Source organism: Ruegeria sp. AM7 (genome assembly GCF_056535965.1).
The window spans coordinates 1-54,976 of record NZ_JBQFJE010000003.1 but is presented as its reverse complement, the minus strand read 5'-3'; the positions used below and the strand labels follow the sequence as shown (position 1 = coordinate 54,976).

General features: G+C 59.5%; 57 protein-coding genes and 9 pseudogenes (1 of these 66 cut by a window edge). 28 read left to right on the top strand and 38 right to left on the bottom strand.

Annotation, left to right across the window (positions count from 1 at the left end; all coding sequences use genetic code 11):
• Together ACR3EG_RS03930 and yddG are read left to right on the top strand one after the other, a co-directional pair.
• Positions 1–828: the 3' portion of a transcriptional regulator GcvA gene (locus tag ACR3EG_RS03930; RefSeq protein ID WP_480483072.1), read on the top strand. Its footprint begins 120 nt before the window's first position; 828 of the gene's 948 nt are visible here — the last part of the coding sequence; its start codon lies off the left edge, out of view; its stop codon occupies positions 826–828.
• Complete coding sequence (gene yddG, locus ACR3EG_RS03925; RefSeq protein WP_480483070.1) at positions 825–1,691, top strand: aromatic amino acid exporter YddG; 867 nt, start codon at positions 825–827, stop codon at positions 1,689–1,691. Before ACR3EG_RS03930 ends, yddG begins: the two co-directional genes overlap by 4 nt.
• Here the strand turns inward: yddG and ACR3EG_RS03920 are convergent.
• From ACR3EG_RS03920 to ACR3EG_RS03910, 3 genes are all read right to left on the bottom strand, one after another.
• Positions 1,688–1,852, bottom strand: a complete 165-nt coding sequence (locus ACR3EG_RS03920; RefSeq protein WP_170353553.1) for a YdcH family protein — start codon at positions 1,850–1,852, stop codon at positions 1,688–1,690. The genes yddG and ACR3EG_RS03920 overlap by 4 nt on opposite strands.
• A 124-nt stretch (positions 1,853–1,976) precedes the next feature.
• On the bottom strand, positions 1,977–2,747 hold the full coding sequence (locus tag ACR3EG_RS03915) for a tRNA1(Val) (adenine(37)-N6)-methyltransferase (RefSeq protein ID WP_480483068.1): 771 nt from the start codon (positions 2,745–2,747) through the stop codon (positions 1,977–1,979).
• On the bottom strand, positions 2,744–2,959 hold the full coding sequence (locus tag ACR3EG_RS03910) for a putative signal transducing protein (RefSeq protein WP_170353555.1): 216 nt from the start codon (positions 2,957–2,959) through the stop codon (positions 2,744–2,746). The genes ACR3EG_RS03915 and ACR3EG_RS03910 overlap by 4 nt, the downstream gene beginning before the upstream one ends.
• A 56-nt stretch (positions 2,960–3,015) precedes the next feature.
• Here ACR3EG_RS03910 and ACR3EG_RS03905 point away from each other — a divergent pair, with 56 nt between their 5' ends.
• Positions 3,016–4,014, top strand: coding sequence for a polyprenyl synthetase family protein (locus tag ACR3EG_RS03905; RefSeq protein ID WP_480483066.1), 999 nt, complete (start codon positions 3,016–3,018; stop codon positions 4,012–4,014).
• Here the strand turns inward: ACR3EG_RS03905 and ACR3EG_RS03900 are convergent.
• The 4 genes from ACR3EG_RS03900 to soxR form a co-directional block, all read right to left on the bottom strand.
• Positions 4,007–4,828 carry a 4-(cytidine 5'-diphospho)-2-C-methyl-D-erythritol kinase gene (locus ACR3EG_RS03900; RefSeq protein ID WP_480483064.1) on the bottom strand — a complete coding sequence of 274 codons (822 nt, stop codon included), beginning with the start codon at positions 4,826–4,828 and terminating at the stop codon, positions 4,007–4,009. The genes ACR3EG_RS03905 and ACR3EG_RS03900 overlap by 8 nt on opposite strands.
• On the bottom strand, positions 4,818–6,533 hold the full coding sequence (locus ACR3EG_RS03895) for a tetratricopeptide repeat protein (RefSeq protein WP_480483062.1): 1,716 nt from the start codon (positions 6,531–6,533) through the stop codon (positions 4,818–4,820). Before ACR3EG_RS03895 ends, ACR3EG_RS03900 begins: the two co-directional genes overlap by 11 nt.
• Positions 6,534–6,633: 100 nt before the next feature.
• Complete coding sequence (locus tag ACR3EG_RS03890; RefSeq protein ID WP_480483060.1) at positions 6,634–8,280, bottom strand: electron transfer flavoprotein-ubiquinone oxidoreductase; 1,647 nt, start codon at positions 8,278–8,280, stop codon at positions 6,634–6,636.
• 136 nt (positions 8,281–8,416) lie between these two features.
• Positions 8,417–8,872 carry a redox-sensitive transcriptional activator SoxR gene (gene soxR, locus ACR3EG_RS03885; RefSeq protein ID WP_480483058.1) on the bottom strand — a complete coding sequence of 152 codons (456 nt, stop codon included), beginning with the start codon at positions 8,870–8,872 and terminating at the stop codon, positions 8,417–8,419.
• 89 nt (positions 8,873–8,961) lie between these two features.
• On the opposite strand from soxR, the gene ACR3EG_RS03880 reads away from it, so the two are divergent.
• From ACR3EG_RS03880 to ACR3EG_RS03870, 3 genes are all read left to right on the top strand, one after another.
• Entirely contained in the window at positions 8,962–9,342 is a 381-nt protein-coding gene (locus ACR3EG_RS03880; protein WP_480496691.1) for a VOC family protein, read from the top strand.
• Between the two features lie 139 nt (positions 9,343–9,481).
• The gene (gene greA, locus ACR3EG_RS03875) at positions 9,482–9,952 is read left to right on the top strand and encodes a transcription elongation factor GreA (protein ID WP_170353560.1); all 471 of its coding nucleotides are present in this window, start codon (positions 9,482–9,484) and stop codon (positions 9,950–9,952) included.
• Between the two features lie 14 nt (positions 9,953–9,966).
• Positions 9,967–10,959: a hypothetical protein gene (locus ACR3EG_RS03870; RefSeq protein WP_480483056.1), complete on the top strand. Its 993-nt coding sequence runs from the start codon at positions 9,967–9,969 to the stop codon at positions 10,957–10,959.
• Here the strand turns inward: ACR3EG_RS03870 and ACR3EG_RS03865 are convergent.
• The 5 genes from ACR3EG_RS03865 to ACR3EG_RS03845 are packed head-to-tail and all read right to left on the bottom strand — an operon-like array spanning position 10,956 to position 14,812.
• Positions 10,956–12,221, bottom strand: coding sequence for a molybdopterin-binding protein (locus ACR3EG_RS03865; protein ID WP_480483054.1), 1,266 nt, complete (start codon positions 12,219–12,221; stop codon positions 10,956–10,958). The genes ACR3EG_RS03870 and ACR3EG_RS03865 overlap by 4 nt on opposite strands.
• Positions 12,218–12,709, bottom strand: coding sequence for a molybdopterin-guanine dinucleotide biosynthesis protein B (gene mobB / locus ACR3EG_RS03860; protein WP_480483052.1), 492 nt, complete (start codon positions 12,707–12,709; stop codon positions 12,218–12,220). Before mobB ends, ACR3EG_RS03865 begins: the two co-directional genes overlap by 4 nt.
• Positions 12,706–13,350, bottom strand: a complete 645-nt coding sequence (gene mobA, locus ACR3EG_RS03855) for a molybdenum cofactor guanylyltransferase MobA (RefSeq protein ID WP_480483050.1) — start codon at positions 13,348–13,350, stop codon at positions 12,706–12,708. The genes mobB and mobA overlap by 4 nt, the downstream gene beginning before the upstream one ends.
• Positions 13,347–13,877: a hypothetical protein gene (locus tag ACR3EG_RS03850; protein ID WP_480483048.1), complete on the bottom strand. Its 531-nt coding sequence runs from the start codon at positions 13,875–13,877 to the stop codon at positions 13,347–13,349. The genes mobA and ACR3EG_RS03850 overlap by 4 nt, the downstream gene beginning before the upstream one ends.
• Positions 13,874–14,812, bottom strand: a complete 939-nt coding sequence (locus ACR3EG_RS03845; RefSeq protein WP_480483046.1) for a formate dehydrogenase accessory sulfurtransferase FdhD — start codon at positions 14,810–14,812, stop codon at positions 13,874–13,876. The genes ACR3EG_RS03850 and ACR3EG_RS03845 overlap by 4 nt, the downstream gene beginning before the upstream one ends.
• Between ACR3EG_RS03845 and ACR3EG_RS03840 the strand changes: the two genes are divergently transcribed.
• Together ACR3EG_RS03840 and ACR3EG_RS03835 are read left to right on the top strand one after the other, a co-directional pair.
• Positions 14,811–15,527, top strand: a complete 717-nt coding sequence (locus ACR3EG_RS03840) for an AzlC family ABC transporter permease (RefSeq protein WP_480483044.1) — start codon at positions 14,811–14,813, stop codon at positions 15,525–15,527. The genes ACR3EG_RS03845 and ACR3EG_RS03840 overlap by 2 nt on opposite strands.
• On the top strand, positions 15,524–15,856 hold the full coding sequence (locus ACR3EG_RS03835) for an AzlD domain-containing protein (RefSeq protein ID WP_170353567.1): 333 nt from the start codon (positions 15,524–15,526) through the stop codon (positions 15,854–15,856). The genes ACR3EG_RS03840 and ACR3EG_RS03835 overlap by 4 nt, the downstream gene beginning before the upstream one ends.
• Here ACR3EG_RS03835 and ACR3EG_RS03830 read toward each other — a convergent pair.
• The 7 genes from ACR3EG_RS03830 to ACR3EG_RS03800 all read right to left on the bottom strand — a co-directional run bounded on the left by ACR3EG_RS03830 (position 15,845) and on the right by ACR3EG_RS03800 (position 22,352).
• The gene (locus ACR3EG_RS03830) at positions 15,845–16,477 is read right to left on the bottom strand and encodes a hypothetical protein (protein ID WP_480483042.1); all 633 of its coding nucleotides are present in this window, start codon (positions 16,475–16,477) and stop codon (positions 15,845–15,847) included. The two genes, ACR3EG_RS03835 and ACR3EG_RS03830, sit on opposite strands and share 12 nt — an antisense overlap.
• A gap of 21 nt (positions 16,478–16,498) precedes the next feature.
• On the bottom strand, positions 16,499–16,633 hold the full coding sequence (locus tag ACR3EG_RS03825) for an aa3-type cytochrome c oxidase subunit IV (protein ID WP_170353569.1): 135 nt from the start codon (positions 16,631–16,633) through the stop codon (positions 16,499–16,501).
• 65 nt (positions 16,634–16,698) lie between these two features.
• Positions 16,699–17,259 carry a hypothetical protein gene (locus ACR3EG_RS03820; protein ID WP_480483040.1) on the bottom strand — a complete coding sequence of 187 codons (561 nt, stop codon included), beginning with the start codon at positions 17,257–17,259 and terminating at the stop codon, positions 16,699–16,701.
• The gene (locus ACR3EG_RS03815; protein ID WP_480483038.1) at positions 17,246–19,084 is read right to left on the bottom strand and encodes a glycerophosphodiester phosphodiesterase family protein; all 1,839 of its coding nucleotides are present in this window, start codon (positions 19,082–19,084) and stop codon (positions 17,246–17,248) included. The genes ACR3EG_RS03820 and ACR3EG_RS03815 overlap by 14 nt, the downstream gene beginning before the upstream one ends.
• A gap of 64 nt (positions 19,085–19,148) precedes the next feature.
• Positions 19,149–19,598 (bottom strand): DUF6173 family protein, encoded by a 450-nt coding sequence (locus tag ACR3EG_RS03810; RefSeq protein WP_480483036.1) that lies wholly within the window; start codon positions 19,596–19,598, stop codon positions 19,149–19,151.
• A gap of 4 nt (positions 19,599–19,602) precedes the next feature.
• On the bottom strand, positions 19,603–20,649 hold the full coding sequence (locus tag ACR3EG_RS03805) for an MBL fold metallo-hydrolase (RefSeq protein WP_480483034.1): 1,047 nt from the start codon (positions 20,647–20,649) through the stop codon (positions 19,603–19,605).
• Positions 20,649–22,352, bottom strand: coding sequence for an acyl-CoA dehydrogenase family protein (locus tag ACR3EG_RS03800; protein ID WP_480483032.1), 1,704 nt, complete (start codon positions 22,350–22,352; stop codon positions 20,649–20,651). The genes ACR3EG_RS03805 and ACR3EG_RS03800 overlap by 1 nt, the downstream gene beginning before the upstream one ends.
• Before the next feature lie 135 nt (positions 22,353–22,487).
• Between ACR3EG_RS03800 and ACR3EG_RS03795 the strand changes: the two are divergent.
• Positions 22,488–23,437: pseudogene (locus tag ACR3EG_RS03795) on the top strand (L-threonylcarbamoyladenylate synthase).
• Here ACR3EG_RS03795 and ACR3EG_RS03790 read toward each other — a convergent pair.
• Positions 23,438–23,992 carry a YqgE/AlgH family protein gene (locus ACR3EG_RS03790; RefSeq protein WP_170353576.1) on the bottom strand — a complete coding sequence of 185 codons (555 nt, stop codon included), beginning with the start codon at positions 23,990–23,992 and terminating at the stop codon, positions 23,438–23,440.
• A 145-nt stretch (positions 23,993–24,137) separates the two neighbouring features.
• Between ACR3EG_RS03790 and ACR3EG_RS03785 the strand changes: the two genes are divergently transcribed.
• On the top strand, positions 24,138–24,920 hold the full coding sequence (locus tag ACR3EG_RS03785; protein WP_480483030.1) for a protein-disulfide reductase DsbD domain-containing protein: 783 nt from the start codon (positions 24,138–24,140) through the stop codon (positions 24,918–24,920).
• A 30-nt stretch (positions 24,921–24,950) separates the two neighbouring features.
• On the top strand, positions 24,951–25,322 hold the full coding sequence (locus ACR3EG_RS03780; protein ID WP_480483028.1) for an NUDIX hydrolase: 372 nt from the start codon (positions 24,951–24,953) through the stop codon (positions 25,320–25,322).
• Between the two features lie 43 nt (positions 25,323–25,365).
• Here the strand turns inward: ACR3EG_RS03780 and ACR3EG_RS03775 are convergent.
• From ACR3EG_RS03775 to ACR3EG_RS03745, 7 genes and pseudogenes are all read right to left on the bottom strand, one after another.
• A pseudogene (locus ACR3EG_RS03775) lies at positions 25,366–28,761 on the bottom strand (efflux RND transporter permease subunit).
• Between the two features lie 5 nt (positions 28,762–28,766).
• Positions 28,767–30,220 (bottom strand): annotated as a pseudogene (locus tag ACR3EG_RS03770) (efflux RND transporter periplasmic adaptor subunit).
• Between the two features lie 106 nt (positions 30,221–30,326).
• On the bottom strand, positions 30,327–30,869 hold the full coding sequence (gene moaB / locus ACR3EG_RS03765; RefSeq protein WP_209195381.1) for a molybdenum cofactor biosynthesis protein B: 543 nt from the start codon (positions 30,867–30,869) through the stop codon (positions 30,327–30,329).
• Positions 30,870–30,875: 6 nt separating this feature from the next.
• Positions 30,876–31,496, bottom strand: a complete 621-nt coding sequence (locus ACR3EG_RS03760) for a LysE family translocator (protein ID WP_209195382.1) — start codon at positions 31,494–31,496, stop codon at positions 30,876–30,878.
• Entirely contained in the window at positions 31,493–32,092 is a 600-nt protein-coding gene (locus ACR3EG_RS03755) for a metallophosphoesterase family protein (protein WP_480483026.1), read from the bottom strand. The genes ACR3EG_RS03760 and ACR3EG_RS03755 overlap by 4 nt, the downstream gene beginning before the upstream one ends.
• Complete coding sequence (locus ACR3EG_RS03750; RefSeq protein ID WP_480483024.1) at positions 32,092–32,850, bottom strand: uracil-DNA glycosylase; 759 nt, start codon at positions 32,848–32,850, stop codon at positions 32,092–32,094. Before ACR3EG_RS03750 ends, ACR3EG_RS03755 begins: the two co-directional genes overlap by 1 nt.
• 79 nt (positions 32,851–32,929) lie before the next feature.
• Positions 32,930–33,247, bottom strand: coding sequence for a hypothetical protein (locus tag ACR3EG_RS03745; protein ID WP_480483022.1), 318 nt, complete (start codon positions 33,245–33,247; stop codon positions 32,930–32,932).
• On the opposite strand from ACR3EG_RS03745, the gene ACR3EG_RS03740 reads away from it, so the two are divergent.
• The 10 genes and pseudogenes from ACR3EG_RS03740 to ACR3EG_RS03695 all read left to right on the top strand — a co-directional run bounded on the left by ACR3EG_RS03740 (position 33,238) and on the right by ACR3EG_RS03695 (position 39,540).
• Complete coding sequence (locus ACR3EG_RS03740; RefSeq protein WP_480483020.1) at positions 33,238–33,603, top strand: hypothetical protein; 366 nt, start codon at positions 33,238–33,240, stop codon at positions 33,601–33,603. The genes ACR3EG_RS03745 and ACR3EG_RS03740 overlap by 10 nt on opposite strands.
• A 59-nt stretch (positions 33,604–33,662) precedes the next feature.
• The gene (locus ACR3EG_RS03735) at positions 33,663–34,598 is read left to right on the top strand and encodes an aspartate carbamoyltransferase catalytic subunit (RefSeq protein WP_480483018.1); all 936 of its coding nucleotides are present in this window, start codon (positions 33,663–33,665) and stop codon (positions 34,596–34,598) included.
• A complete protein-coding gene (locus tag ACR3EG_RS03730) occupies positions 34,595–35,113 on the top strand; it encodes a hypothetical protein (RefSeq protein WP_480483016.1) in 519 nt (172 codons plus the stop codon). Before ACR3EG_RS03735 ends, ACR3EG_RS03730 begins: the two co-directional genes overlap by 4 nt.
• Positions 35,098–35,483 (top strand): annotated as a pseudogene (locus ACR3EG_RS03725) (hypothetical protein). Before ACR3EG_RS03730 ends, ACR3EG_RS03725 begins: the two are co-directional and overlap by 16 nt.
• Positions 35,480–35,932, top strand: coding sequence for a hypothetical protein (locus ACR3EG_RS03720; RefSeq protein WP_480483014.1), 453 nt, complete (start codon positions 35,480–35,482; stop codon positions 35,930–35,932). Before ACR3EG_RS03725 ends, ACR3EG_RS03720 begins: the two are co-directional and overlap by 4 nt.
• Positions 35,929–37,207 (top strand): annotated as a pseudogene (gene pyrC / locus ACR3EG_RS03715) (dihydroorotase). Before ACR3EG_RS03720 ends, pyrC begins: the two are co-directional and overlap by 4 nt.
• On the top strand, positions 37,207–37,812 hold the full coding sequence (plsY, locus tag ACR3EG_RS03710) for a glycerol-3-phosphate 1-O-acyltransferase PlsY (protein ID WP_480483012.1): 606 nt from the start codon (positions 37,207–37,209) through the stop codon (positions 37,810–37,812). The pseudogene pyrC and the gene plsY overlap by 1 nt, the downstream one beginning before the upstream one ends.
• The gene (locus tag ACR3EG_RS03705) at positions 37,809–38,078 is read left to right on the top strand and encodes a hypothetical protein (protein ID WP_480483010.1); all 270 of its coding nucleotides are present in this window, start codon (positions 37,809–37,811) and stop codon (positions 38,076–38,078) included. The genes plsY and ACR3EG_RS03705 overlap by 4 nt, the downstream gene beginning before the upstream one ends.
• A gap of 195 nt (positions 38,079–38,273) precedes the next feature.
• Positions 38,274–38,750, top strand: coding sequence for a YHS domain-containing (seleno)protein (locus ACR3EG_RS03700; protein ID WP_480483008.1), 477 nt, complete (start codon positions 38,274–38,276; stop codon positions 38,748–38,750).
• Between the two features lie 256 nt (positions 38,751–39,006).
• Positions 39,007–39,540 carry an outer membrane protein gene (locus ACR3EG_RS03695; protein ID WP_209195394.1) on the top strand — a complete coding sequence of 178 codons (534 nt, stop codon included), beginning with the start codon at positions 39,007–39,009 and terminating at the stop codon, positions 39,538–39,540.
• Positions 39,541–39,590: 50 nt separating this feature from the next.
• On the opposite strand, the gene ACR3EG_RS03690 is transcribed toward ACR3EG_RS03695, so the two are convergent.
• Positions 39,591–40,574 carry a quinone oxidoreductase family protein gene (locus tag ACR3EG_RS03690; RefSeq protein WP_480483006.1) on the bottom strand — a complete coding sequence of 328 codons (984 nt, stop codon included), beginning with the start codon at positions 40,572–40,574 and terminating at the stop codon, positions 39,591–39,593.
• Positions 40,575–40,766: 192 nt separating this feature from the next.
• On the opposite strand from ACR3EG_RS03690, the gene ACR3EG_RS03685 reads away from it, so the two are divergent.
• Positions 40,767–41,624 carry a DUF2189 domain-containing protein gene (locus ACR3EG_RS03685; RefSeq protein WP_480496653.1) on the top strand — a complete coding sequence of 286 codons (858 nt, stop codon included), beginning with the start codon at positions 40,767–40,769 and terminating at the stop codon, positions 41,622–41,624.
• 15 nt (positions 41,625–41,639) lie between these two features.
• Here ACR3EG_RS03685 and ACR3EG_RS03680 read toward each other — a convergent pair.
• Both ACR3EG_RS03680 and ACR3EG_RS03675 read right to left on the bottom strand, forming a co-directional pair.
• Positions 41,640–42,624 (bottom strand): annotated as a pseudogene (locus tag ACR3EG_RS03680) (NAD(P)H-quinone oxidoreductase).
• Between the two features lie 55 nt (positions 42,625–42,679).
• Positions 42,680–43,372: a COQ9 family protein gene (locus ACR3EG_RS03675; protein WP_480483004.1), complete on the bottom strand. Its 693-nt coding sequence runs from the start codon at positions 43,370–43,372 to the stop codon at positions 42,680–42,682.
• 111 nt (positions 43,373–43,483) lie between these two features.
• Here ACR3EG_RS03675 and rpsU point away from each other — a divergent pair, with 111 nt between their 5' ends.
• The 3 genes and pseudogenes from rpsU to ACR3EG_RS03660 all read left to right on the top strand — a co-directional run bounded on the left by rpsU (position 43,484) and on the right by ACR3EG_RS03660 (position 44,952).
• Complete coding sequence (gene rpsU / locus ACR3EG_RS03670) at positions 43,484–43,690, top strand: 30S ribosomal protein S21 (RefSeq protein ID WP_005614280.1); 207 nt, start codon at positions 43,484–43,486, stop codon at positions 43,688–43,690.
• A 291-nt stretch (positions 43,691–43,981) separates the two neighbouring features.
• Positions 43,982–44,125, top strand: a pseudogene (locus tag ACR3EG_RS03665) (CAP domain-containing protein); the annotation flags it as partial.
• Between the two features lie 44 nt (positions 44,126–44,169).
• Positions 44,170–44,952: a CAP domain-containing protein gene (locus tag ACR3EG_RS03660; protein ID WP_480483001.1), complete on the top strand. Its 783-nt coding sequence runs from the start codon at positions 44,170–44,172 to the stop codon at positions 44,950–44,952.
• Positions 44,953–45,003: 51 nt separating this feature from the next.
• Here the strand turns inward: ACR3EG_RS03660 and ppk2 are convergent, their stop codons facing one another.
• A complete protein-coding gene (ppk2, locus tag ACR3EG_RS03655; protein ID WP_480483000.1) occupies positions 45,004–45,921 on the bottom strand; it encodes a polyphosphate kinase 2 in 918 nt (305 codons plus the stop codon).
• Positions 45,922–46,043: 122 nt separating this feature from the next.
• Between ppk2 and ACR3EG_RS03650 the strand changes: the two genes are divergently transcribed.
• Positions 46,044–46,979 carry a CPBP family intramembrane glutamic endopeptidase gene (locus ACR3EG_RS03650; RefSeq protein WP_480482998.1) on the top strand — a complete coding sequence of 312 codons (936 nt, stop codon included), beginning with the start codon at positions 46,044–46,046 and terminating at the stop codon, positions 46,977–46,979.
• Here the strand turns inward: ACR3EG_RS03650 and ACR3EG_RS03645 are convergent, their stop codons facing one another.
• On the bottom strand, positions 46,980–47,438 hold the full coding sequence (locus ACR3EG_RS03645; protein WP_170353602.1) for an Lrp/AsnC family transcriptional regulator: 459 nt from the start codon (positions 47,436–47,438) through the stop codon (positions 46,980–46,982).
• Between the two features lie 135 nt (positions 47,439–47,573).
• Here ACR3EG_RS03645 and ald point away from each other — a divergent pair, with 135 nt between their 5' ends.
• Positions 47,574–48,692, top strand: a complete 1,119-nt coding sequence (gene ald, locus ACR3EG_RS03640; RefSeq protein ID WP_480482996.1) for an alanine dehydrogenase — start codon at positions 47,574–47,576, stop codon at positions 48,690–48,692.
• Between the two features lie 182 nt (positions 48,693–48,874).
• Here the strand turns inward: ald and ACR3EG_RS03635 are convergent, their stop codons facing one another.
• Positions 48,875–49,636, bottom strand: a complete 762-nt coding sequence (locus ACR3EG_RS03635) for a mechanosensitive ion channel family protein (RefSeq protein ID WP_480482994.1) — start codon at positions 49,634–49,636, stop codon at positions 48,875–48,877.
• Positions 49,637–49,898: 262 nt separating this feature from the next.
• Here ACR3EG_RS03635 and ACR3EG_RS03630 point away from each other — a divergent pair, with 262 nt between their 5' ends.
• The gene (locus tag ACR3EG_RS03630; RefSeq protein ID WP_480482992.1) at positions 49,899–50,597 is read left to right on the top strand and encodes a glutathione S-transferase family protein; all 699 of its coding nucleotides are present in this window, start codon (positions 49,899–49,901) and stop codon (positions 50,595–50,597) included.
• Between the two features lie 40 nt (positions 50,598–50,637).
• On the opposite strand, the pseudogene ACR3EG_RS03625 reads toward ACR3EG_RS03630, so the two are convergent.
• From ACR3EG_RS03625 to ACR3EG_RS03605, 5 genes and pseudogenes are all read right to left on the bottom strand, one after another.
• Positions 50,638–51,082, bottom strand: a pseudogene (locus ACR3EG_RS03625) (YtoQ family protein).
• Between the two features lie 69 nt (positions 51,083–51,151).
• Positions 51,152–51,514 carry a phenylalanine--tRNA ligase subunit beta-related protein gene (locus ACR3EG_RS03620; protein ID WP_480947617.1) on the bottom strand — a complete coding sequence of 121 codons (363 nt, stop codon included), beginning with the start codon at positions 51,512–51,514 and terminating at the stop codon, positions 51,152–51,154.
• Positions 51,515–51,559: 45 nt separating this feature from the next.
• Positions 51,560–52,052, bottom strand: a pseudogene (locus ACR3EG_RS03615) (phenylalanine--tRNA ligase subunit beta); the annotation flags it as partial.
• An 83-nt stretch (positions 52,053–52,135) separates the two neighbouring features.
• The gene (pheT, locus tag ACR3EG_RS03610; RefSeq protein ID WP_480482990.1) at positions 52,136–54,337 is read right to left on the bottom strand and encodes a phenylalanine--tRNA ligase subunit beta; all 2,202 of its coding nucleotides are present in this window, start codon (positions 54,335–54,337) and stop codon (positions 52,136–52,138) included.
• A 348-nt stretch (positions 54,338–54,685) separates the two neighbouring features.
• A partial coding sequence (locus tag ACR3EG_RS03605; RefSeq protein ID WP_480482988.1) for a hypothetical protein occupies positions 54,686–54,976 on the bottom strand: 291 nt, incomplete at its 5' end.

Here is a 54,976-nt window from a genome sequence, read left to right as displayed (position 1 = left end):
ATCAAATCGCTGGAGGAGCATCTGGGACGCCCCCTGTTTCGTCGCCTCAACCGCGCGGTCGAATTGACGGAAGCCGGGCGCGCCTTGGCCCCCGGTGCGGCAGACGGATTCGCTACGCTACAAGCCGCTTGGCAGGCGGCCCGGCGGCTGGGCAATGACACCAGCCTGACCATTACGGCGGGCCCGGCGTTGACGGCCAAGTGGTTGGCTCCGCGGCTCTATGACTTTGCCCGCGCGCATCCAGAGATCGACCTGAAGTTCTCGGCCACATTACGTAACATGGACCTCGAGAGGGACGATGTAGATGTGGCGATCCGCTTTGGCTATGGCGGGGATGAAGGGCTGTATTCTGTCCCCGTTCGCAAGGAATGGCTGACCCCGGTTATGACCCCGGATATGGCCGAACAATTCCCAACGCCTGAAAGCCTGCGGGAGGCACCATTGATCTTTGACGACTCGATTGCGTTTCTGCGGCCCCCGTCTGACTGGCCTACATGGTTTCGCGCGGTTGGCGTGGATTTCAACCCACAGCACGGCGCGCATTTTTCCAACGCGGATCATGCGATTGACGCAGCAGTTGCCGGAGTGGGCGTCGTGCTCGGTCGAAGGGCTATGATTATCAAGGATCTGGCGGAAGGCCGTTTGGTTGCACCCTTCAAGGTCGCAATCGAGACCATGGGGCGATTTCGGTTCCTGTGTCTGAAAGGGGCCGAAAACAGACCTCAGATTGCGGCGTTCCGCGATTGGTTCATGTCCGAGATTGAAAAGACCGCGCATTTGTCGGATGAGTTCGAAATCATTCCGGTGGAAGAGGTGCCCGCACCGTGACAAGAACGCGCGCAACAGGAATCGGCTTTGTCGCCGTCCTGCTTTGGGCCCTGCTGGCCCTCTTTACGGTTGGGTCCGCGCCCACGCCGCCTTTGCTGCTGAACGCCCTATGCTTTTCCATCGGGGGGACGCTGGGCTTGGGTTGGACATGGGCCACAGGCGGGTTGAGTCAGCTTCGAGAAATCCCGTGGACGACCTATCTGTTCGGTACAATCGGTCTTTTTGGCTATCATGCGCTGTATTTCTCGGCTTTGCGCATGGCCCCTGCCGCAGAGGCCGGGCTTATCGCCTATCTGTGGCCTCTGCTGATCGTCCTGCTCTCGGGGCTATTGCCCGGAGAGCATTTGCGCATAGGCCACCTGATCGGGGCCTGCCTGGGTTTCGCCGGGGCCGCCGTGATCATCGCGGGTGGCGGTAGCAGCGGATTCCAGGCCGAACACCTGCCGGGGTATGCTTTGGCCTTGATGTGCGCGCTGACATGGTCGGGCTATTCCGTGCTGTCGCGCCGTCTGGGTGACACGCCAACCAGTTCGGTCGCTGTGTTCTGTGTGGCCACGGCTGTTGCCTCGGGCCTTTTGCACATCGCCGTTGAAGAGACAGTCTGGCCAGAAACCATTCTGGGCTGGGGATCGGTCATAGCTCTTGGGTTGGGGCCCGTTGGCTTGGCGTTTTATGTCTGGGATATCGGGGTCAAGCAGGGAGACATTCAAATTCTGGGCACGTCATCTTACGCGGCCCCGCTTCTGTCTACGCTTGTTCTTGTGGTTGCCGGGATCGCCGCCCCAAGCTGGGGTCTGGCGATCGCGGCTGTTTTAATCACTGGCGGCGCTTTGATCGCCGCCCGGGCCAGTATGCGCCGTTAACTCGACAATCGCTCAATCTCTTCCTTGAGCCTTAGCTTCTGTTTTTTGAGCTGAGCAATGTGAAGGTCGTCGATACCGGGCGAGCGTTGTGCTTGTTCAACTTCAAGACCGAGGTTTTCGTGCTTTTTCTTAAGTTCGGTCAGGTGTGCGCTCACGCTCATGGCGGTACTCCTCTGTTGATGTCTGAGTTTCACGTAAGAAGTTGAGCACATCGTTTCCACCCTGTCACGCTGCGGGTGCACAGAAAATATAACAAATCCGACAAAATCGGCTGGTTAATGCCTGTCACTCCGAAAATCCGGGCAACGCCACCCCATTTCGCAACACGGCGGACACCTGAGGTGTATAGCTTTCGCCATCTGCCAGATGGCGGTCCCCTGCATGCAAGATCAACGGTGCGTGCAGGCGAAACGCGGCCTTTCCAGCTTTTCGAGCCCGCAGGATCACCAGTTCAGCCTGTCGGCCCTGCCGTGCCGCCAATGGCAAGACCTCAACAGACCCCAACCGACCTTCGCAGGCGGTCAGCATGTCGGGCAGCCGGTCGGCCTTTTGGATCATGTGCAAATAGCCTTTGGGGGCAAGGCGTTTGGCCGCACAATCGATCCAGTGTTCCAGCGCGGTGTCTTCACCCAGCGCCACGCTGCGCCCCTTATCCGCCGCCGGGCTATGCGCCCCAGTACGATAATAGGGCGGGTTCGCGATAACGTGATCGAATTGACGCTGTTTCAATTCAGACGGCAAAGCGGTCAGATCGGCCTCAAACACCTCAAGCGCGGTGCCGTTGTCAGCGGCATTCCGACGCGCCAGATCGGCATAAGCGCGCTGCAATTCGACCCCCACAGCCTGCAGGTCAGGCACCCGCGCCAGCAGGCATAAAACGGCGGCCCCAGCGCCACAGCCCAGTTCCAGAACTGTCTGACCGGGTATTGCCGGTACAGATGCGGCCAATAAAACAGGGTCTACGCCTGCGCGATAGCCCATTATGGGTTGCCACAGGCGCACACGCCCGCCCAGAAAATCGTTTCGCGTCAGGTCGGCGTCAGCAAACAGTGTCATCGACCCAAAGGGATATCATTGTCGTGCATGACACGTTCGGCGCGGGTCAGGTCATCGGCGCGCACCATCAAGCGGCGGGGGAAGATTCCGATGCCACCTTCGAGGATGCTCATATTTACGTCCATCTGAAAGCAGTCTATATCCTCGCCCTCAAGAAGGGCGGATGCAAAGGCCAGAATCGTCGGATCAGTGCTGCGCAAAAGTTCTTTCATGGGGATGGATGTAAGGGCAAGGCGACCGCGATGTCGAGCCTTGTATCAAGGGTGTGATGAATATCGACACGGTCACAAAACCGCATGAGCGTTTGGCGGAAATCCTGACGGGCGAAATGGGCGCGGTCAACGAGTTGATCCGCACGCGCATGGCGTCCGAACACGCACCGCGCATTCCCGAAGTCACCGCGCATCTGGTCGAGGCAGGCGGCAAACGCCTGCGCCCGATGCTGACCTTGGCGGCAGCGCGGATGTTTGGCTACGGCGGGGATCACCACGTGCGCCTTGCCGCGACGGTCGAGTTTATTCACACCGCGACCCTGCTGCATGATGATGTGGTCGACGAAAGCGCCCAGCGGCGCGGGCGGCCTACTGCGAACCTTCTGTGGGACAACAAGTCCAGCGTTCTGGTCGGTGATTACCTGTTCTCCCGCAGCTTTCAGTTGATGGTTGAGACCGGCTCGCTGCGGGTTCTGGATATCCTCGCCAATGCCTCGGCCACGATTGCCGAAGGCGAAGTGCTGCAAATGACTGCCGCGACCGATCTGGGCACGACCGAGGCGATTTACTTACAGGTTGTGCGCGGCAAGACCGCAGCGCTGTTCTCGGCTGCGACCGAGGTGGGCGGCGTGATCGCAGGCGCGACCGAGGAACAGGTCAAGGCGCTCTATGACTATGGCGATGCGCTGGGGATTGCGTTCCAGATCGCGGATGATCTGCTGGACTATCAAGGCGACAGCGCAGCCACCGGCAAGAATGTGGGCGACGATTTCCGCGAGCGTAAGCTAACCTTGCCGGTGATCAAAGCTGTGGCGCAGGCCACGCCCGACGAACACGCCTTCTGGGAACGCACCATCGGACGCGGTCGTCAGGAAGAGGGTGATCTGGACCACGCGCTTGGGCTGATGGCCAAGTACAGCACGCTTGAAGCAACGCGGGCGGATGCATTCGGCTGGGCAAACAAGGCCAAAGCATCGCTGGAGGCTCTGCCTGATCACGAGATCCGCACGCTGTTGTGTGACCTTGCCGACTACGTGGTTTCGCGCCTCAATTAAGCTGAGTCGCGCGGCACCACCAATCGGGATGGGCCGCACCGATCTCATAGGCGGCGAAATGCGCGTCTTTCATCGCGGGATAAAGCGCAAAACAGGTCGAACCCGACCCTGACATGCGGGCCATAAGGGCCGCTTTGGTGCCTGCCAGTTCATCCAGAACGCGGGCGACCTCAGGGGCCAGGCCCGTTGTTGGCGGCTCAAGGTCGTTGCGTTGACTCCGCAACCAATCGGCGCAGGTTTCGACAGTCTCAAACTCGGGGATATCAGCGGGCATTGGTGGATTGTCGCGGCTTTCCAGCGCCGAGAATACGCGCCCTGTGGGCACTTCGACGCCAGGGTTAACCAACAGGGCTGGCAGAGAGGGCAGCGAAGCGGGCGTCAGATCGTCCCCAATGCCCCGCATTCGCATGGCCCGAACCGCGACGCAGACCGGGATATCAGCCCCCAGTGACAGGGCCACGTCGGGTAAGACTGTCCTGCCCTGCTCTGCCGCCATCCGTAGTGTCGCCGCCGCGTCCGAGGACCCGCCCCCAATGCCGCCGCCATGCGGTAGCACTTTGTTCAGGTCGATATGGCCGGTCCAACCCGCCGCCTGTGCGGCTTTCCAAACCAGATTTCGGCTGTCTGCTGGTACGCCATCGGCGTGTTCACCCGTCACTGCAATCGTCAGGGCATCGCCAGGAGTGAACTGCAGCGTGTCACCCACATCAGCAAAGACCACCAGAGAATCCAGCAGGTGATAGCCATCCTCGCGGCGGCCAGTCACATGCAGGGTCAGATTGATCTTGGCGGGGGCAAATGCCTCAGCCTTCATTGGCCACTTTCAGAGGCTCGGCCCCTTCTTCGACAAGAACCGCGTCCAGTCCAATTTCCAGCTTGCGGCGGATACGGTCCGGATCGGCCTCGCCATCTGTGTCTTCGGGATCGATGAAAGACAGAGCACGTTTCCACTGGAACTCGGCCTCGCGCGCACGACCCACGGCCCAATAGACATCGCCAAGATGATCATTGACGACCGGATCAACAGGCATCAGCTCGACCGCATGCTCCATATGCTCGACCGCCTCGTTGTAGCGGCCTAAACGGAACAGAACCCAGCCAAGACTGTCAACAATATAGCCGCTGTCAGGGCGAGCAGCCACGGCGCGTTCGATCATATCCAGCGCCTCATCCAGCTTTTCCTGACGCTCGACCAGCGAATAGCCCAGATAGTTTAACACCTGCGGCTGATCTGGATTCAGCTCCAGCGCGCGGCGGAAATCGGCTTCGGCCTGATCCCACTGCTTGAGGCGTTCGTGCGAGATGCCTCGGGCGTAGTGCAGGAACCAGTTGCCCCCCACACCTGAATCGATCAGTTCGATCGCAGTGTTGTAGGTTTCCACTGCAGCCGCGTAGTTTTCCTCGCGGCGCTGCAAATCGGCAAGCGCCACATGCACGCTGGGCAGATCAGGGCTTTTGGCGGCCAGGTTCTGCAGAACTTCGGCCGCGGCATCTGTCTTGCCCGCGCGGCCCAAAACCTCGGCGCGGCCTAGTTCAGCCGCATGGTAGTCGCTGCTGGTCGCTGGCACTTTACGATAGGCTTCGACCGCAAGATCATATTGCTGAAGCCCATCCAGCAATTCAGCACTCAGCAGGATCGCGTCGACATGATCCGAGCGTAGAAAGGCCGCGAGCTGAGCATAGAGCAGGACATAGTTCTGTGCGGCTTCGCGGCTAAGAGCTGCCCCGACAGAAAAGAACACTTCGGCCATGCCGTCTTGCGGAGAACCGATATGGGTAAAGGGCAAAGTCTCTCCAGCTTTCAGACGCGCCTCGTACCCTTCGATGGACGGGTCGCTTCCTGCGACAAAGACTTCATCCAAAAAAACCAACGCATCTTCGTTGCGGTCCAGTTGCGACAGCACTTCGGTACGGGCCAGTGCGGCACGTCGGGTAAAGCGCGCAATCGCGCTGTCATTGGCCGCAAATATCGCCTCGGCCCCTTCGAAATCTCCGATTGAGGCCAGGGCCAGCGCCTTGTGGTAAAGCGCAAATTCGGTAAGCCCTTCTTGCGTGGCAACGGTATCAAACTGCTCCATCGCGTTGGTCATCGCGCCCTGGCCGACATAGGCCCATCCCAACAGTAGTCCGTCGACGAGCGGCCCTATGCCTTGCGTTTCCGGGTCACGGGACAGGAATTCATCCAGCTCACCCTGGGCCAGCAGATTAACCGCAATGGCCATACGGGCCGCTTGGCTGGCCATACCGAGCTCTTCAATCGCTTGGGCGACCGGCAACGCGCGTTTTATCTGGCCCAGCGACAGCCGCGCGACCACAACGCTTTCCAGCAGCTTACCGTTCTCGGGGTCGGCACGCAGAGCTTGCGCATAGTACCGTTCGACCGCGGAGTAATCGTTCTGGAAAATTGCCTGACGTCCGGCCAGATAGGCTCCGGATCCAGTATCCGCAAAACCCGGAAACGAAAAGGCCGATGAAAGAAGCGCGGCAACTGCCGCGCGACGTAAGAAGGATACCACCAAAATCCTGCCCTGCCATTGTTGACTGCTGTCTAAGCTAGGGCTTCGGCCGGAAAGAGGCAATGGCAGACCCTTCACGACCCTGCCATTGCCCGTTTTTCGCTTACATGTTGGGATAATTCGGTCCGTCGCCACCCTGCGGCGTGGTCCAGGTGATGTTCTGGCTGGGATCCTTGATATCGCAGGTCTTGCAGTGAACACAGTTCTGGAAGTTGATGACGAATCGCGGACCGTTTTCATCCTCGACCATTTCGTAGACACCCGCCGGGCAATAGCGCTGCGCGGGCTCGTCGAACTTGGGCATGTTGACGCCGACCGGGATCGCCGGGTCTGCCAGCTTCAGGTGGCAGGGTTGGCTTTCTTCGTGGTTGGTGGCCGCGAAAGATACGTTGGTCAGGCGGTCAAAAGACAGCACACCATCGGGTTTGGGATAGTCGATGGGCTGGTGCTTGCTGGCCTCCTCGGTCGCCTCAGCATCGTTCTTGCCGTGGCCCACGGTGCCGAACAACGAAAAGCCCAGCGTGTTGGTCCACATGTCCATTCCTCCCAGCATCAGCGATGCGGTCAGGCCCCATTTCGACCAGATCGGCTTGACGTTTCGCACCTTTTTCAGGTCGGCGCCAATGGCACCTTCGCGTACGTCGGTCTCGTATGCGGTCAGTTCGTCGCCCGAACGGTCAGCCTTGATGGCGTCAAAGGCGGCCTCGGCTGCGGCTTTGCCTGACAGCATCGCGTTGTGGTTACCCTTGATGCGCGGCACGTTGACCATGCCCGCCGAACAGCCCAGCAGCGCCACACCCGGCGCAACCAATTTCGGCATCGACTGATAGCCACCCTCCGTGATCGCACGGGCACCGTAAGCCACGCGCTTGCCGCCTTTCAGCAGCTCAGCGACCATCGGATGGTGCTTGAAGCGCTGGAATTCCATGTAGGGATACAGGTGCGGGTTCTTGTAGTTCAGGTGAACCACGAAACCGACATAAACCTGATTGTTTTCCAGATGATAGATGAACGAGCCACCACCCGCGTTGCTGCCCAGCGGCCAGCCCATGGTGTGGGTGACGGTGCCTTCTTTGTGCTTGGCCGGATCGATTTCCCAGATTTCTTTCATGCCAACGCCGTATTTCTGCGGTTCTTTGCCCGCAGACAGGTCGTATTTGGCGATAACCTCTTTGGACAGCGATCCGCGCACACCTTCCGACAGGAAGACGTATTTGCCGTGCAGTTCCATCCCCGGCTCGGTGTTCGGACCATATGAGCCATCGGCTTCCAGACCAAAGACACCGGCGACCACGCCTTTGACTTCGCCATTTTCGCCGTAAACCAGATCGGAACAGGCCATACCGGGGAAGATTTCTACGCCCAGTTCTTCGGCCTGTTCGGCCATCCAGCGGCAAACATTGCCCATCGACACGATGTAGTTACCGTGGTTGTTCATCAGCGGCGGCATCGGCCAGTTGGGGATGCGGATCTGACCGGCCTCACCCAGCATATAGAAATTGTCTTCATGCACCACTGTGTTCAGCGGCGCGCCCTTCTCTTTCCAGTCCGGGATCAAAGCATCGAGGCCGCAGGGATCAAGCACCGCACCAGACAGAATGTGCGCACCGACTTCCGAGCCCTTTTCCAGAACGACAACGTTCAGATCGGCATCCAGCTGTTTCAAACGGATGGCTGCAGACAGACCGGCCGGGCCTGCGCCCACGATCACCACATCGTATTCCATCGCTTCGCGTTCAATATCGGCCATCGCGGGCTCCTTAGCTAACTTTCCGAATTGGCGCTTTGTGCACGTGCTCGGCGCAATTTTCTTTCCCTGCTGACTACATGTTCACCAAGTCCTTGGTCAATCAGAACACGGCGTAACAATGCCGCAATGCGGCAGATCACGCGTCCGGGCTGTCCCCCAGCAGGTACCTGGGGCCACTTCCCTTTGACTTGGCCCGGTCATCCGGGTTGTAAAGCGCACATTTGGGCAAGCTCAGACAGCCGCAGCCAATGCATCCATCCAGATTGTCACGCAACCGCGTCAGCGTCTCGATTCGCTGATCCAGATGCGCGCGCAACCCGACGCTGATCTTTTGCCAGTCTTTCGGTGTTGGCGTCCGATTGCCCGGCAGACCCGACAACACCTGCCGAATTTCCGGCAGAGACAAACCGAACTGCTGGGCGATCATGACAAAGCTCAGCCGCCGGATATCAGCGCGCTGATACCGCCGCTGCCCGCCCGCGTTGCGCCACGGGGTGATCAACCCTTGCGCCTCATAGTAGCGAATGGCCGAAACCGCCAATCCCGTGCGCTGGGCCAAAGCGCCAATGGCCAGCCCTTCGGATAACGCCAACTTATCCTCCAACAAATACCTTGACCTAAAGTTAGGTTTAGAAATTACAGTGAGTCGCGACACGCCTCAAGATGAAAAAAGGAGATCCCATGATGGCGACGCTTGAACACACCAACTTTACCGTCCGCGACCCCCAGGCCTCGGCCAAATGGATGCACGAAGTCTTTGGTTGGAAAACCCGCTGGGAAGGACCATCCATCGCGGGCGGATATACGGTCCATGTGGGCAGCGCGCACACATATTTGGCGCTTTACGCACCCAGCGATCCCAAACCATCACAAGAAAGCAGCTATGACATAGTTGGTGGGCTTAATCATGTTGGTGTTCTGGTCGAGGATATCGACGAAACCGAAGCCCGCGTTATCAAGGCGGGCTTCACGCCAACGTCGCATGCTGATTACGAGCCGGGCAAAAGGTTCTATTTTGATGACGACAACGGGATCGAATTCGAGGTGATTAGCTACACGTAGGCTGTAATCCGCGTTGGGGTGATTTAGCCCCCTTGCATTTCACGCGCCATTTGGGTCAGGTACTTGACGACCCAATCATTCGCCCCGGCGCCAATCTCGTGCGGCGGGGCGACTCAATTTACGCGTGGACGACGAGAATATGGAAAAGATTCCCATGACGCCTGCGGGCAATGCCGCGCTCGAGGCGGAGCTGAAAAACCTCAAATCCGTCGAGCGCCCGGCGATCATCGAAGCCATCGCCTCGGCCCGAGAGCTGGGCGACCTGAAGGAAAACGCCGAGTATCACTCGGCGCGTGAAAAGCAGGGCTTTATCGAAGGCCGCATCAAAGAACTGGAAGGTATCCTTTCGCTGGCCGACGTGATCGACCCAGCAAAGCTGTCCGGTGCTGTGAAATTCGGTGCCAAGGTCACTTTGGTCGATGAGGACACTGACGAGGAAAAGACCTGGCAGATTGTGGGTGAATATGAGGCCAGTATCGAAAGTGGCCTGCTGAATATCAAATCTCCTATCGCCCGCGCCTTGATCGGCAAGGAAGAAGGTGACAGTGTCGAAGTCCGCACCCCTGGTGGGGTACGTTCCTATGAAATCCTGAGTATCGAATACGCCTGAGCCAAGCGCCGACAATGTCCGAGTCCACGCCAGAGCACGAAACCGAACGGCCCACGCCGATTGGTATGTATGACCGGTCAGCGGAACCTACGTTGACCGAAATCGAAATCGCGGCCATCGTTCTCAGCCTAATCTGGCTGGTCGTGTCGGTCGTGTTTCTGGTGTTGCCGGGAAAAATCGAAGACGGCGGATTTGTTGTCACGCTGCTGGCGGTCTTCATGCCCGTTGCGATGATCTGGGTGGCGGCCACGGCACTGCGCGCCAGCCGTATCATGCGTGAAGAAAGCGCGCGTCTGCAAAGCTCGATCGACGCGATCCGCAATGCGTTGATCGCACAGCAGCAGCGCGCCTCCAGCGGCTATGAGCCCAATGTCACCAAGAAGCTGGACGAAATTGTCGAGACAGCCAAAAAGACAGAAAGTACCCTGGCCACGTTTTCCACGCATCGGACTCAGCCTGTTCGGGGCAAGACCCCGAATGCAAACGGCGACCAGACCACGCTGGAACTTGGAACACAGGCCGAAGACATCGCGCCTCCGCTTGGGACGGATGTGTTCATCCGCGCCCTGAACTTCCCTGAAACGCAGGAAGACACCGAAGGGTTCAATGCCCTGAGGCTGGCGCTGAAAGACCGCAAGACCGCGCAGCTGGTGCAGGCGTCGCAGGACGTGTTGACCCTGCTCAGTCAGGAAGGCATCTACATGGATGACCTGCGCCCCGACATGGCGCGTCCGGAAATCTGGCGGCAATTTGCGCAAGGATCACGCGGGCGTGCCGTGGCTGCTTTGGGCGGCATAAGGGACCGTTCGTCACTGGCGCTGACGTCAGCCCGGATGAAGCAGGATCCCATCTTCCGCGATGCCGCGCACCACTTTCTGCGCCGGTTCGACCACATGATCATCGAGTTCGAGCCCGAGGCCAGCGATGCCGACTTGACCGCGCTTGGCGACACGCGCACCGCGCGGGCGTTCATGTTGTTGGGTCGAGTGGCTGGAACCTTCGATTAAAGATCAAAGCTGCCATAGGGGATGAACCGGACTATGTCGCCCGGTTTGATATGGCACGCGCCATCCCCAATCTCGACCAGCCCTTCAGCCCAGCTTAGCCCACTGATCCGACCTGAGCCCTCGGAGGCGAACACCTCAGCCCGGCCATCACGGATGCGGGCGCGCAGATACTCGCGGCGGCCCGGTTTCTTACGCTTTTCAAACGCGGCGGGCAGGTCAAAGCCTTGAGGGGTCGACCAACCCTCGCCCGCCATCAGGCCCAAGGCCGGGCGCGCAAAGATCAGCGTGCAAACCAACGCGGCCACCGGGTTTCCGGGTAGGCCGAACACAGGCGTTCCGTCCCACATCCCAAGCGCCAGAGGGCGACCGGGTTTCAACGCAATCCGCCATTCCTGCATCGCCCCTGCCTGCCGCAACAGGGCCGAGACATGGTCCTCATCCCCGGCAGACGCGCCGCCACTGGTCAGGATCACATCCGCGCGTTCAGCGGCTTGGTTCAGACAAGTCCGCAACGCCTCGCGGTCGTCGGGCACCCGGCCCATGTCGATCGCCTCAAACCCCATGCGTTCCAACAAGGACAACAGCATCGGACGGTTGGCATCGTAAATCTGGCCCGGACCGGCGGATTCACCGGGTTCGACCAGTTCATCCCCCGTGGACAGAACCGCCACGCGCAACACTTTGCGCACCGGAACCTCGGCCAGACCGGTGGCCGACAACAGCGCCAGATCGGCCGGGGTCAGGCGACGTCCGGCGGGCAGAACCGCGTCGCCCTCGGCCACATCCTCGCCTGCCTTGCGGGTATTCGCACCCTGTTTCAGAGGGCCGTGAAAGGCGATATGGCCGTCCTGAACGGTCACGTCCTCTTCCAGAATGACCGTGTCCACACCCGCAGGCAGTGCCGCCCCGGTCAGCACACGCAACGCATGGCCTTCGGGCACCGAGCCATCAAACGGGATCCCCGCCGCAGCGCGCCCCGGATGCAGCGGTATCACCTGCGGGCCGTCAAGCGCGGCCCCGGCAAAGCCATAGCCATCCACCGCCGTATTGGGCTGCGGCGGGTTCGAACGTTGGGCGATAACCTCCTGCGCCAGAATACGCCCGGCGGCTTGCGCCAAAGGCACGGTTTCCACGCCCGCAACCACGGTCAGCCGGTCGCGCAGCAGGGCCAGCGCATCGTCCACGGGTGTCCAGTTCACCCCGGCAGGCAAGGCAAAACAATCGTTGCGCAGCGGCGGAGGCGCAATGTCGGGTTTGGTCATAGCCCCACCTCTTGCAGGATGAAATCGGCAATCGCCGCCGTGTCGTTCAGGTCGAAAACCGGCTGATCCACCTGCAGCGGCGTGTCACTGGCCACGGCGCGGATCGTCGGATTTTCGGGGGCCATCAGCGCGTTCCCGGCCTCGGACCGGAACGCCTCGACCTTGGGGTGGCTCTCACGCTTGAACCCCTCGATCAACACCAGATCGACCGGGGAGAGGCGCGCCAGCAGATCCGCCATCAAAGGCTCGGACGCGCCGCGCAGTTCTTGCATGATCGCAATACGCTGACCCGAGGCCAGCAGAACCTCGGACGCGCCTGCCGTGCGGTGGCGATAGCTGTCGGTCCCGGGTTGGTCCACGTCGACGCTGTGGTGGGCGTGTTTGAGGGTCGAAACGGTAAAGCCGCGCTCGGTGATCTCGGCCACCAGACGCTCCATCAACCCGGTTTTGCCCGCGTTTTTCCAGCCGGTGACGCCGTAAACCCTCATGCCTGCTCCAGCAGTTGTTCGGCCCGCGCCAGATCGTCGGGCGTGTTGACGTTAAAGAACGGATCGAACGGGTCTGCAGGGAACAGCGCCTCGCGCCCGTCGTGCTGGTCGGTCCAGATCACCACCTTGCGCAAACCGTCCTGCAGCGCCGCCCGCAGATCATCGCGCAGCGCCACCGGCCAGAGGCCAAAGGTCGGGTGCCGGTTGATGCGTTTGCCCCCGCCGGATTTCAGCACTTCGTCCCCCCTGCGCGGCGTGGTGGCCAGCACAAGCGGGTGAGTCTGGCCCTGCGCAGCCTCGGTCAATCGCGTCACCAGATCACGGGGGAAAAACGGCGTATCGGCAGCGGCGGTGATGATAGCGTCCGCGCCTTGTGTCGCCGCCCAGTCCAACCCCGCCAGCACCCCGGCCAGAGGGCCCGCGAAGCCGTCAATCGTATCCGGCAGGATCGGCAGGTTCAGATCGGCAAACCGCTCAGGATCACCATTTGCGTTCAACGCCAGCCCGTCCACCTGAGGGGCGAGCCGGTCGATCACATGCGCCATCAGGCTCTGGCCACCGATCTGCAACAGCCCTTTGTCGCCGCCACCCATCCGGGTTGCCAGACCACCGGCGAGGATCACTCCGAGGGGTTTAGTCATTTCATATCCTCGATGCTAGGCCATTTTCGGTACTTTTCGAAAGGAAGGAGAAATCCAACAGAAATGACCGCCACCATCGCAACAAACCAATAGATTGGAGGCGTGGACGTGATCTTGCCCAACCAGATCCCGATTTGTGCAGCCCCAGCTAAATACACCAAAGACATGCCCGGAACGGCAATCACCCAGAAATAGAGCCTAAATGCCCATGCTGACTTCACAATAGGTGTGCTCATCTCTCTGGGCGCCGGCAGGCCATGAATAGCCACCCTTTGAAGGCCGTGCATCTGGTCGCGAAAACGTGTGTCGCGCAACGTCCAGCCCGACCCGAGAAGAGGAAGAGCTTCTCGTAAGCCCACATAGGGACCAGCTTTCCATCCAAGCCGGGACAGCCTGTCCGTCCCGAGCCTGGCGATTCCGTCAACGACCGCTTTCTTGCAACGCTCAAAGTGGAGAACGGCTTTCACCATGATCCACACGAATAGGACCATCAGAAGGAGAGGAAAGATGTAGAGCGCAACAATCATCCCGCACTCTTCCGCCGGTGTTTCTTATCCTCGACAGCCACGCTGGCCGGGTCGATGTCGCGCAGCAGGCGGTCCTCGCCCGCCAGGCACACGAAACGCTGCCCGCGCATACGACCGATCAGGGTCAAGCCGACCTCGCGCGCGATCTCGACACCCCACGCCGTAAACCCGGACCGAGACGCCAGCACCGGGATGCCCATCATCGCCGTTTTGATCACCATCTCGGACGTCAAACGGCCCGTCGTATAGAGGATCTTGTCCTCGGCCGCCGCGCCCTCGGACAGCATCCAGCCCGCGATTTTGTCGACGGCGTTGTGACGACCCACGTCTTCCATATAGACCAGCGGACGATTTTCGTGGCACAGCACCGTGCCGTGAATCGCCCCGGCTTCAAGGTACAATGACGGCGTCCGGTTGATCTTGGCGGCCAAATCATACAGCCATGAGGTACGAACCTGCACCTGTGGCAGGCGCACGTCCTCAAGCCCCTCCATCATGTCGCCAAAGACCGTGCCCACTGCGCAGCCGCTGGTGCGGGTCTTTTTCTTGAGCTTGTCCTCATACGAGGTTTCACGCGCCGTGCGCACGACCACGGTTTCCAGATCATTGTCATAATCAACGCGGGTGATTTCATCATCCGCCAGCAGCATCCCCTGATTGCGCAGGAATCCCAGCGCCAGATATTCGGGGTAGTCGCCAATGGTCATCGCCGTCACGATTTCCTGCGAGTTGAGGAAAATGGTCAGCGGACGCTCCTCAACCACCGAGATATGGCTGACCTCACCATTCTGGTCCACGCCCTCAACCGCGCGGGTCAGGCGGACCGCGCCGGGATCGGGGGCGATGATGTAGTCCGAAAGATCGAGTTCCGTGGCCAATTGCAACCCCTTCGTAAGACAGATACTGCTGCGAGCATCACCATAGGATTTAGCCATGGCAGACACCACATCCAAGTCATACTTCTGGAAGGGTTTTCGCGACGGGACGCCGTTCATCTTCGTGGCAATCCCCTTTGGCACCCTGTTCGGCGTCTTCGCGACCGAGGCCGGGCTGAACCTGTTGCAAACCATGACGCTGACCGCGACCGTCTTTGCCGGGGCGGCGCAGTTTGCCGCGCTGCAACTGCTGCAGGACCAGACGCCGACGGCAATCATCCTGATCTCGGCTTTGGCGGTGAACCTGCGGATGGCGATGTATTCCGCCTCGCTGACGCCCTATCTGGGGGCCGCGCCGATGTGGCAGAGGGCCTTTGCGGCCTATCTGACCGTGGATCAATCCTATGCCAGCTCGATCATCCAGTTCGAAAAACAGCCCGACATGAGCGTGCCGCAGCGAATGGCCTATTTCGTGGGCTCAGTCACGCCGATCACGCCGCTGTGGATCTTGGCGACATATCTGGGGGCGGTGCTGGGCACGCGTATTCCCGAAAGCTGGGCGCTGGATTTTGCCTTGCCGATCACCTTTCTGGCCATGATCGGGCCGATGATGCGGACCTTACCGCACGTGGTCGCGGCCCTTGTGGCCATTATCGTGTCGCTGTTTACGGTCGGCGTCCCCTATAACCTTGGCCTGCTGATCGCCGGATGCGCGGGCATGATCGCAGGCGCTCAGGCCGAACTGATCGCTGAGCGCAGAAAGGCCCGGACATGACCCCGCCAGATCCCGTTACCGTCTGGACCATTATCATCGGACTGGCGATCGGCAGCTATGGGCTTCGCTTTGTCTTTATCGGATTGGTCGGAGACCGCCCGATGCCCCCATGGCTGCTGCGCCATCTGCGCTATACCGCCGTGGCGATCATCCCTGCGCTGATTGCGCCGCTGGTGGTCTGGCCAACCGCGACAGAAGGCCAGCCGGACATACCGCGTATGTCGGCTGCGGCGGTCTCTGTGGCCGTGGGACTGTGGACCAAGAACGTGATCGCCGCGATTTTCAGCGGGGCCGGAACCCTTTACGGTTTGCTTTACCTATTGGGCTAGGCCCGTGTCCTGCTGATTCAGAAGGGCATTGTTCGCCGCCAACCCGGTTTGCAAGTCAGCCGAGTCATTCTCACGGTATTCCGTTGTTACCACGTCCGGTATCTGGCCGAACTGATCGGACAGTTTCACCGGGTAAAAGGTGGTTCTGATCTGTTCGAACCCCGGCACCTGCTGCAGCAGTTGCGCGGTTGAATTGGCACAGAACGCCCCTGCCACCGGGCCGGATTGTTTGGCCAGTTGCAGCGCGATCTCGGCCTGTTGCGGAGTCACTTCGATGGTCTGGATGCGGGCATAGTGCGTCTCGCGCGCGTGGCTGCTGCGATAGGCGCGCTCCACGTTCGGAGTGATACCATACAGCACATCATCCTTTATCGGCACCACATCGGCGCGGAAAGATCCTGCGGGGTCAAAAATCACCCGCTCGCTACCGCTGATCATCAACGAGGTATGCGCCCCCGAACCGGTGCGCGTGCTGATCATCGTATAGAGCGTCAGGGTCGACGGGCCGGGATCACTATAGGACCGGGCCGCAATCTCTGAGAAATCGGCCTGCGGACGTTGAGAGCCCACGCAGCCGGCCACCGTTGCTGCCAGAAGGCAGGCAATCACTATCCTGATCACGATGGACCCCGATTTTAAGGTTTAAGAAGCGAAAACCGCCAGGAACAGGCACAGGAAGGCGATGGCTACGACGCACCACGTGGTCGCCTTGATAAAGCCGTCAAATGTTTTTTCCTGAACTTTGATGTCCATTTCGCCGTGCTTGTATTCAGCCATGTGAAAGATTCCCAATTCGCGTGTTTGAGATGTTGGTAATCGAAAACGCGAGGGCTGTCACCACGTCATTCGCGCGCAGGGACCGCAGATTGGAACACCGAACAGCCCGGATACCCGAAGCCCCAGCGCCACGGCAGGCCAGAACAGGGTGCGCCGCCGAATCGAACAGCCGCAAACATCGCTTCGGCCGTCACGGAATGGGCGGTGCGAATCTGGTCGGGTGTCATGTCATATCGGACGGAATACTCTTCGGCGTGCTCAGTGCCGTGCTGTTTCACGCAGGCGCGCAGCGTGTCATCCGCTGACAGGCGCGCGTCATAACTGTCTTCGGCGCGCAGGGCTGCACCCGCGTTGTGATAGGCCTGATCATGGGCCACGCAGCAGTATTCCCAGGGTGGGTGCGCTTCATACAAAGCGCGGAACTTCGGGAAGGTCTCGGCTACGAACCGCCAGCTGGTCGACAACCCGCCCGAGCATCCATCAGTCTCGAATGCTGTTAAATCTGCTCCCTCGCTTTGCGCGATCAGCGCGCGATGGGCGGGCAGTTCGAGGCTGCGCATGAAATCTTGCGCCGCGACCGGGCTGGCCAGAACCGAAAGGATCAGCGCCAGTTTACGGGCTTGCATCGCGCATCGCCTGTTTGTCCACGGACATGCCAAAAGTAGTTGCAAGCCACAGCAAAAGGCGCTCAGCCGGGCCCATCTCGGCCCGGATGCGCAGCACCTCGTTGGCCAGCGCCGGGTCGTCGGTGATCAGCCCGTCTACCCCCATCGAGGCCATGGCCGACATCTGCAGCGGGTCATTCACCGTCCAGACATAGATATCCTTGCCCGCCGCCTGCACGCTGCGCACCAGCCCCGGTGTCGCCATGCCTGCATTGACGGCCACAAACTCACCTTCAAGCCCCGAGAGGTCTCCGACCGCCGTGGCGGCCAGAACACCGGCGCGCCAGTCAGGGCGCAGTTTTTCCATTTTCTGCACGGCGGGGTATTTCAGCGACATGGTGGCGATGTCGTCCTGCATCTCGAACTCTTCCACCAGTGCGGCGACGCGATTTTCCAGATCGACGTCGTGACCGTAATATTTCAACTCGATGATGACCTTGGCCTTGCCCTTTGCTGCCTCCAGAACTTGTCGCAGAGTCGGGGTGCGTTCATCGGCGTATTCAGGATCGAACCAACTGCCGATGTCGATCTCGGCCACGTCTTCCATCGTGGCATCCCAGACCTTGGTGGGCACGCCCGCCAGTTTCATGAAATCGCTGTCATGGGCCACGATCACCACGTCATCGGCTGATTCCTGCACGTCGATCTCGACCCAATCGGCGCCGTCCTCGATGGCTTTCAGAACTGCGGCCATGGTGTTTTCCGGCCGCAACGCTGCAGCCCCCCGATGGCCGATCACCTCGGCCCGGTCGGGGGCATCAACACGGTCCAACACCTCCTGCCCGACCCACAGCCCCGCAACCACGGCCACCGCCGCGCCGCCAAGAGCGGCGAGAAGCGGCACGCGCAGATTGCCCGGTTCGGGATGCGGGGGTTCCGAAGTCTTGATCTCGAAAAACCCATCCAGCAACACCGCCAGCGCGCCCAGCGCCGTTGCGGCCAGAACCAGACCGGCCAGAGACCACAGCCCGGCAACGATCAGACTGTAGATCAGCGCCAGTTTCAGATGAGACGCCTCTTGCAGGGGCACCAGATCGAACAACAGCCCCGCCACCGTCGCAATCAACGCGGCAATAACAATGCGCAGGCCCAGCCAGATCGCCAGCTCAAGCTTGAGCCGCCCGCGCTTACCCTCCATCCGGGTGGCGCTGACGTTAAAGGCGCTGGCGGGGGCCACAGATTCGAACAACACCAGATGCAGGCCCAGCGCCCAGGCCGAGAGCCTGCGGATCAACACCCAAGCCATGACCAGCACCACCGCACCGATCAGACCCACGGCCACAAGGAAGGATGGCGGGCGGAATGTCAGGTAATAGTTGATGTCATATTCGGTCAGGGTCCACCACGCGATCACCGCCGCGATAGCGGCAAATGGCACAACCAACAGCAACACCCGCAACACGAACCGCACCGCGAAACCGAACAGAGCGGGCAGGCGCGACAGGATCAGGCCAATCGCGGAACTGCCTGCGCGCCACGGGTCACGTTCGCCCATTCGCAACGAGGTTGCCATGACCGAAAAGACCAGCACCTCGGCCAGCAGAAACAGGCTGAGCACCACCACAGCCGCCACGAACCCGACCGGAGACAGAATGAATGCAGCGATGGCTTGATCCGTCAGCGCGGTCTGGTTTGACAGCGACACCGCCAGATTGACGGTAATCGCCACCCCCGGCGCGATCAGCGCAACCAGCAGCAGGCGAACGGCCAGGTAGATCGGCACAAAGACACGGCGCCGCGCCCAGGCACCGCGATAGGATGTTGTAACGGCTGAAAAAAGGCTCACCAGCGTTCCCCTTGAATGACCAACATATTCAAGGCCGCGCAGAGGTGAATTGCAAGATGTACGCTCAGCTTTCTTCCAGATCGGCCGCCAGACGGAATCCGATGCGGTTGGCTGGCTTGTCCTCGACCGATTTGGGCAGGGCGCGCAGCATCACGTTCAGCTGGCTGACATGCTGCACCAATTGCGTTCGCGCCCCGGATCCGTCCGAGCCATAAAAGGTGATCATATCGGGGTCGAAATAGCCCATCCCCTCGATCCGCATCACGCCTGCATCGCCGCCGGTAAAGCCCATGGCGACCTCGTGATCGGCATCCAGCGTTTTCTCGAAATTCTGGATATAAAGGATCAGCCGCTCATAGGCCCATTGCGCCGGGCTTTTGCTTTCAACCGGTTTTTGCAGTGTGTCGGGCAGGTTTTGCGTGCCGGATTGCGCGTTGGGGTTGGCGTGGACTTCGTAACAGCGCGGCAAGGCCGCTGATTCTGCTGCCTCGGCCGAGGTTTCGATCTTGTCCATGGCTTTACCCTTTGCGCTGAAACTCCCACGCCCCGTCCGCGCGCCGCGTCCGGGTCACCGCTCCAATGTGGTAAAGATGGTTCAGATGTGCAACCGACTCGACCAGAGCCAGCCCATATTCGCCATCGCCGATCTGGCGTTTGAACAGGGGCGGAAAGCACTCGGCGGCGGTTTTGGGCGTGTCCAGATAGCTTTGCAGACGCTCCAACGCACCATGGTGATTGTCGATCAGTTGCTTCATCCGCAGCGGAAGGCCAGTGAAGGGCAGCTTGTGCCCGCCCAACGCCAGGTGATCGGGGCGCGCCAACCCTTGCAGCCGCTCACAGGCCTCAAGCCATTCGGCTACCGGATCGGCCAGCGGCTCGGTCACATAAACCCCCAGATTGGGGCTGATCGAGCTTAGTATCTGATCGCCGGTGATCACCAGATTGTCGTCGCGACTCCAGAAGGTGGCATGTTCGGGGGCGTGGCCATTGCCCATATGCACGTCCCAATCGCGCCCGCCCATTCGGATCACGCTGCCCTGCTTGATCCGGGTAAAGCCCAGCGGCATCGGATAGACCGTGTCGCAGAAATTGAACGGCCGTTCGGTCATGCGTTTGGCCAGGAAATCGGCATCCATCCCGGCGCTGCGGTAATAATCCAGCGTCTCGGTCGGCCAGGTTTCCTGCACGTCCAACTGCAGCATCCGCGAAAACAGCCATGCGGTGCGGGTTGTCACCAGCTCGGCCCCGTGTTCGGACTGGAACCAACCGGCATTGCCGACATGGTCAGGATGGTGGTGTGTCACCACCACCCGCTTGACCGGCTTGCCGCCCAGCGGGCCCGCCATCAAATCAGCCCATATGCGGCGCGTCTTGTTCGAGGACAGACCGGTGTCGATCACCGTCCAACCGTCACCATCATCCAGCGCATAGATGTTGACGTGATCCAGCGCCATGGGCAGCGGCAAGCGCATCCACAGCACGCCTTCGGCGACCTCAATCGCCTCGCCCGGGGCCGGAGCCTCGGGCCAGGGATAACGGATCGTCAAAGGGCTCTGGCCGTCCATCAGGCGGCCAGTTCTTCAGCGCTGAGACCGTAGACATCTTCGGCCCCGTTTTGCGCCTGCGCCAGCAGACCTGAGTATTCAGGCAGCAGTGCGTTGATGTAGAAGCGCGCCAGCTTGAAGCGCGGACCTTCAGGCTCGGCCAGCGCCGCCTTCAGGTGGTAATGCGCGCCCAAAATGCGGGCGAAGGCATGCAAATAGGGCACGGCACCGGCAAAACGGTTGTTCATATCGGCCTGCGATACCAACCACTCGGTGGCCTCGCGCAGGCTTTCGGTGGCTTCCCAGACCGGACCGGCCAGTTCCGGCATGGTCGCACGGGCCGTTTCAGCGTGATCCTCGATCTCGTCCAGAAGACGGCTGGCCGCTTCGCCGCCATCCATCAACTTGCGGGCCACAAGGTCCATCGCCTGAATGCCGTTGGTTCCTTCATAGATCGCTGTCACGCGGACATCGCGATAGAACTGCGCCGCGCCGGTTTCCTCGATGAAGCCCATTCCACCGTGGACCTGCACGCCCTCTTCCGAGACGCGCATGCCGGTTTCGGTTCCAAACGCCTTGCTGATCGGGGTCAGCAGCGCAGCGCGCGACACCCATTCAGGATCATTGGTGGCCGTCGCCATGTCGATCGCCGCCGCATTGGCCAGCATGATCGCCCGCGCCGCAAACGTGTCGGCACGCATGCTCATCAGCATCCGGCGCACATCGGCGTGGTCGATGATGGTACCAGAAGGCGTCTTGCCCTGCTTGCGTTCCAACGCATAGGCCAATGCGTGCTGATAGGCACCTTCAGCAACGCCAACGCCCTGACCACCCACGCCCAGACGCGCGTTGTTCATCATGGTAAACATCGCGGCCATGCCGCCATGTTCCTTGCCCACAAGCCAGCCTTTGGCACCGTCATACTGCATCACGCAGGTCGGCGAGCCGTGAAGGCCCATCTTATGTTCCAGCGAAACCACTTTCAGTTCATTCGCCACTCCGGGATTGCCGTTTTCGTCCGGCAGGTATTTGGGCACCAGGAACAACGAAATCCCCTTGGTTCCAGGGACGCCGTCGGGCAGACGCGCCAGAACAAGGTGGCAGACGTTTTCCGCAAAATCGTTGTCGCCCCAAGAGATGTAGATTTTTTGGCCCGACACCGCGAAAGTACCATCGCCATTGGGTTCCGCTTTTGATGTCAGCGCACCCACATCCGAACCGGCCTGCGGTTCGGTCAGGTTCATGGTGCCTGACCACTCGCCCGCGATCATCTTGGGCAGGTACAGCTCTTTCAGCGCATCACTGGCGTGGTGTTCCAACGCTTCGATCTGGCCCTGCGTCATCAGCGGGGCCAATTGCAGTGACAGACAGGCCGCTGACATCATCTCGTTTACGGCGGTTGTCAGAGTCATCGGCAGGCCCATGCCACCATATTCGGGATCCGCGCTCATGCCGATCCAGCCGCCTTCGGCAATCGCTTTCCAGCCGTCGCCATAACCCGGTGAGGTGCGCAGAACACCGTTCTCCAGCCGCGCCGGCTCCAGATCGCCGGGGCGTTGCAGCGGGGCCATGACCTCTTCGCACATCTTTCCAGCTTCGGTCAGAATCGCGCTGACCACGTCTTCGCTGGCTTCCGAAAACTTGTCAGTGGCGGCGATCTGTCCGAAATCGACCGCGTGGCGGAACAGGAATTCGTAGTCAGAGACTGGTGCGCGATATGGCATGGCTTCACCTCGGGGCTGTATAAAGGTCTGCAACGGCGGGGTTGGAAACCAAGCGCCCACCGTTATTCATCTGGATTTGGACGATTACGTACCTGTCCCCATGATACAAGCAATCAAAACGCGGCGTCACCACCCATGATCCCCAACGGAACACACGAACTGTTCGCCGACCCGGATGGAATTGCGCAGGCAGCGGACCTGCTGCGGCAAGGACAGCTTGTCGCCTTCCCAACCGAGACCGTCTATGGGCTGGGCGGCGATGCCCGCAACGGAGAGGCCGTGGCCCGCATTTATGCAGCCAAAGGCCGCCCCAGTTTCAACCCATTGATCGCGCATGTCGCATCGGTCGACGCCGCAAAACGATTTGTGACATGGTCCGATCAGGCACAGGTTCTGGCAGATGCTTTTGGCCCGGCCCGCTGACTTTGGTTTTGCCATTGCGCGCTGACCATCAAGTGTCGTCTCTGGTGACCGCTGGCCTCGATACGCTGGCCCTTCGCGTTCCGGCCCACACTACGGCACGCGCTATTCTCGAAGCCTTTGACGGGCCCGTTGCAGCGCCGTCAGCGAACCCGTCAGGGCAAATCAGCCCGACAACCGCTGGTCACGTGCGGGCCGGGTTGGACGGACGCATTGCCGCTATCGTAAACGACGGCCCGTGCGGGGTCGGTCTGGAATCGACGATCGTCGGACTGGCCGGTGAGCCAACCTTGTTACGCCCCGGCGGCGTCGCGCTGGAAGAGATCGAGAGCACCCTGAACACCCGCCTCCATCTACATCAAACCGGAGATCTGCTTACAGCCCCCGGCCAGTTACTATCCCACTACGCGCCCGATGCCCCGGTTCGCTTGAATGCTGACGCCACTCAGGGGGACGAGGTGCTATTGGGCTTTGGGTCTATTCCTTGCGACCTTAACCTGTCGGCTGAAGGCAATTTGGTCGAAGCCGCCGCTAACCTGTTTGCAGCGCTGCACCAGTTGAATACCACCGGTCGACCGATTGCAGTTTCGCCAATCCCGGACCACGGCCTTGGGGCAGCAATCAATGACCGTCTGCGCCGCGCCGCTGCACCGCGCGATCGCTGATCAGGCACGCCCGGCGCTGGCCGACAAAGTCAACGGATCAACACCCAAAGTGGCAAGCGCGGCCTCCCATTTCTCGTCATCGGGTACGTCGAACACCAGTTTCGAGGACGCATCCGTGGTCAGCCAGCCATTCATGGCGATCTCATCCTCAAGCTGGCCAGGCCCCCAGCCGGAATAGCCCAGCGCCAATGTCGAATTGAGCGGACCACGGCCCGAGGCCAGATCTTCAAGGACGTCCAATGTCGCTGTCATGCTGAAATCATCCGAAATTTTCATCGAATGTAGATTCGCATCATAGTCTGAACTGTGCAGAACAAAGCCGCGCGACATCTCGACTGGCCCACCAAAATGCACAAGACGTTCGCCCACGACAGGGATTCGGCAGGCGATGTTGAGCTGCCCAAGCAAAGTCTTGATCCGCAGGTCTGACGGCTTGTTGATGATCAGACCCATCGCCCCATCATCTCCGTGGCTGCACATGTATACCACCGAATGATCGAAGCGCGGATCGCCCATACCCGGCATCGCAATCAACAGTTTTCCGGTCAGGTCCATAAGATGGCATCTCTTGCTTGGTGCCCTTCAACAATGGCCCCGAGCGGCGGCGATTGGCAAGAGATCAGCGCAGATTTCCGCAGATTTCATTCGAGTGACCTGAACGTGACTTGGAATCTGCGTCGGGACCGCGCATTTATAGCTTATGAACGTACATATGACAGTCTCAGCGGTCGCATTGACCTTCGCCCTTGGATTTGTTGCCCCGGCATCCGCGCAGGTGACCGGGACCGTGGCAGAATTGGATATTCTCGACGGTGGTCGCACCACGCAGGGAACCTATATGACAGCGGTGCGGGTGACGTTGGATGATGGGTGGAAAACCTATTGGCGCGCGCCCGGTGATGCAGGCATTCCACCGCATTTCGACTGGAACAGTTCGGACAATGTTGGGAACGTGTCGATTACCTGGCCGACCCCTGATGTTTTTGTCCAGAATGGACTGCAATCCATCGGGTACGAAGACCAGCTTGTTCTGCCGGTTGAGATTACACCGAAGAATCCCGGCCAACCGGTGCACCTGAAAGGCACGATGGATCTTGGCGTGTGCAAGGAAGTCTGCATCCCGGCACAACTGGACTTCGATCACAAGCTGAACGCCGATGCCGGGCGCAACCCGGCCATTGCCGCAGCACTCGCGCAGCGCCCCTATTCCGCAAAAGAGGCAAGGGTCGCTCAGGCCAGCTGCCGCCTGACACCGACATCGGACGGGATGCAGATCGAAGCTCGGGTGACCATGCCCTCGGCTGGCGGTCAGGAACTGGCAGTTATTGAGCCCGGCAATCCCACTCTTTGGGCATCACAGCCCGATACTGAGCGCCAGGGTGACACGCTTGTCGCTACGTCCGAAGTGATCAGCGCATCCGTACTTTGCGTTGGAGCGGTCCGAGATCAGGATCACCGTTCTGGGCGCAAATCACGCGGTTGACATCAAAGGGTGCAGCGCAGGCTGATCCCGATGGTTCAAACGCCAAAAATCGGAGCACTGGCTGTCGTCATACACGACGCGCAGGTTCTGCTTGTGCAACGCAGCAAACAGCCAGACGCAGGGTTGTGGGGGTTTCCCGGCGGTCATGTGGAATGGGGCGAAACGGTTCTGCAAGCCGCAAAACGCGAATTGCATGAGGAAACCTCGGTCACGGCGAAGCCTCTGCATTATCTGGACAATCTGGATCTGTTGCGACGGGACTCGCACGGGGCTGTAGTATCGCATTATCTTTTGGTTGGTGTGATGTGCGCATACCAGTCCGGGCAGCCTGTTGCAGGCGACGATGCGTTGGATGCGCGTTGGTTTCCTTGGAACAGATACGGCGCGGTGACCTGCCCATGAGCAATCGGGTCAATGATCTATTAGAGACGGCCCTGCGCCGAAACTAGGCCGAGCGGGCCTTGAGACGTGCGAAAAACAGGCCAGACGCGGCGATGCTGAGCACAAGAATGACAACCGCCCCGCAACAAATGCGCCCAGCCCCATTTGCAGAGCTACAAGACCGTCCGCAGACCCATAAAGCCCAGATAATATACCCAAAGGCGCACCCGTAATGACCGGGAGCACCATGGTCATGCCGAACCAGACCAGCAACGCTGTACCGGTGGCGGCAAGAGCGCCCTGCACCACCCGGTCAGGCGCGCGCACCGCGCGCCGCATAGCCGTGATCGGACGCGACAGGTCGTTCAGAATTCCCAACAGCGCCGGCACCAGAACCAGTACCAAAATCATCCCGAAGGCCAGGCCATAGACCAGAGTGATCACCGTCGGCTTGAGGAATTGCGCTTGTTGCGACCCCTCATACAGCAACGGGGTCAGGCCAAGAACAGTCGTCAGCGTTGTCAGCATAACTGGACGCAATCGGTCTGCGGTTCCTTCGATGATAGACGGCACCAGCCCGCGATCCTGCTGATAAGCATCTATCGTCGTCACCAAAACGATCGAGTCGTTGATAATTATCCCGGTCATCCCCAGCAGCCCTACAACGGTGAACATGCTCAGCGGCACCTCCCAGATGTAGTGGCCCCAGATCGTTCCAACCAACCCAAACGGAATAATCGCCATAACGACCAGAGGTCGCGTCCAACTGGCAAAGACCCAGGCCAGAACAAGATAGATGCCGGTCAGACACAGGATCAGACCGGTGCGGGCCTCGGACAAAAACTCATCCTCCTGCTCGCTCAAACCCGCCATGGTCCATTCGACCTGACGTTTGGCGGCGATGTCGGGTAGAATTTCCTCGCTCATAGCGCGGTTTATCTCTTCGGCGCGGGTGGGGTCGTCTTCCGCGATGTCGCCATTGACCGAGATGACCCGCAGGCCGTTTTCACGGCGGACAGTAGAAAACCCTGACTTGCGCTGAACTGATACGATATCGGCCAGCGGCACATACACGCCATCCGAGTCCGCATCAGTGTGCGTTCCAGGAAATCGGCAGTCAGCTCGTCCTCGGGCAATTCGACCCGGATTTCAGCGCTGCGGGGACCGTCGGGGAAGGTCGCGGCCTCAATCCCGTTCAGACGGTCTCGCAGGACACGGCCAAGTGTTTCAATCCGGAAGCCCAGTGCTTGTCCCTGCGCCGTCAGATCCAGAATGAACTCTTCCTTGTCATAGGCAAGATTATCCTCCAGCGCCGAGACTTCGGGGTATTTCGAAAGCTCGGCCTGAAGGTCTTCGGATGCGGCCTTAAGCGTGTCTACGTCTGCGCCATAAAATTGCACGTCAATCGCATCACCACCCGGCCCCGACCGCCAGCCACGGAAGCTGAGCAATTCGACCTTGGGATGGCGCGGGACGAAATCCTGCAATTCGCCAACGAATTCAAAACTGGAATAGGGGCGCAGATCGGCATCGATCAACTCGATCGAGATGCCGCCGAGAAGATCTTCGTCCTTGCCATCCGCCGCAGACAGTCCGCGGCCCGCCGATCCGCCAATCTCGGACAAGACATAGTCAATGGGATTGCGCCCATGGCGTTCTTCGTAAATTTGCCCCAATTCGTCCACGGCGATCTGCAGCTGGCGCATCATGGCCAGCGTGTCCTGACGCGTCGCGCCTTCTGCCATGATGAAATTGCCGGTGACCGAACCACGCTCGGGCGCATTGAAGAATCGCCAGTTCACGTCACCTTTGATGAACAGCGCCGCCTGACTTGCCAGGATCAGGATCATCAGCGCAACAACGACATAACGCGCCCAGATGACCCAAGCGATGAATGGGCGGAACAACTGATCGCGCACCCAGCGGAACCCGCGATTGACGACCCGGTTGGGCCAATCATACCAGTGTTCTTTCGCGGAATGTGCAATGGCGTGGGCCATATGGTTCGGCAGGATCAAAAAACACTCGATCAACGAGGCGATCAGAACCGCGATCACAGTAAAGGGAATGTCCCGGATCAACTCACCGAACCGGCCGCCAATCGCGGTCAGACCGAAAAAGGCAATGACCGTTGTCAGGGTCGCGGCAAAAACCGGCATCGCCATGCGCCGCGCTGCGCTTTCAGCTGCCACCATCGGGGCCTCGCCCAAGCGACGAGCACGGAAATCGGCATGTTCACCGACAACAATGGCGTCGTCCACAACGATACCCAGCGTGATGATCAGACCAAACAGCGACACCATGTTGATCGACAACCCGCCGATATACATGAAAGCAATCGCCGCAGACATCGCCACCGGGATCCCCGCCGCCACCCAGAACGCGATACGCGCATTCAGGAACAGAAACAGCAGACACACAACCAGCCCCAGGCCCATGAGGCCATTGTCGATCAGGATGTCCAGCCTGTCGGTGATTGCCTGCGCGCGGGTTCGGATCAACTCGACCGACACGCCTGCAGGCAGGCTGGCCTGCATCTCGGCTACGACCTCCTCGACAGTGCCCTGAATCTCGATCGCGTCCCCTAGGTTCGAGCGATCCACCCGCACTGACATCGCCGGGTTTTCACCTACGAAATAGCTGCGAATTCGGTCAACGCCCTCAACGCGGATCTGCGCCACGTCGCCGATCAGCAACTTGGATCCGTCCGGGAAATTGCGCAGCGGGATGCCTTCAATTTCCTCAGGCGTTCGCTTCTCGGTGCCGGTGCGAATGCGGGCATTGGCGCCCGTAACATCCCCGGCGGGGTTAGCCGTGACTTCGGCCGCAACGGCAGTCGCGATCTCGGACAGAGTGATATCGTTGGCAATCAACTGCGCGGTCGGAACCTCGATCACCACGCGCGGTGCAGCCAGCCCCGGATGGTCGTCCGTGTAACACCCACGGCAAACAGGCGGTTGATCAGTTCATCGGTGAATTTGGCAAGCTGATCCGGGGCAACAGGCCCGGTTACCACCACATCCGTTACACGGTCCCGCCACGCACCGCGCCGGATCGTAGGCTCTTCGGCATCTTCTGGCAGGTTGGTCACGCCATCAACGGCTGTTCTGACTTCTTCTACTGCGCGGGACATGTCCCAATTCGGCTCGAACTCCAGCCGAATGCTGGTCCGCCCCTCGCGCGAGGTCGCCTCGGTACTGGAAACGCCCTCAACCGCCAGCAGCGCAGGTTCAAGCGCCTGAACGATTCCATTGTCCACATCCTCGGGACCCGCCCCTTCCCACACGACGTCGACGTCAACACGTTCAAGGATGACGTCTGGAAAGAACTGCGCTCGCATGTTGGGCAAAGCCGCCACACCCAGCACCAGCAAAACCAGCAGCAACAGGTTCGCCACCGTGCGATGCCGGGTGAAATAGCTGAGGATACCACTTGCCGCGCCGGGGATCTCGCGCATCATAGCGGTTAACCTCCGGCCCGGTTTTCAATGCGGCGCACCAGAGATGCGGGAACTTTCGCCTCGCTGAGCTGTCCCAGGACGCGGTCTTTCATATCCTTCGGCATCTTGTCGCTGGCCTCGACCTGCGCGACAAGCCGCGCGCGCTGCTCGTCCGACAGCTCGACCAAATCGGGTTCAGCCCCGGCATTGGCTTCAATCCGCAAAGGGCGGACACGAACACCAGCACCCAGCAACGGCGTGCGGCCGATGACAACCTCGCGCCGTCCAGACCTTTGCCCCGCAACAAAACCTCGTCTCCCTGACGACGGATCAGTTCGACCGGCAAAGCTTCGAGCCGGTCACCCGTGCCCAGCACCAGAACCGTGCCAACCGCATCCAGAACCGAAGACGGCAGCCGCACTACATTGTCCAATGGCTGTTCCTGCACGGTCACTGTTACGAAGTCACCGGGTTTGAAACCCGACGCGTTATCCATCCGCGCATAAAGCAAGCGCCCCGTTTGCCCCTCACCGGCTGACCCACTATCGCGGCTGATGCGACCAGTCGCGGACAGATCTGTGCCCGTGACCTCAAGCGAGACCGTGACGGGCGCGTTGATAAGATTGCCCTCGGCATCCAGCAAACGCACGAATTGCGCGGTCGAAACGCGGAACGCGACCTCAAGCGCATTCGGATCGACCAGTTCTGCCAGTTTTTCATTGGCGGATACCAAACGGCCTTCGACCAGAGTTACATCCGTAAGCGTTCCACCGAACCTCGCGTGGATGGTCATGTCGCCCAAATCACGCTCGGCGGCCTCAAGTGCGATGCGTGCACGTGACAACAGCGTCGTCGCCTGATCCACCCGCGATTCCGCCTGTGCCAACGCGATGCGCCGGGCCAAAACCGCTTGCTCTGCCGCTGCCGCAGCAAGTTCGGCATCATCAGCCGTCGCCACCGAACCAACGCCCCGAGCAAGAAGATCCTGCTGACGTTTCATCGCGCGGTTTCGCAATTCGACCTGCGTTTCCGATGATTTCAACTCATCCTGAGCAAGCAGCAAAGACCGCTCGGCGTCGCGTTCTTCGAATTGGGCATCCAGCAGATCTGACTTGGCCCGATCCAGCGCCGATTGCGCATCGGCAGGGTCCAGTTCGACCAAAACCTCGCCGGCACTAACGGAACCGCCATCCTCGAAGTCATCCGACAGAGACACTACGCGCCCGCCCAGTGCCGCGCGCAGTTCCAAGCGTCTGCGGCTTTGTACTTCACCAAATGCCTCGAGATAGGGTGTCACGGTTTCCAGTTCCGCCGGACGGACAGTGACCGCGAAAACACGTTCCCGCGCCTGCGGCGCCGCGTCCTCGCGTGTCAGCAAATCCTGCACCGCGCCCGCAATAATCTGGGCGGCCGCAAACAAGAGAGCCAGCGTCAAAGACGCCAGAAACACTCCGACAAGGCTTTGCCTCAGAAATCGCATATTGCACTTACCCCGGTTGCATCAGGCTACCTGCCGCAAAAGGTAGCTGGGCGGCCAAAAATGCCAAGCCACAAAGCGGTTACGAACAGTTGAACGTGCGACCAGTCTACTTCCGTCGCAGATGTTCGTCCAATCTTGGCATTATTTCCACGAAATTGCAGGGACGGTGGCGGTAGTCGAACTGCTTTTCCAGGATCGCGTCCCAAGCATCCTTGCAGGCGCCGGGGCTGCCGGGCAATGCGAACAGATAGGTGCCGCCGGCCACGCCCCCAGTGGCGCGGGACTGAACGGCCGAGGTGCCGATCTTCTCCATCGACACGATCGTGAACACTGTTCCGAAGGCTTCGATCTCTTTCTCATAGACGTCCCGATGCGCCTCGACCGATACATCGCGCCCGGTCAGACCAGTGCCACCGGTCGAGATCACAACGTCGATATCGGGATTGGCGACCCAGTCGCGCAACTGATCAGCAATCTGAGCGCGCTCATCACGGATGATCTTGCGGTCCGCCACCAAATGGCCAGCCTTTTCGATGCGGTCTACCAGTGTCTGCCCCGAGCGGTCCTCGTCCAGCGAGCGGGTGTCCGAGACGGTCAGAACAGCGATCCGTACCGGAATGAAGTCTTTGGTTTCGTCAATGCGTGACATCTTGCGTCAGGCCCTTTCCATGATGGCAAGCCGGATGGCGAGGGCGGTGAAAATCCCTCCTGTCACCCAGCCCATGATACGCGAGGCGCGCGGGTTCGAGATCAGAACCTTGCCCGCGCCACCGGCAAACACCCCGACCAGGCCGTTCACCACGAACCCGCCCAGCGCGATCACCACGCCAAAGATCAGAAATTGCGGCAGGATCGGACCAAGGGCCGGGTTTACGAATTGGGGGATAAAGGCAAGCACGAACAGGATCACCTTGGGATTGGTCAGGTTCACCACCATGCCATCCCTGAACGCGTGATGTGCGGGTCTGGTGGGGGCGTCTGCAGAAATGGCTCCGTTTCGGATCGCGCCCCAGGCCAGATACAGCAGATAGGCCACGCCCATCCAGCGGATCACATCAAACAGCCACGGCAGCGCTGCCACCGCAGCGCCCAGCCCCAGCCCGGCCAGAAGGACATGCACCATCAGCCCGACCGAGACGCCAGCGCTGGCCACCAAGGCCGGTTTAGACCCCGATTTCAGACCCTGCCCGAAACAGAACATCATATCCGCGCCCGGTGTGAAGTTCAGCGCCAAAGCCGCAGGGATAAAGGCAAGCAGAGTGACTGTTTCGATCATGCTTCAACCTCGAACCAATTCACCCGCGGCCCTAGATTGGCAACCTGAGTGCGTCCCAGCGTGCCACGATAGCCCCAGCTGTCGTGAATGTGCCCGTGCAATGACATCTGCGGTTGCAACCGTTCGATCGCGTTTCGCACCGCAGTCGACCCCACCGCATCATCGGTCGAGGTCACATCGCCATAGCCTTTCGGCGGGGAATGCGTGATCAGAACATCCGCCCCTTCGCACCGGTCCAGCAACTCGGCGGCCTCGCCCTCGGACAGGTCGCAGGACCAGTCGCCGAATGGCGTCGGCGGCACGCCATAGCCCAAACCGAACAGGCGCAACCCATCTACACTCATGCCTGTCCCGTGCAGGACGTGCACGCCATGCGGCGCGGCCTGTGTCAATTCCTCGGCGCTTTCGGCATTGCCGGGCACCAGAACCAAGGGCGCGGCGATGCCAGACAGCATCTGCATCGCCTCGTCCAAACCCTGTCGCATGTTACAGAAGTCTCCGGCCCCGATCACCAGAGCGGCCGTGTCGCTGGCCGCGACCAGTTCGGCGGCGCGGTTGCGGGCCATATGCAGGTCGGAAAAGGCCAGAATGCGCATCACTTGCCCTCCAACCGGGTTTTCAGCTCCAGCAAATCTGCCCAGGCTTGCCGTTTGGCTTGTGGCTGGCGCAGCAGATAGGCGGGGTGGAACATAGGGATCACCGGTAGGTTCATCGCCTGATCCCAGTGACCGCGCAGTCGGGTGATGCCGCGTTTGCCCAGCACAGCCTGACAGCTGATATTGCCCATGACCACCAGAACCTCGGGCTTGGCCAAGGCCACGTGCCGTTCCAAAAACGGTTTCATCATCCCGATCTCCTCGGGCTTGGGATCCCGGTTTTGCGGAGGCCGCCATGGCAGCACATTGGTAATGTAGACGTTCTTGTGACGATTCAGATCAATCGCGGCTAACATCCGGTCCAATAACTGACCCGCGCGACCGACAAAGGGTTTACCTTCGCGATCTTCCTCGCGACCCGGAGCCTCGCCGATGATCATCACTCGCGCCCCCGGCGTGCCATCGGCAAACACCAACTGCCGCGCACCGCGCTTCAGCTCGCAATGGTCAAACGCCTCCATGGTTGCGCGCAATTGATCCAGCGATCCCGCGCCTTGAGCCGCAGCTTTGGCCACCGCAACCGGATCGACCTGTTTGGGTTTTTCCGGCGCCGCCTGCGCCACAGGTTTCTTGACCTTGGGCGCGGTGTCAGGCAACGCGTAGCGGTCTATCGGCACATCCCCGATAGACTCGGTCGCGCCCAGTTCGATCTGCCAGTCCAAAGGCCGCGCCGTGTGATAATCCAAAGCCGATTCCATGCCTCACAATCTAACCAGCTTTTGACCGAGGGAAAGCGAATAGCACTTGATCGACCCGGCAACCGGGCAGACCATGGCCCTATTCATGCCGAGCCTTATTCGATTCTTTCTGGTCATCTTCCTGCTGATCCCCATCGGCACCCCTAGCTTTGCGCAGGTAAACGACCGTTTCGGCGTTCAGAACCGAGGTATCCAAGATCGCAACGGCTTCCAACAGCGCAACCGTGTCCAGAACCAATGCCGCGCGGGGCAACTCAGATGTGGGCGGAATTGCTGCCCCGTTGGACAACGCTGCAGTTTTGACGGAAACTGCATCCCGCCCGGTGGCACCTATTGCGGCGGCGGCTTTTCCTGCGGTCCATTTGAACGCTGCGTCGGCAATCGCAGATGCGCCCAAAGGGCGAAAACAAGTGCCGGTCCAGTCTGGACTGCCCCAGCGGCACCTCTTGCAACGGGCGTGGCGAATGCGAGGCAATCCAGCTGGAATTCACTCTGCCCCGGCCAAAATGCGACGATGGCCGCACCTGCGCCAGCGGCACAAGCTGCCTGCCCGGCGGTGGATGCACCCGCCCCGGCTGGTTCCTGTGCGAAGAAACCGGATCGCAATGCCGGCAGGGGTTCAAATGCTCGGCCAATCAGGGCTGTGTCCCGGTCAAGGCCGTCGATTGCGGCAACGCCAAATGGTGCAAACCCGGCGAGCAATGCCTGCCCGAAGGCGGATGTGAGAAACTGCCCGAAGGGTCCGATCCTTAGGTTGCCTTGGCCCGCGCGGCTTCTTATAAGCGGCTCGATTGTCAGACCGGAGCCCGCCCATGCGTTTTGCCCATCGTCACCTTCTTGGCATCGAGCATCTGTCACAATCCGATATCACTGCGGTTCTTGACCTAGCCGAGACCTATGTCGACATGAACCGCCAGTCGACCAAGCATTCCGACGTGCTGTCAGGGCTGACGCAGATCAACATGTTTTTTGAGAACTCGACCCGCACGCAGGCCAGTTTCGAACTGGCGGGCAAGCGGCTGGGCGCGGATGTGATGAACATGGCGATGCAGGCCAGCTCGATCAAAAAAGGGGAAACCCTGATCGACACGGCGATGACGCTGAATGCGATGCATCCCGATCTTCTTGTGGTGCGGCACCCGCATTCCGGCGCGGTGGACCTGCTGGCGCAAAAGGTGAATTGCGCCGTGCTGAATGCGGGCGACGGCAAGCACGAACACCCCACGCAGGCGCTGCTGGACGCGTTGACCATCCGCCGCGCCAAGGGTCGTTTGCACCGTCTGAACATCGCGATTTGCGGGGACGTAGCGCATTCGCGTGTGGCACGGTCGAACCTGATCCTGCTGGGTAAGATGGAAAACCGTATCCGCCTGATCGGCCCGCCGACGTTGGTGCCTTCGACCTTTGCCGAGTTCGGGGCCGAGATTTACGACGACATGAACGAAGGTCTGAGGGACGTCGACGTCGTGATGATGCTGCGCCTTCAGAAAGAGCGGATGGATGGCGGCTTTATCCCCTCGGAGCGCGAATATTACCACCGCTACGGGCTGGATGCGGCAAAACTGGCGCTGGCCAAACCCGACGCCATCGTCATGCATCCCGGCCCGATGAATCGCGGCGTGGAAATCGACGGCACGCTGGCCGATGACATCAACCGGTCCGTCATTCAGGAACAGGTCGAGATGGGCGTCGCCGTCCGCATGGCGGCGATGGAACTACTAGCCCGCAACCTGCGCGAGGCCGCATGAGCGACCTGACCGTTGCCCCTCATGAACGCGGTGTGATCCGCCTGTTCACGCTGGACATGCGCCCCGAAGAGGCAAAGTTCCTGCGCGAACCCGGTGCCGCCGATCAGGTTCTGGGGGTCGATAGTCTGGATGCCGAACAGATCGACATCTTTCCGGTCTCAGACCTCGAAGACCTTGGGCTCTATGGATATTTGCATGAAGGCGGCGGTGTGTCTGAGGATCAGCTAAACCGCACAATGCTGGATGCTATCGAAGGCTGGGTCATGGCCGTCCGCAGCGCCGCCTTTCACGGCCCAGCCACGACACTGAACCCCGACCCACGGGTTCGCCTGCTGGGGCTATACACTGAAGAGGCAACAAACTGGACCGGCAGCGTGATCGAGACCGAAAGCGCCAAGACCTTCTCGGCGCCCCAGAACCCCGTAGAAAACAACGCACCGCGCCGCATCGGGTCCGCGATCCTGGCGGTGATCGCCCTGCTTATTGTCGGAGGTGCCCTATGGCTGATCCTGTAGTCTTCACGCCGCATCGAAGTGCCTATATCCAGACCAACCTGACCCTTGCTGCTATCGCGATGGCCGGGGCGATGATCGTGTTGTGGCTGGTCGGAAACCTTATGTCTGGACCGGCGCGCCCGCCGGTCTGGCCGCCATCGGGTTTCGCGCGTGGTATCTGGCCTCGGAAGAGCTGACAAACACGTGGGAGATGTCGGACACCACCCTCACCGGCCCCGGCCCACGCACCATCGCCCTGAACCAGGTCGACGCCGTCAACACGATGGGCAGTTTCGTGCAGGTTGTCACCAAAAGCGGCGACAAGCACCTGATCAAGTACCAAGCCGACCCCGCCGCCACCAAAGCCGCCATCGAAAGGGCCATGGGATGAGCGACGACTGGTGGCGCAAGAAAATACCCGACACTGAACAGGTGCTGTGGCATGGGCGGCCTTATCAGGGGTACTTTCCTCCGCGCCTGAGATGGGCATATGGCATTTTAATTGCCTGTCTTGCGCTCGGTTGGATTGCCAGCCCTTGGTTTGCGGAGACTATGCGCGACTATTGGAAGCTAATCGGATGCACGCTGTTACTGGCGTTTTTCATGTGGTGGGAACGGTTAATCCGCACGCGGCGCGTCTATGTTGTGACCAATCGCAACGTCTGGTGGATCAGCGGGATTTTTAAAGCAAAATCTCTCTCCATTCATCCCGACCTGAAATTCTATCGCAACGGACACAACATCGTGTTTTCGCAACTGCGTTTCCTGGTATTCGAATACCTCCCCGACCCGGACGCCGCCATGGAAGCCCTGACCAAAGCCCGAGAGGCCCAGACATGACCGCCCAGATTTTCACCAATGCCCGACTGATCGACCCAGAGGCGGGAACGGACACCCTCGGTTGGCTACTGATTACAAACGGTCAGATAAAGGACCACGGCAAAGGCGCAGCCCCGACAACGGACGCGCAGATGATCGATTGCGGCGGGCATTGCCTCGCCCCTGGCATCGTGGATATCGGCGTCAAGGTTTGCGAGCCAGGCGAACGGCATAAGGAAAGCTATAAATCTGCAGGTCTGGCCGCCGCCGCCGGGGCGTGACCACTATCGTCACCCGACCTGACACCAGCCCAGCGATCGACACGCCGGAAACGCTGGAGTTCGTTACCCGCCGCGCACAAGCAGATGCGCCGGTGCATGTTCTGCCTATGGCCGCCCTGACCAAAGCCCGCGAAGGTCGCGAGATGACCGAGATCGGCTTTCTGCAAGACGCAGGTGCCGTGGCCTTTACCGATTGCGACCACGTGATCGCCAACACCAAGGTATTTTCCCGCGCGCTGACCTATGCGAAATCCTGCGGGCGCTGGTAATTGCGCATCCGCAGGAGCCCGGCCTCAGCGCCGGAGCGGCCGCTACCAGCGGCAAGTTCGCCGCGCTGCGTGGTTTACCTGCCGTTTCGCCCATGGCTGAGCGCATGGGGTTGGACCGTGATATCGCCCTGCTGGAAATGACTCGGGCCAAATACCACGCCGATCAGATCACCACCGCCCGCGCCCTGCCCGCGCTGGAACGCGCCAAACGCAACGGGCTGGACATCACCGCAGGCACATCGATCCACCACCTGACGCTGAATGAGTTGGACGTGGCCGACTATCGCACCTTCTTCAAGGTAAAGCCGCCGCTGCGGTCCGAGGATGACCGGCAAGCTGTGATCGAAGCGGTGCGCACTGGGCTGATCGACATCATCAGTTCGATGCACACGCCACAGGACGAAGAAAGTAAACGCCTGCCCTTTGAAGAAGCGGCATCGGGCGCAGTGGCGCTTGAGACGTTGTTGCCTGCCGCACTGCGCCTTTACCATGCCGAACAGCTTGATCTTCCGACCCTGTTCCGGGCGATGGCTTTGAACCCTGCAAAACGGCTGGGTCTGGATAGTGGTCGATTGACCGAGGGCGCACCCGCCGATCTGGTCCTGTTCGACCCGGATATGCCTTTTGTGCTGGATCGTTTCAGCTTGAAATCGAAATCGCAGAACACTCCGTTTGACGGCCAGCGGATGCAAGGTAAGGTCACGGCAACCTATGTCGCAGGCCAAGAAGTATACCGGAGACCCTGATGCCCCCCATTGACAGTTCCACGGCCCAACTGATCCTTTGGGCCGCGCTTGGTTATTTGATGGGGTCGATCCCCTTTGGCATGATCATCGCCAAGGTGATGGGGCTGGGAAATCTGCGCAATATCGGCTCGGGCAATATCGGCGCGACCAATGTTTTGCGCACCGGGAACAAGCGCGCCGCTGCGCTGACCTTGATCTTTGACGCGGCCAAAGGCGCGGTCGCCGTCCTGCTGGCGCGTGCACTGGCCGGAGAAGACGCCGCTCAAATCGCCGCCCTGGCCGCTTTTCTGGGTCACTGTTTCCCTGTCTGGTTGGGGTTCAAAGGCGGCAAAGGGGTCGCAACCTTCCTTGGGCTGTGGCTGGCACTGGATTGGCGCGTCGGTATCGCCTGTTGCCTGACATGGTTGTTTGCCGCAGCAGTCTGGCGAATCTCGTCTTTGGCAGCTCTCAGTGCTGCCGCGATGTCGACGATTTGGGTGATGTTCCTGACCAATGGCACGGCGTTTGGGTTGGGTGTGGCCCTGACTTTGCTGGTCTACTGGCGTCACGGGGCAAATATCGCCCGCATCCGGGCCGGAACGGAACCCAAAATCGGAAAATCTTGACCGCGCTGGCGCCGTTCCTGACGGCGGTTTTCCGCATCCCGCTTGGAACGTCAACTGGGCGCAGCCACGGGCGTCGCTATGTCGTGAGCCGAACCGCGCTGGCAGGCGGAAAATCCATAAAGCTGGTAGCACACGAGCTTGGTGGGACCGATTACATCAGCCTGAACCTGTACATGACGGCAAATAGTGGTGCATTGCTGCGCCCGTGTGAGATGCCGGCTGATAAAGTGATTGAATTCGTTGTTGGTTTTGCGCCCGATCCTTAGGCTCTACTCTGCATATTTGCACAAAACCTATTCTATTACGCACAATCACAATTGATTGTTTTGAACGTGATCACAGCATTACCCACTTCGGTGTCGTGACGGCCAATTACCGACCGCACGGAACAAAATCGACAGGGTCACTCAGGCACAATTCAGGGTGTCGTCCGGTGGCTCAATTCACGAAAGGTGAAAACCATGAACAAGATCAAATCCCTCATCGGCGGCGTTGCGCTGTCTGTAGCAGTTGCAAGCACGGCGATGGCCGCAGGCGTTGACCTGAACGCAAGCTCGACCGGTCTGGCGCTGCAGGGTTATGACCCGGTTGCCTACTTCACCGTTGGCGAAGCCACCAAAGGCGACTACCGCATCACCACGCTGCACAACGACGCTTTGTATCGCTTTGCAAACGAAGAAAACAAAGTCGCGTTTGAAGAAAACCCCGAAGCGTACCTGCCCGCATATGGCGGCTACTGCGCATTCGGCACCGCGATGGGCTTCAAGTTTGACGGCGACCCGAACTACTGGAAAATCGTTGATAACAAGCTGTACCTGAACCTGTCGGCCGACATTCAGGAACGCTGGGAAGGCGACATCCCGGGCTTTAACGAGCGTGCGGACACCAACTGGAAAGACATTGCCGACAAAACTCCGGCAGAACTGCAGGCGCAATAATCCGCCTACGCACTCCAACACAACGGCGGCAGAGCATTCTGCCGCCGTTTTTCTTTTGTTTTTAATTCACTCGCATACTTTCCCTAACCGCCTCTGCTTCGGATTGTCCGGAATGCCCGCGCTGCAGATGACCGCGTCGACTTTCCACTTTCATCCGTGAATGATCCAGCCTCTCGCTCAAACGTATTCAGTTATGTGAGCGCACGATCATCCGTAGGTCGGCACAAAAAACCAATTTGAGGGAAAGGAACACAATATGAATAAACGTCTTTTAGCAGCGGCAGGCATTGCATTTCTGGCCGCAGGATCCGCTGCTGCGCAGTCTTCTGGCAACTGGACGGGCTTCTACGGCGGTCTGCAGGTTGGTTATGCCGATATCGACACCAACGTCTCTGGCATCGACGGAGACGGCGCGATCGGCGGTATCATTCTGGGTTATGATTACGATCTGGGGGATTGGGTCGTAGGTGGCGGCTTCGACTATGACTGGACCGATGTTGATCTGGGTGGCGCAGCCACGGTCGAGGATGTGTGGCGCATCAAGGCCCGTGCGGGCTACAAGGTCACGTCAGTGGGTTTGCTTTATGGCATCGGCGGATATGCCGAGGCTGGTACCGACAATCTGAGCAGCGATAATGGTTGGTTTATCGGTGCTGGTTACGAACATATCGTGGCACCAAACGTCAGCATTGGTGGAGAAATCCTGTATCACGAGTTCAACGATTTCAATTCATCCGGCGTTGATGTCGACGCCACGACATTTCAGGCCCGTGCGGCCTATCGGTTTTGATTTAACGCCCCAGAAACGGTCCCGACACACGTCGGGACCTTACTACCAGACTACAGCTCCAAAACCGTACTTCCTGTCGTCTGACGGGCTTCAAGCGCGCGATGGGCGTCGGCGACCTGCTCAAGCGGAAAACGCTGGTCGATGTGGATTTTCACCTCATTCCCCTGCACCTTGTTGAACAGGCGCCGCGCCATGGCCTGACAGACAGCGTGATCGGCGGTGTGAGTAAACAAAGTCGGTCGCGTAATCTTGAGCGAGCCTTTCTTGGCCAGAATGGCGATATCCATCAACGGCACCGGCCCCGAAGCATTGCCAAAGGAAATCATCATACCCAGAGGTTTCAGGCATTCCAGAGAGCCGGCAAATGTCTGCGCACCAATCGAATCCATCACCGCATCGACGCCCTTGCCACCTGTGATGTCGGCGACCCGCTCGGCAAAATTCTCGGTCCGGTAATTGATGCAGTGTGTCGCCCCGTTGAACTGAGCCAGACTGCATTTTTCATCTGTTCCAGCCGTACCGATCAGCTTGATCCCCTCGGATTTGGCCCATTGGCACGCAATCAGCCCGACACCACCGGCGGCGGCGTGGAACAGAACGGTGTCACCCCGTTTCAGCGGGGTCGTGCGGTGAAACAGATACTCGACCGTCATCCCCTTAAGCATCATGGCCGCAGCCGCATCAAACGAAATATCATCAGGCAAAGGGCAAACCTGTGCGGCCGGCATCACGCGCGCCTCGCAATAAGCACCAGAGGGGTTAGCCGCATAGGCTGCGCGTTGGCCCGGTTGCAGATGGGTGACGCCTTCGCCCACCGCTTCGATCACACCAGACGCCTCCATTCCCAATGCGTGCGGCAAGTCCATCGGATAGAGACCGGTCCGCTGATAGACATCAATGAAGTTCAATCCACAGGCTTGATGACGAATGCGAACTTCGCCCGGTCCAGGATCGCCTATCGGACGGTCTTCGATCTTCAGAACCTCGGGGCCGCCGTGTTCGTGAATGACGACGGTACGTGCCGTTTTCTGCATACTCACCTCCTGTAACCTGGGGCCAAGCTAACACGCCTGCGATCCAGAGCAATCGGCACAAGCAGGTCCAAGGCAACCCAAACGCAAAAATTATGCTATACTGGCGCTTGAGCGTTGCCGGCTGGTCCGGCCAAAGGCAACTCGTACCGGATCATCTTTGCGGCGCTGATAGGCAAACGCGAGGGGATGACGATGGTCAGGACGATAGGAAATCCGATCAGCTGGGCGGCCCAAACGCTGGGAGCCACCGGTGATCATGTTGCAGAGAACGTCACCGGAATTGGTGGCGCTGGGACACCCAAAATGCCCAAGGTTCAGACGCTGAGCTTTAGTGACCTCTGGGCGTGTCTGCGAGCGGGCTCGGAAGACTTTATGGAAACCCGCGCAGATGCGGTCTTCGTGGTATTGATCTACCCTCTGGCGGGCTTGCTGATGTTCGGGTTAGGCCTGAACCGGAATATGATACCTTTACTGGCCCCCCTGATCGCAGGTTTCGCATTGATCGGGCCTGTGGCGGCCGTGGGTCTTTATGAAATCAGCCGAAAACGCGAGCAAGGGGCCGAAGCCCATTGGCTGGATGCACTTGGCGTATTCCGGTCACCCTCGTTCGGGGCCATTCTGACACTGGGCTTCTATCTGGTGGTGCTTTTGCTGATCTGGTTGATGGTCGCGCAGAGCATTTATGTTCAGACATTGGGTCCTGATCTACCGACCTCGTTCAGCACCTTCTTAACCCAAGTCTTCACAACAAAGGCAGGCTGGGTCATGATCCTGTCTGGCATCTTGGTCGGGTTCTTCTTCGCCCTCGTCGCACTGGCCACAAGCGTGATCAGCTTCCCCCTGCTTCTTGACCGCAAAGTCGGGGTGCCGCTTGCCGTAGTAACATCAGTTCGCGTTCTGCGGCACAACCCATCGGTCATCCTGACCTGGGGTCTGGTTGTGTCCAGTGCGTTGATACTGGGCGCGATCCCGATGTTACTGGGGTTGATTGTTGTCATTCCGGTTCTGGGCCACGCCACATGGCACCTGTATCGCTGCGCCGTGACCTGAACCGGAAGACGGTGCCTAGCCGCCGATCTTAAGAACGATCTTGCCGATATGACCCGAGCTTTCCATCCGCGCGTGGGCCGCTGAGGCCTCGGCCATGTCAAACTCGCTGTCCATCACCGGGGCAATCTTGCCCGAATCCAGTAGCGGCCAGACCGCCTCGCGCAGGTCTTGGGCGATTTTGGCCTTGGCCAGATCGGATTGCGGACGCAAGGTGCTACCGGTCAGGGTCAAGCGTTTCACCATCATCATGGCAAAGTTCAGCTCGACCTTGGGGCCCTGCAGGAAGGCGATTTGAACCAGCCGCCCATCCTCGGCCAGAGCTTTGACGTTGCGCGGGATATAGTCACCGCCCACCATATCGAGGATCAGGTTCGCCCCGCCCTCGGCCCGCATGACTGCCACGAAATCCTCTTCCCGGTAATTGATCGCCTTCTCGGCCCCCAGTTTCTCGCAAGCGGCGCATTTCTCGGCCGATCCGGCAGTGGCAAAGACCCGTGCGCCAAAGGCATTTGCAAGCTGGATCGCCGTTGTTCCGATCCCGCTGGAGCCGCCGTGAACCAAAAACCGCTCGCCTGCTTTCAGACCGCCGCGTGTGAAGACATTGGACCAGACGGTAAAGAAGGTCTCGGGCAGACACGCGGCCTCTTCCAGGCCCATACCCTCTGGCACCGGCAAGCAATGGGCAGCGGGCGTAGCAACGTATTCGGCATAGCCGCCGCCGGGCAACAAGGCGCAAACCTGGTCACCAACTGAAAGCCCTTGAACGCCAGAACCTAGGGCTACGACCTCACCCGATGCCTCAAGCCCCGGCAGATCGCTGGCACCCGGAGGAGGATCATACGCACCCGCCCGCTGCAGCGCATCCGGACGGTTTACCCCGGCATAGGCCACCTTTAGCACCACCTGACCCGCAGCAGGCTCAGGCACCGGTCGGTCCGTTATCTGCAGAACCTCGGCCGCCGGGTTTGGTGATTTCTACAGCGCGCATTGTCTGGGTCATGGGCAATTCTCCTTTGCCCAATGCCTAACAGGCGAAATCAGAAAGGCCCAGACGCTTACTTGCGCGGGTTCAGCATTCCCGGCAGATCAGCCCGCATCTTCATCGGAGCTTTAACCTGACCTGCCAACCAATTCGGCACCGCAAGAAAGGGCTTGAACAGTGGGTTGCCATTCACCTGCGCCTTGAGCTTTTCGAACTGCATGACGTTGTCGATGCGGCGGTCCAGAAACTCCCACGTTCTCTGCTGGTCAGACGAATCATCCCCCAGCCAAAACAGCACGGTCGAGGAATAGACCCCCGACAACGTCGCCCGCTTGGTGTACCAGTTCACATCGTCCGATGTATCGCCAAGCGTGTCCCAGATCAGATCGCAGGTCTGCCACATCGCCTTGGCCCCATCAGCCGCGTGCATCGGCAAAGAAAACAGCGTCATCCCACGACGCACGAGTTCCTTGTCCTCTACCGCCTGAAGACGGAACCGGACAGCAGCGGCGATCCGGTCACGGAATTTCAGATCGCTCAGATCTTCGGTTTTCAGACGCTCTGCCATCGCCGCGTCCCCGCGGGCATGAAAAGCCAGGGCCATATCAACCGCACCACGAGGACAGATCGACCGTGCCAGCGTTTCATCAATACCGCAGTCACTGATGGCCATGCGAAAGCTGGTTTCCGACCAGCCATCAAACGGCACATGGGCCAGCATAGCGTCCAAAAGCTGGGTTTTGGCATCTTCGTAGGATATGGTCATGGCGGTTCTCCGGGTTCTGGCACCAGTACTAGACAAGTTAGAGCGGCTTTGCTATACGGCCACCTCCTGCAATTTCCTTGCAACTCTATCTAGAAAGGTGGTGACAACCACATGCAGGTTAGTGTTCGCGACAATAACGTCGATCAGGCGCTTCGTGCCCTGAAGAAAAAGCTGCAGCGCGAAGGCGTGTTCCGTGAAATGAAGCTTAAGCAACATTTCGAGAAACCGTCCGAGAAAAAAGCGCGCGAGAAAGCTGAAGCGATCCGCCGTGCCCGTAAACTGGCACGTAAGAAAGCACAGCGCGAAGGTTTGCTCTAAGCACCTGAAGCTCGTCCAGCTTTGGATGACACTATTTGACGACCCCCGAGGCCCCGCCCGGGGGTTTGTCGTTTTTAAGAGGGATTTCGCCGGTCCCGCCGCTTGACGATCGCAACAACTCGCCGAGACATTGATTTGCCATTTTCTCGGCGTTATCAAGCGCGGCGAATCTCTGTTTCGGTGCGCCCTCCCGCCGAAATGCGCCGATCTTTCCGACCTCACTGTTCATGTCTTTTGCCGGTTCTTTAAGTGGGTCTGTCCATTCGGACACAACACCTTAAGGAGGCAAAAATGTCTGCAGCAAGTCAAGTAGAACGGGAAATGCTGGCGTTGATCAACCAAGAGCGTACGTCCCGTGGCTTGGACCCATTACAGCTTGAAACGCAGCTCAACGATTCGTCGGAAGATCACAGCAGCTGGATGCTGGATACGGACACGTTCAGCCACACCGGGTCAGGGGATCAAGCGCCACCCAGCGGATGCAGGCGGCCGGGTTCGATCTTGAAGGCAGTTGGCGAACTGGCGAGAATATCGCCTGGCAATCAGAGCGCGGCGCGCCGGGGATCAGCGACGACGTGGCGCAACTGCACCAGGGCCTGATGAATAGCCCCGGTCATCGCGCGAATATTCTGAATCCTGATTTCAAATATATCGGCATCGGTATCGAGACCGGCGATATGCAGGGTTCTGACGCCGTGATCGTCACGCAGAACTTTGCCACAACTGATGCGGCAGTCATGCTGGACAGCGGCGGCACTGCCATGACGCCTACCCCACCTGCAGAGCCAGACCCCGCACAGCCCGATACTGATGTGACCGAGACCGAAGACCCGGTCACCGAACAGCCGGACACTGACGTCACAGAAACGGACACTCCTTCTCCGGAGCAGCCGGATACTGACCTTACCGAAACCGACGACCCAGCCCCAGAACAGCCGGGTACTGACGTCACCGACAACGACGATCCGGCCCCTGAACAGCCAGACACCGAAGACGCTGATGCAGATTGCTTCGATGTTGCGGCCTTTCTTACTGAACTAGACGCATTCATTCAGCAGCTAAAAGAAGATTTCGATCAATTCGCGTGGAATGATGACGACATGACCCCGCCTGAGACCCAGGACGACATGGATTTCGTAATAGCAGATGATTCAGTCTTGGTTGCAGACGAACTAATCTGTCCCGAGATGACGTCTGGCGGAGCCGAAGACTTCTTTTCGCTCACCTTCTTCAACGTCGATTGCATGATGGACGCGGTCTGACGCCCCAACCTGATGCGAAGCAGATCGCTGCTTCGCATCCTTTCGGACCGATCAGTATATTTTTGGCACGTGCAATTCGTCCGGCAGAACACGGCGTTCGTATTCCGGGTTGTACTTGCGATCCGGCAGGTTGACCTTTTCCTGCGGTACATCCGTGTAGGGGATCTTGGTCAACAGGTGTTCGATACAGTTCAGACGCTCACGCTTTTTGTCATTGCCTTCGACGATATACCATGGCGCTTCCGAGATATTGGTGCGGAATAGCATGTCTTCTTTGGCCTTAGTGTAGGCCTCCCACCGGATACGAGATTCCAGATCCATCGGCGACAGCTTCCACTGCTTCATCGGATCGTGGATGCGCATGAGGAACCGCAACTGCTGCTCTTCATCGGTGATCGAGAACCAGTATTTCAGCAAAATAATGCCCGAACGCACCAGCATCCGTTCAAATTCGGGAACGTCCTGAAAGAACTGTTCAACCTGATCTTCGGTCGCAAAGCCCATGACCCGTTCGACACCCGCGCGATTGTACCATGACCGGTCGAACAGCACGATTTCGCCCGCTGCAGGCAGGTGCGGAACGTATCGCTGGAAATACCACTGGCTTTGTTCCCGACGGCTTGGCGCGGGCAGAGCAACGACACGCGCAACCCGCGGGTTCAGGCGCTGCGTGATCCGCTTGATCACGCCCCCCTTGCCCGCGCTGTCGCGGCCTTCGAACAGGATACAAACCTTGGCACCCGTGTGCTGCACCCAATCCTGCACTTTGATCAACTCGGCCTGAAGACGCAGCAGGTTCCGGAAATAGACCTTGCGGTCCAGCATTTCGGGGTGCTGATCCTTGTAGATCTTGCGGATTTCCATCGACAACATGGGCTCGCTGAACTCGATCTCGAAATCTTCGTCCAGCGTGTCTTCCAGCTCGGCCTCAAGCCAGTCTTTCGAGGCGTCGTTATATTCGTCAGCCAAGGTCTGCTCCTTACAAATTCCCGGGTTCGGACCGTATCGGGCGCATGTAACCGCCTGATGTCATCGGATGAATTGATGAAGGTCTTTTCCTAAGCCTAACAGCTTACGGCGACAAGATCACTGTGACGCAAATCCGCAGCCCGTTCACTGTTGAACTGTCTTGCCAGAACGCGCCCAACCACGGCATCAAGGCGCAAACCGAACTGCAAAGGCGCGACTTTGACCCATTTTTTCGCATTTCTGCCCACGATCTGGCCGTGGCTTTTGCTGATCGCCGCCATGGTCAGCACCGTATCAGGCAAACCAGCATTGGGTATGGGACTGTTGGGGGTTTTAGAGCGGTCTCGCTGACACTGGGGCTGGTTACGCCGATCGCCGCAGGGGTGGTCACTGTCGGTTTTGCAGGCGCGTTGATACTGCGCAACCTGTCCGGGATGTGGGCCGCGCTTGGCCATATTGCACTCGTCATATGGTGCATCGCGCTCGGAGCGCATCTGGTCCCGGGATTTCACAACCTTCTGGTCCTTGATCAGGTTCAATCTGGCCCTTTAAGTCGCGATTTCACGATGTACTTGAACCTGGACAAGCCCATGGTGCTGTTCACCGTCGCTTTGGCGTGGCCCGGCATGATTGGTGGGGCTGTGGCACTGCGCAAAATCCCGTTGGCAGTTGGTTTCGCCTTACTGCCTGCGCTGTTGGCAGTGGGTTCGGCCGTCAATGCCATCCGCCCCGAGATCAGCCTGCCCCATTGGTGGGTGATCTTCGCGCTGTCCAATCTCTTCCTGACTTGCCTGACGGAAGAGGTGTTTTTTCGCGGCTATTTCCAATCGTTGATCTCTTCCCGTTTTGGCGCGGGTCTGGGGATAGCTGCTGCAAGCCTTCTGTTTGGTTTGGTTCACGCCGGCGGAGGACCGGCATTGGCAGGTTTCGCGGCTATTCTGGGCGCGGCTTGCGGGCTGGGTTACTATGCAACCGGACGTCTGTGGGTTCCTGTCCTCATGCATTTCGGCTTCAACGCCGCGCACCTGGTACTGTTCACCTATCCCGGACCGGCCTGATCAAACCGGTAATGCCGTGGTTTTGAACACGGTTCGAAGCGCAAACGAACTTTGCATCTGCGCCACACCGGGTAGTCGCGACAAGTATTGCCGATGGATGCGGGCAAAGTCCTCGGTGTTTTCAGCGACGACTTTCAGTATGTAGTCCGCCGTTCCCGCCATAAGGTGACACTCCAAAACATCCGGAATACGGGCAACGGCCTTTTCGAAGGCATCCAGAACCTCTTCGGCCTGTCCTTGCAGAGTGATCTCGACAAAGACGGTCGTCGGCACATTCATCTTGCGCGCATCCAACAAGGCAACGTAGTTGCGAATAAAGCCCTCGGATTCCAACCGTTGCACCCGTCTGTGGCAGGCCGAAGGCGACAAATTGGCCTGTTCGGACAGTTCTGCATTCGACATCCGACCGTTTCGTTGCAATGCCGCCAGAATCTTTCGATCTGTCGTATCAATGGCCATCTGCGCAATCCTTTGCAAGTTATGGCCAAAATACCGAAAATTTTTCGGAATTAAAGCGTTCACACGGGCAGAGTTTCACAGAAATTGCGCGCAAAGTTGCCCATTATTTAAGCAGTTTACAAACGGAGAGACCAAATGAAGATCGGTTGCCCCAAAGAAATCAAACCGCAGGAGTTCCGCGTCGGAATGACCCCGAACGCTGCGCAAGAAGCGGTCGCGCGCGGCCACGAGGTGATCATTGAAACCGGAGCCGGTCAGGGTTCGGGTTTTGACAATGCCGACTACGTCGCAGCCGGAGCGCGCATTGTCGACACCGCAGCCGAAGTTTTCGCCACTGCCGACATGATCGTCAAAGTCAAAGAACCGCAGGCAGGCGAACGCAAGATGCTGCGCGAGGGACAACTGCTGTTTACCTATCTGCACCTTGCACCGGACCCTGACCAGACCCATGACCTGCTTGCTTCGGGTTGTACGGCTATCGCGTACGAGACTGTTACGGACGCCAATGGGGGGCTGCCTTTGCTTGCACCCATGTCCGAGGTTGCAGGTCGCCTCGCCCCGCAGGTCGGGTCGTGGACCCTGCAGAAGGCCAATGGCGGACGCGGTGTTCTGATGGGCGGCGTTCCCGGAGTTGGTCCAGCGAAAGTTGTTGTGATTGGCGGTGGTGTCGTGGGAACACATGCCGCCAAGATCGCCGCGGGGATGGGGGCAGACGTGACGGTTCTTGACCGGTCGCTGCCGCGCCTGCGCTATTTGGATGACGTGTTTGGCGGGACGTTCAAGAACCAATACTCGACAGCCGGCGCAACGGCCGAGCTGATCCAATCCGCCGACATGGTGATCGGCGCGGTGCTGATCCCCGGTGCGGCTGCGCCAAAGCTGGTGACCCGCGCGCAACTTTCTACCATGAAACCCGGAGCAGTCCTTGTCGACGTTGCGATTGATCAGGGTGGGTGTTTTGAGACGTCGAAAGCGACGACCCATGCCGAACCGATCTATGATGTTGATGGCATCATGCACTATTGCGTCGCCAACATGCCCGGAGCTGTCGCCCGCACATCGACCATCGCGCTTGGCAACGCCACCATGCCCTTCATGCTGGCGTTGGCCGACAAAGGCTGGAAACAGGCCTGTCAGGACGACCCTCATCTGATGGCCGGACTGAACATACATGCAGGTAAGCTGACCTACTACGCCGTCGGCAAAGCACTCGGGATCGACGTGGTGTCCCCCAACGTCGTCATCAAGGCTTAAGATACTCCCGCTGAAAGCGCCCTCTGACGAGTGCGTTTACAGCGTTGGCGTAGCGCCGCGCTGATCGCGCGGCGCGGTCGAACCTCTGACCAACGTTGCAACAACGAAAAAGCGCCGCGCGATCAGCGCGGCGCCACCAACCGGAAAAAGGCATTCCAATGCCCGTATGACGGGCGGGAGCGTTATGCCTGTTTTTGAATCTCGACCGAATGCGGATAGGGAATCGATACACCCTTGGCATCGAACGCTTCTTTAACGGCCTTCGTGATTTCAAACTTCACGTCCCAGTAATCTGCAGCGGCACACCACAGCCGCGCCGTCAGATCAACCGAGCTGTCGCCCAGATTGGTCACACGCACCCACGGTTCAGGATCGTTGTGAATACGATCATCGGCCTTGGCCACATCCAGAATGATCTGCATCGCCTCATCAGCGCTGTCGCCGTAATCAATCCCGAAAACCAGGTCCACGCGTCGCGTGTCATGGGCCGAATAGTTGGTGATCACCGTTCCCCAAGCCTGCCCGTTGGGAACAATGATCTGCACGTTATCCGGCGTCACCAATTCGGTCGTAAACAGGTTCAGGTCCTGTACCGTCCCAGCAGTACCGCCGATATCCACATATTGACCCAGCTTGTAAGGCCGGAACACCACCAGCATCACGCCCGCCGCCAGATCGCTGAGCGTCCCTTGCAGCGCCAGACCGATAGCCAGCGATGCCGCACCCAAAATGGCGACAATACTTGTGGCCTCAATCCCGAAAATCCCCAGAACGGCGACCAGAACCATCGCCAGGATAGCCCATTTCACAAGGCTGGCCATAAAGTTGCCGAGAGTCGGGTCAATCTGCGGGGTCGCGTTGATGCGCCGGCGCACCATACCGCCTATCGCACCGGCCACGATCCAGCCCAAAATCAGAACAATCAGTGCCTTGACTGCATTCATAATAAGCGGAGCAAACGCTCCAACTTGCGTTACAACCTCGTCCACACGTCTCTCCTTATGCGAGCTATGCAAAACCCGCGACACGCGCGCGGGATACACAAGATTGTGAGCGAGAATGCGCCTCTGGTCTAGGTGCGGAATGACCTGGTTTTCCCCTCTGTTGCGAAATGCACAAGAACTGACCGGGAATGCACAGGTGCTCTACTGGTAACACATTTAGTCAGTGCTTACCTCAACTCGGAACCTTTTACAGGAGCGCACCATGCTTGACACCGCAACTCATCCAATTACCGGCCGCTGGCCTGCCCAGACACCCGACAGGTTGCAGCTTTATTCCTATCCAACGCCAAACGGTGTCAAAGTTTCGATCATGCTGGAAGAGATTGGCCTTCCTTACGAGGCACATCTGGTCACACTCGCAGATTCAGATGTCAAAAGCCCCGAGTTCCTGTCGCTGAATCCAAACAACAAAATTCCTGCGATTATTGACCCCAACGGCCCGGATGGCGAGGCTGTATCCCTGTTCGAGAGCGGCGCAATCCTGCTATATCTGGCAGAGAAAAGCGATCAGTTGATGGGCGCGACCGCAGCGGACAAAGCCCGCGTGACGCAATGGCTGATGTTCCAGATGGGTGGCCTTGGCCCGATGTTCGGTCAGCTTGGCTATTTCCACAAATTCGCCGGTAGCGAGATCGAAGACCCTCGCCCCCGCGAACGTTACATCAACGAAGCCAAGCGCTTGCTCAATGTGCTAAACACACAGCTTGAAGGGCAGGAATGGATCGCGGGCAGCTATTCAATTGCCGATATCGCCATTGTGCCGTGGCTGCGAGGCTTGGACTATTACGGTGTGAAAGAGCTGCTTGGATGGTCTGATTTCGCCAACCTTCAGCCATATTTGGACCGCTTTCTGGACCGCCCAGCGGTCCAGCGCGGATTGGTTATCCCTGCGGCTAGCTAAGGCAGATCGGGGGCGAGGCATTGCCCCGCCCCATCGACCGCTATCCGGGCAGTTGCCCGGTCAGAACATAGCGCAGAACCTCGACCACCTGCGCGGGGTGCTCGGCCACGGCCAAAGCTGCGGCGTCGACCCTTTCAGCGCGTGCTGATGGTCGGGGCCGTGCAGCACGATCAGGATTTGCCCAGAGCGGCAGCGTACCCTGCGTCGAAGGCCGCATTCCACTGCTTGTACTTCTCGCCAAAGCGGACCACGACCACATCCGCATCCGCGATCCCCTTACGGGTGCGGATCGCGTTGACCATCGCGCCCTTGTGATCGTGCCAGTATTTGTTCGGCTCAGCCCCCAGAATGGCCACGCCGCAATCGTCGCTGGCCGCGTGGTCGGTCACAGGGCTGTTAAAGGTGATTTCCAGCCCCTGCGCGCCTTCGATGATCTGGTCGCGCCAATCGGTGTGAATCTCGCCCGAGAGGTAAACGTTCAGCATGTCTTGCTCCTCCTGAAATGAAAAAGGGGCGCGTCCGGCCCCTTTTGTCTTGTTATCGTGCCCCACCGATCAGCCGCGCAGAACACCGCCCGTGGCCTTGGACACTTTGGCGATGATCTTCTGACCAACCGCCTCGATATCCTCTTCCTTGAGGGTCTTGTCCGTCGGTTGCAGACGTACGGTGATGGCCAGCGATTTCTTGCCCTCACCCAGGCTGCCACCGATGAATTCATCGAACACGCGTACATCGTCGATCAGCGCCTTATCCGCGCCTGCCGCCGCGTTCACCAAGGTCAGAGCTTCGACATCCGCATCAACCACAAAGGCAAAGTCACGTTCCACCGCCTGCAGATCGCGCAGTTCAAGCGCCGCGCGGGTGGCCCCGGATTTGCGCGGCAGAGGCACTTCGTCCGGCCAGATGGTAAAGGCCATCGCCGGACCCTTGATATCCAGCGCTTGCAGGATGCGCGGGTGCAGTTCACCAAACACGCCCAGCACCTTTTTCGGACCCAGGCAGATTTTGCCATGACGGCCCGGATGCCACCACGCATCACCATCGCGCAGGACCTGCACCTTCGCGGGCGCTCCGATCGCGGCCAGTACGGCCTCGGCATCGGCTTTGACGTCAAACACATCTACCGCGCGCGGCCCCGTGCACATCTTTGGGACCATCGCGGCCCACCAGCAGACCAGTGATCTGGGTTTTCTGGTTGCCGGGCTCACCGCCGTGGAAAACAGGGCCAACCTCGAACACGGCAACATCGGCAAAGCCGCGCGCCTGATTGCGGGCGGCCGCCTGCAGCAGGCCGGGCAGCAGATCGGGGCGCATATGGCTCATTTCCGAGGAAATCGGGTTTTCTAGCTGAGTCGCTGCATCGCCACCGCCGAACAGCGCAGCGGACGCCTGATCAATGAAGGTATAGGACACACATTCATTGTAGCCCAGCGCCGCGCAGGTCCGGCGGGCCATCGACTGACGGCGCTGCGTCGGTGTCATCACCGCCTTGGGGATGCCATCGGTCACTCGCGGCAGCGGTTTGCCCTGCAGCTTGGTCAGCGAGGCAATCCGCGCAACCTCTTCCACCAGATCGGCCTCGCCCATGACATCGGGGCGCCAGCTGCCACATGGGCCATCTCGCCTTCAAGGCGGAAACCCAGACGGGTCAGGGTCTGGCGCTGTTCGCTTTCGGGTATCTCCATCCCGACCAGCGACTGCACCCGCGCCGCATCCAGCTTGTAGGCGCGCGCGTGGTTCGGGGCCTTCCCGGCCTCAACAACCGAGGATACCTCACCGCCGCAGATATCCAGAATCATCTGGGTCGCCTGCTCCAGCCCCTCACGGGTGAATTGCGGGTCAACGCCGCGTTCAAAGCGGTAACGCGCGTCCGAGTTAATCTTCAGCGCACGGCCTGTCAGGGCGATCTGCACGTGATCCCAGAAGGCGCTTTCAAGGAAGACATTGACCGTCTCATCGGTACAGCCGGTTTCCTCGCCGCCCATGATACCCGCGATAGATTCTGCACCCTTGTCGTCCGAGATCACCATCATACCGCGCTGCAGGGTGTATTCCTTCTCATCCAGCGCCACCAGCGTTTCACCACCCTTGGCGCGGTGGACCCGCAGGTTACCCTGCACTTTGTCGGCATCAAACACGTGCAGCGGGCGGTTCTGGTCGAATGTCATGTAGTTGGTGATATCCACCAACGCCGAAATGGGACGCAGACCGATGGCTTTCAACTGATCCTGCAGCCATTGCGGGCTGGGGCCGTTCTTGACGCCCCGGATTACACGACCGGTGAAATGCGGCGCGCCGTCCAAGGTGTCGTCGTCAATCGTCACCTTGATCGGGCATTCGAAATCGCCGGGCACTGGCGCGTGGATATGCTCTTTCAGCGTGCCAACCCCACGCGCTGCCAGATCACGAGCGATGCCAGCCACACCCAACGCATCGGGGCGGTTCGGCGTGATCGCAATCTCGATCATCGGATCGACCTTGGACGGGTCATTCTCGGCCAACCAGTCGACGAAGCGATCACCGACCTCGCCCGAGGGCAGTTCGATAATGCCATCATGCTCGTCCGACAACTCCAGCTCACGCTCGGAGGCCATCATGCCAAAGCTTTCGACGCCCCGGATCTTGCCGACGCTGATCGTTATATCCAGACCGGGGATATACATGCCCGGTTTGCAAACCACGACAGTGATGCCTTCGCGCGCGTTGGGCGCGCCGCAAATGATCTGCAGATCGCCCTCATCGGTTTCCACCGTGCAAACGCGCAGCTTGTCGGCGTCGGGGTGCTTTTCTGCGTGCTTCACATGGCCCAACGTAAAGCCCGCCAGCCGGTCCGCCGGGTTCACGATCTCTTCGACCTCTAGCCCGAGGTCGGTCAGCGCCTCGGCCATCTCATCAACCGACGCGTCCGTGTCGAGGTGGTCTTTCAGCCAGGACAGAGTGAATTTCATTGCTCGGGGCCTTTTTTGGCAGATATCCAGTCGGCACAGGCAATGACAAAGAATGCGCCAAGGTGCGCGCTGCGCGTCACGGATAGGTGCGGCCCAAAAGCTCGTCCAATTGCCGCCCGATCCAGCCATGGGGGATAAATGCCCGCCCGGATGCGTGTCCAGCGTCACCTGCCCGCGTGCGCAATCGGTCCACTCCACCCGGCTGAGGGTCAGGATCGGCACCACGCTCCAATCGCCGCGCGGGGTGGCATCGTGGCACTCATACGCCGCCCGCCACAGCGCCACCGGATAGGTCGTGTCGCCATTGGTGCCATAAGGGAAATCCATCACCGTATCGCTAAGGCCGTGCACATGGCGCGCCTCGCGCGGGGCTTCGGGGCAGTCCTCGGTCTGGCGGATGCTGCCCGCAACGGCCAGCAGGGCGGCAACGTCATTGCCCGACTGGCACACATAGCGCCACGCCATCGCGCCGCCGAAGGAATAGCCCGAAACGTAGATACGTTCAGGATCAACTGGATAGCGCTTAGCCACATCCTCCAGCACCGCATCGGCAAAGGGCACGTCGCGCGTATCCGAGGTCCAGAAATCCCAGCTACCCAACCCGTTCGGGGCCACCAGCAACACGCCGCGCAGCTTGGTCGCGCCTGCGATGCGCTGATGGTTCACCACGACAGCGCCTGCCGCGCCCAGCCATGGAAATGCAACAACACGGGCAGAGGGTTTTCCCGTCCCAACTCTCGGGCTCCAGCACATGATATGAGCGATCGCCGAGATCGCAGGCGGTGTCGCCATGGCAATCGGATTTCCATGGACCCATGGCAAACGCAGGGGTTGCGGTCAGCAGCAGGAAAAGCAGTCGGTAAATCATAGGCCGGAGCCTAGCTGCCTGACGCGGACTGTCACGTCACAACCCTGTGGGAACCTGTAACACGCGCGGATTTCGGCCTTCCGTACAGAGCGCAAGCCGCGCTGTCGCCAGACCGCGGGGTGGCGATCTTCGGCTGTGCTGCGCACTTTATGCCCGCCAAATCCGCGTACTGTACGAGCGTTGCGCTTACGGAGACAAATCGCCAGCCCGTGCGGGCGGTGATAGCGCGCGCCGGCGGCCCGGCCTTGCTCCGCGCTGTACTTTCCCGACAACTAGTTTTGAATTGGCAGAGTTTTTTGGATGTCTTCCACAGACAAAGAAGTAGTGTCGAAAACATCTCGACGCATGTCCGTTAAGGCAGAAGCAAGAAGATATTTAAACTTAGCCATGTCACGCTGAACCATAGGCCCGGATGTATCCGCAGCATATTCCGCGAATTCATTCACACTCTTCAGAACCTGGTCAGAGGCGAGCAAAGACAACTCCATACGGAGAGTATTGTAGTGATCCAATCCGCCTTCATTATCTATCCGCATAAATGAGCGCATGAAGTTTAGGTAAAC

Coding starts and splice junctions, on each gene's coding strand:
- ACR3EG_RS03920 (WP_170353553.1), bottom strand. CDS start 1,852: ATGAGCGTGAGCGCACACCTGACCGAACTTAAGAAAAAGCACGAAAAC.
- ACR3EG_RS03915 (WP_480483068.1), bottom strand. CDS start 2,747: ATGACACTGTTTGCTGACGCCGACCTGACGCGAAACGATTTTCTGGGC.
- ACR3EG_RS03910 (WP_170353555.1), bottom strand. CDS start 2,959: ATGAAAGAACTTTTGCGCAGCACTGATCCGACGATTCTGGCCTTTGCA.
- ACR3EG_RS03905 (WP_480483066.1), top strand. CDS start 3,016: ATGAATATCGACACGGTCACAAAACCGCATGAGCGTTTGGCGGAAATC.
- ACR3EG_RS03900 (WP_480483064.1), bottom strand. CDS start 4,828: ATGAAGGCTGAGGCATTTGCCCCCGCCAAGATCAATCTGACCCTGCAT.
- ACR3EG_RS03890 (WP_480483060.1), bottom strand. CDS start 8,280: ATGGCCGATATTGAACGCGAAGCGATGGAATACGATGTGGTGATCGTG.
- ACR3EG_RS03880 (WP_480496691.1), top strand. CDS start 8,962: ATGATGGCGACGCTTGAACACACCAACTTTACCGTCCGCGACCCCCAG.
- greA (WP_170353560.1), top strand. CDS start 9,482: ATGGAAAAGATTCCCATGACGCCTGCGGGCAATGCCGCGCTCGAGGCG.
- ACR3EG_RS03870 (WP_480483056.1), top strand. CDS start 9,967: ATGTCCGAGTCCACGCCAGAGCACGAAACCGAACGGCCCACGCCGATT.
- ACR3EG_RS03865 (WP_480483054.1), bottom strand. CDS start 12,221: ATGACCAAACCCGACATTGCGCCTCCGCCGCTGCGCAACGATTGTTTT.
- mobB (WP_480483052.1), bottom strand. CDS start 12,709: ATGAGGGTTTACGGCGTCACCGGCTGGAAAAACGCGGGCAAAACCGGG.
- mobA (WP_480483050.1), bottom strand. CDS start 13,350: ATGACTAAACCCCTCGGAGTGATCCTCGCCGGTGGTCTGGCAACCCGG.
- ACR3EG_RS03850 (WP_480483048.1), bottom strand. CDS start 13,877: ATGATTGTTGCGCTCTACATCTTTCCTCTCCTTCTGATGGTCCTATTC.
- ACR3EG_RS03840 (WP_480483044.1), top strand. CDS start 14,811: ATGGCAGACACCACATCCAAGTCATACTTCTGGAAGGGTTTTCGCGAC.
- ACR3EG_RS03845 (WP_480483046.1), bottom strand. CDS start 14,812: ATGGCTAAATCCTATGGTGATGCTCGCAGCAGTATCTGTCTTACGAAG.
- ACR3EG_RS03835 (WP_170353567.1), top strand. CDS start 15,524: ATGACCCCGCCAGATCCCGTTACCGTCTGGACCATTATCATCGGACTG.
- ACR3EG_RS03825 (WP_170353569.1), bottom strand. CDS start 16,633: ATGGCTGAATACAAGCACGGCGAAATGGACATCAAAGTTCAGGAAAAA.
- ACR3EG_RS03820 (WP_480483040.1), bottom strand. CDS start 17,259: ATGCAAGCCCGTAAACTGGCGCTGATCCTTTCGGTTCTGGCCAGCCCG.
- ACR3EG_RS03810 (WP_480483036.1), bottom strand. CDS start 19,598: ATGGACAAGATCGAAACCTCGGCCGAGGCAGCAGAATCAGCGGCCTTG.
- ACR3EG_RS03805 (WP_480483034.1), bottom strand. CDS start 20,649: ATGGACGGCCAGAGCCCTTTGACGATCCGTTATCCCTGGCCCGAGGCT.
- ACR3EG_RS03800 (WP_480483032.1), bottom strand. CDS start 22,352: ATGCCATATCGCGCACCAGTCTCTGACTACGAATTCCTGTTCCGCCAC.
- ACR3EG_RS03790 (WP_170353576.1), bottom strand. CDS start 23,992: ATGGACCTGACCGGAAAACTGTTGATTGCGATGCCGGGTATGGGCGAT.
- ACR3EG_RS03785 (WP_480483030.1), top strand. CDS start 24,138: ATGAACGTACATATGACAGTCTCAGCGGTCGCATTGACCTTCGCCCTT.
- ACR3EG_RS03780 (WP_480483028.1), top strand. CDS start 24,951: ATGGTTCAAACGCCAAAAATCGGAGCACTGGCTGTCGTCATACACGAC.
- moaB (WP_209195381.1), bottom strand. CDS start 30,869: ATGTCACGCATTGACGAAACCAAAGACTTCATTCCGGTACGGATCGCT.
- ACR3EG_RS03760 (WP_209195382.1), bottom strand. CDS start 31,496: ATGATCGAAACAGTCACTCTGCTTGCCTTTATCCCTGCGGCTTTGGCG.
- ACR3EG_RS03755 (WP_480483026.1), bottom strand. CDS start 32,092: ATGCGCATTCTGGCCTTTTCCGACCTGCATATGGCCCGCAACCGCGCC.
- ACR3EG_RS03750 (WP_480483024.1), bottom strand. CDS start 32,850: ATGGAATCGGCTTTGGATTATCACACGGCGCGGCCTTTGGACTGGCAG.
- ACR3EG_RS03740 (WP_480483020.1), top strand. CDS start 33,238: ATGCGCCCAAAGGGCGAAAACAAGTGCCGGTCCAGTCTGGACTGCCCC.
- ACR3EG_RS03735 (WP_480483018.1), top strand. CDS start 33,663: ATGCGTTTTGCCCATCGTCACCTTCTTGGCATCGAGCATCTGTCACAA.
- ACR3EG_RS03730 (WP_480483016.1), top strand. CDS start 34,595: ATGAGCGACCTGACCGTTGCCCCTCATGAACGCGGTGTGATCCGCCTG.
- ACR3EG_RS03720 (WP_480483014.1), top strand. CDS start 35,480: ATGAGCGACGACTGGTGGCGCAAGAAAATACCCGACACTGAACAGGTG.
- plsY (WP_480483012.1), top strand. CDS start 37,207: ATGCCCCCCATTGACAGTTCCACGGCCCAACTGATCCTTTGGGCCGCG.
- ACR3EG_RS03700 (WP_480483008.1), top strand. CDS start 38,274: ATGAACAAGATCAAATCCCTCATCGGCGGCGTTGCGCTGTCTGTAGCA.
- ACR3EG_RS03695 (WP_209195394.1), top strand. CDS start 39,007: ATGAATAAACGTCTTTTAGCAGCGGCAGGCATTGCATTTCTGGCCGCA.
- ACR3EG_RS03690 (WP_480483006.1), bottom strand. CDS start 40,574: ATGCAGAAAACGGCACGTACCGTCGTCATTCACGAACACGGCGGCCCC.
- ACR3EG_RS03685 (WP_480496653.1), top strand. CDS start 40,767: ATGGTCAGGACGATAGGAAATCCGATCAGCTGGGCGGCCCAAACGCTG.
- ACR3EG_RS03675 (WP_480483004.1), bottom strand. CDS start 43,372: ATGACCATATCCTACGAAGATGCCAAAACCCAGCTTTTGGACGCTATG.
- rpsU (WP_005614280.1), top strand. CDS start 43,484: ATGCAGGTTAGTGTTCGCGACAATAACGTCGATCAGGCGCTTCGTGCC.
- ACR3EG_RS03660 (WP_480483001.1), top strand. CDS start 44,170: ATGCAGGCGGCCGGGTTCGATCTTGAAGGCAGTTGGCGAACTGGCGAG.
- ACR3EG_RS03645 (WP_170353602.1), bottom strand. CDS start 47,438: ATGGCCATTGATACGACAGATCGAAAGATTCTGGCGGCATTGCAACGA.
- ald (WP_480482996.1), top strand. CDS start 47,574: ATGAAGATCGGTTGCCCCAAAGAAATCAAACCGCAGGAGTTCCGCGTC.
- ACR3EG_RS03635 (WP_480482994.1), bottom strand. CDS start 49,636: ATGAATGCAGTCAAGGCACTGATTGTTCTGATTTTGGGCTGGATCGTG.
- ACR3EG_RS03630 (WP_480482992.1), top strand. CDS start 49,899: ATGCTTGACACCGCAACTCATCCAATTACCGGCCGCTGGCCTGCCCAG.
- ACR3EG_RS03620 (WP_480947617.1), bottom strand. CDS start 51,514: ATGGCCTTTACCATCTGGCCGGACGAAGTGCCTCTGCCGCGCAAATCC.
- pheT (WP_480482990.1), bottom strand. CDS start 54,337: ATGGCGACACCGCCTGCGATCTCGGCGATCGCTCATATCATGTGCTGG.